This is a genomic window from Streptomyces rugosispiralis (assembly GCF_024505145.1).
Lineage (GTDB): Bacteria > Actinomycetota > Actinomycetes > Streptomycetales > Streptomycetaceae > Streptomyces > Streptomyces rugosispiralis.
Genome location: NZ_JANIAA010000005.1, coordinates 57,267 through 114,560, shown reverse-complemented (window position 1 = coordinate 114,560; position 57,294 = coordinate 57,267). Strand labels below are relative to the sequence as shown.

The window sequence follows — 57,294 nt, the reverse complement described above, 5'->3', positions numbered from 1 at the left end:
GGAGGGTGTAGTCGTCCTTGATCGCGCCGGCGTCGAGCAGCATCCGCACCTGCTCGGCGCGGCCCTGGGCGTCCTTGGTGAGGATGTCGGCCTCCTTCACCTCACCGGACCACTCCGGGTAACGGTCGAAGTCGGCGATCACCTCCATCACGTCGGCCGGGGCCGCCTCGATCGTGATGCTCGAGCTGGTGTGTTCCGCCATCGCCGTGGCTCCTCCGTACCGGTCCGCCGCATGGGTCCTCTGCGGCTGAAGGCTACCGCGCGCGGGTCACCACTCCAGGGTCCAGGGGGTGCCGGAGGAGGCGAAGTGTCCGACATTGACGCACTCGGTGGCCCCGATCCGCATACGGCGGGCCAGCGGCTGATGGACATGGCCGAAGAGGGAGTACTTGGGGCGGACGGTGTGGATCGCCTCCAGCAGGGCGGCGCTGCCGCGTTCGAAGCGGCGGGCGACGGTGTCGTAGCAGAGGTCGGGCACCTCCGGCGGGATGTGGGTGCAGAGCACGTCCACCTCGCCGAGGGCGGCGATCTTCGCCGCGTAGGTCTCGTCGTCGATCTCGTAGGGGGTGCGCATCGGCGTGCGCAGCCCGCCGCCCACGAAACCGAAGACCAGCCCGCCGATCTCGACGCGCTCGCCGTCCAGGACGGTGGTACCGGACTGGGCGTACTCCGGCCACAGTGACGGCATGTCGACATTTCCGTAGGTGGCGTACGTCGGGGTGGGGAACGCGGCGAAGAGCTCGGCGTACTGGCGGCGGATCCCGGCCTCTATCGCCGCGTTGCGGTCGAGTCCCTCCCACAGCCGGTTACCGAGCGCCCGAGCCTCCTCGAAGCGGCGGGCGGTGCGCAGTTCGACCAGCCGGTCGGCGTTCTCGACACCGAAGAGATCGGGGAAGATGCCGCGCGAGTGATCGGCGTAGTCGAGGAAGAGGACGAGGTCACCGAGACAGATCAGGGCGTCCGCCCCGTCACCGGCCTTCTCGAGGTCCTCACTGTTGCCATGCACGTCACTCACCACGTGGACTCGCATGCGTGTCACCCTAAGACGTAAGGGCCCGCGCCCGTAAGGTGTTCCGCCGGTACCGCCCCGCGTCTACCTGCGGTTCCTTAGCGGACACGGCGCCCGTCGACTAGTCTGCGGGCAGCACGAGGGCGGTGTGTGACGCATCAAACATCTGGGCAGGAACCCCTATCCCGGAAGCGTACCGATGGGTAACGTCCGGGCCGTCCACCACCCCCCATGCCCTGTAGCGGCGCCGGCGCCCCACGAGGAGCAGCAGTCTTGCGCGAGTTCAGCCTTCCGGCCCTGTACGAAGTTCCGGCCGACGGCAATCTGACGGATCTCATCCGCCGCAATGCCGCACAGCATCCCGATGTCGCCGTGGTCGGCCGCAAGATCGACGACCGTTGGGAGGACGTGACCGCGACCGCGTTCCTGGCGGAGGTGCGCGCCGCCGCCAAGGGCCTGATCGCGGCCGGTGTGGAGCCGGGCGACCGGGTCGGCCTGATGTCGAGAACCCGCTACGAGTGGACGCTGCTCGACTTCGCCATCTGGAGCGCGGGCGGGGTCACCGTGCCGGTGTACGAGACGAGTTCGCCGGAGCAGGTCCAGTGGATCCTCAGCGATTCGGGCGCGGTGGCCGCGCTGGTCGAGACCGGCGTCCATGAGGCCGCCGTCGAGGCCGTCCGGGACACCCTGCCCGGCCTGAAGCACGTCTGGCGGATCGAGGGCGACGCCATCGGGACGCTGCGGAAGCTCGGCGAGGACGTGTCCGAGGAGAAGGTGGACGAGCGCTCCTCGATCGCCCACGCCGACTCCCCCGCCACCATCGTCTACACCTCGGGCACCACCGGCCGCCCCAAGGGCTGTGTGCTCTCCCACCGCAGCTTCTTCGCCGAGTGCGGCAACGCGGTGGCCCGGCTCAAGCCGATCTTCCACACCGGTGAGTCGTCGGTGCTGCTGTTCCTCCCCGAGGCCCATGTCTTCGGGCGGCTGGTGGAGATCGCGGCGGTGCTGGCGCCGATCAAGCTCGGCCATGTGCCGGATGTGAAGTCCCTGACCGACGAACTCGCCGCGTTCCGGCCCACATTGGTGCTGGGCGTGCCGCGCGTCTTCGAGAAGGTCTACAACTCGGCGCGGGCGAAGGCCCAGTCCGAGGGCAAGGGCAAGATCTTCGACAAGGCGGCCGACACCGCCATCGAGTACAGCAAGGCGCTGGACACCCCGGGCGGGCCGTCCTTCGGGCTCCGCTTCAAGCACAAGGTCTTCGACCGGCTGGTCTACAGCAAGCTGCGGGCGGTGCTGGGCGGCCGGGCCACCCACGCCATCTCCGGCGGGGCGCCGCTGGGCGAGCGGCTGGGCCACTTCTACCGGGGCATCGGCTTCACGGTCCTGGAGGGGTACGGCCTGACCGAGTCCTGCGCGGCGACCACCTTCAACCCCTGGGACCGGCAGAAGATCGGCTCGGTCGGGCAGCCCATGCCGGGCACGGTGGTGCGCATCGCCGACGACGGCGAGGTGCTGCTGCACGGTGAGCACCTCTTCACCGAGTACTGGAACAACGAGCCGGCCACGGCGGAGGCGCTGTCGGACGGCTGGTTCCACACCGGGGACGTGGGCACGCTCGACGAGGACGGCTACCTCACCATCACCGGCCGGAAGAAGGAGATCATCATCACCGCGGGCGGCAAGAACGTCGCCCCGGCGGTGATAGAGGACCGGATCCGGGCCCATGCCCTGGTGGCCGAGTGCATGGTCGTCGGCGACGGCCGCCCCTTCGTGGGCGCGCTGGTCACGGTGGACGAGGAGTTCCTGCCGCGCTGGGCGGCCGAGCACGGCAAGCCCGAGGGCGTGACGGTGGCCGAGCTGCGGGAGGACCCGGACCTGCTGGCCGAGATCCAGCAGGCGGTGGACGACGGCAACGCGGCGGTGTCCAAGGCGGAGTCGATCCGGAAGTTCCGCGTCCTGGCGACGCAGTTCACCGAGGACTCCGGGCATGTGACGCCCTCGTTGAAGCTGAAGCGGAACATCGTGGCGAAGGACTTCGCCTCGGAGATCGAGGCCATCTACCGCGGCTGACGGCAGCGGGCCGTCGAGCGAGGCTGACGGCGGCAGGCCATCGGGCCCCGGGGGCGCGCCCCGGGGCCCGAGTCGTCACAGCAGCGACTTCAGGCGGTCGGCCAGCAGGTCCCAGCGCCAGCGCTCCTCCACCCAGGCGCGGCCCCGCTCGCCCATGCGGCGGCGCAGCTCGGCGTCCTCCAGCAGGGTCACGACGCGCTCGGCGCTCTGCTCGGTGGAGTCGCCCCGTACGACCCATCCGGTCTCGCCGTCCAGCACCGCGTCCGGCGCCCCGCCCGAGTCCCCGGCGACGACCGGCAGACCGGTCGCGGACGCCTCCAGGTAGACGATGCCGAGGCCCTCGACGTCCAGCCCGCCGCGGCGGGTGCGGCAGGGCATGGCGAAGACGTCGCCCGCACCGTAGTGGGCGGGCAGCTCCTCCCAGGGGACCGGGCCGGTGAAGCGCACCGAATCGGCCACGCCCGTGGTCTCCGCGAGGCGGCGCAGATCCCTCGCGTACGGCCCGCCGCCGACGATCAGCAGCACCGCGTCCGGCACCCGCCGCAGGATCAGCGGCATGGCCCGGATCAGCGTGTCCTGCCCCTTGCGCGGCACCAGCCGGGAGACACAGACCACGACGGGCCGCTCGGCCAGGCCAAGACGGGCCCGGATCTCGTCGCCGCCCGAGCCGGGGTGGAAGGTCTTCTCGTCCACGCCGGGCGGGAGTTGGACCATCCGGGCGGCATCCCGGGGGTCGAGCGCGGCGGCGATACGGGAGCGGGTGTACTCACCGAGATAGGTGACGGTGTCCGTGGCCCCGCCGATCCGCCGCAGCAGCCGCCGTGAGGCCGGCAGCTGCGCCCAGGCCGCCTCGTGGCCGTGGGTCGTGGCCACCAGCCGCCGCGCCCCGGCCGCGCGCAGCGCGGGGGCCATCAGCCCGAGCGGGGCGGCGGCGCCGAACCACACCGCGGTGCAGCCGTGCTCGCGCAGCAGCGCGGCCGCGCGGCGGGTGACGCGCGGGGTGGGCAGCAGCATGGTCGTCCGGTCCCGGACGACCGGGTACGGCTGCTCGGCGTCGAAGCGGGCGGTGGCCTCGGCGCCCTCCCGGCCGCGCTTCCAGGTGGAGGCGTAGACGACGATCCGGTCCGGGTCCAGGCGCAGCGCGATGTTGTGCAGAAACGCCTGGATGCCGCCGGGGCGGGGCGGAAAGTCGTTGGTCACGAGCAGGGTCTTGTCCATCCTGGCCGACAGTACCGGCTCCGGCACCGAGCCCGCTCCGCCACGTCGGGGCCGGGGGCTGGGCGGGGCCGGGGCGGGGCCGGGGCGGCCGGGGCGGGCCGGGACCGGGACGGGGACGGGACCGAGGACGGAGACGGGGCGGCCGGGCCGGGGCCGGGGCTGGGGCGACGCAGGGGCCCGGGGCGGCGCTCAGCTCAGCACGGTCGGCACGTACGGAGGCGGCGCTCAGCCCAGCACGGTCGGCACGTACGGAGGCGGCGCTCAGCCCAGCACCGTCGCCACACACGGAGGCGGCACTCAGCCCAGTTCGTCCGCCACGTACTTCCGCCACCGCGCCGTGAACTCCCGCAGGCTCACCCCGAGCACCTTCCGCAGCGCCGACTCCACCGCGCCGTCGCGCTCGTGCGCCCGGCCCACCGCGCCGTAGAACTCGACCAGCTTCCTCTCGCCCCACCCGTCGGCGATCAGGCGGCAGGCGAGCCAGCCCTGTTCATAGGCGCGGGAGAGGCGGTCGGGGTCGCTGCCGAAGCGGAAGTCGTCGTCGCGCGGGAGCGCGGTGGGCAGGTGCCCCGCGGTGACGGCGTCGGTGAGCTCGGGGGCGATCTGGCGGGGGGTGCGGCCGGGGGTGCGGTAGCCCACCCAGTCGGCGAAGCCCTCGGAGAGCCAGAGCGGGGTGGCGGCGCTGGTGGCGGTGCGGGTGGCCACATGCGCCGTCTCATGGGTGATCACGACGCGCCGGCCGAAGTCGCCGAGGACCTGGTACGCCTCGGGGTTGACGATCACGCGGTCGGCGGGCGTCTCGTCACCGGCCCCGCCGACCTCGCCCGTGGTGACGGCGGCGATCCCCCGGTAGCCGTCCGCCGAGGCGCCGAGCAGGGCGGCCATCCGGCCCAGGGAGGCGGGGACCTCGACCACGACGCGCCCGGCCCACTGTTGGGGCCAGACCTTGCCCAGGAGGGGCACCGCCCGGTCCGCGGTGTCGGCGACCGCGCGCAGCACCCGCCGGTCCTGGCCGACGCCGAGGACGAGGCTGTGGGCGCCGCGCACGACGTCGACCGTGCCCTGGTCCCACAGCTGCTCCATACCGCGCTTGCCGTCCACCTCACCGTCGTCGGAGGCCACGTACCACTGCCCGCCGCGCCGGGCGAGGGTGAGGTACTGGGCGGAGACGACCGGCGCGGTGTCGTAGCCCTTCAGCCGGTACCGGAGTTCGACCTGTGCGGCGAGGCTGCGGCCGCCGACCCGCGCGGGCTGGAAGCCGCCGGTGCGCACCAGGCGGTAGGTCCAGGAGCGCAGCGGTACGGCGGACATCTGCCGGAACACCCGCCGCTGCTCGCTCAGGTAGCCGACCGAGCCGCGGTCGACGGTGGCGAGGAAGGCGTCCGCGTCCCGCTCCCGGACCGCCGCCGCCCGCTGGTCCAGCATGCGCTGCACGGCCCGGCCGTCGCGCCCCTCGGGGTCGTCGGGCGCGGGGACGGGTCCGCAGCCGCTCAGCGCGGACAGGGAGAACGCGCCCACCAGGGGCAGGCACAGCAGCGCCCGCCATCCGCCCGATCTCCACCGACCCACCACGTCTTAGATCGTACGAGCCCGCGCGCCGGCTTCAGACGCGTGTGATGGAAGAGATCGGCAACATGCCCACGGGGTCGTAGCGGACCCGCGCCCCGGGGTAAGGGGCGTGGATCACCTGTCCGTTGCCCGCGTACATGGCCACATGGCTGGCATCGGAGCGGTAGACCACCAGATCGCCGGGGCGGGCCTGGGACAGCGGCACCGGCTGCCCGGCGTGCGCCTGGGCCTGGGAGGTGCGCGGAATGGCCACCCCGGCGTGGGCGTAGGCCCATTGCATCAGCCCGGAGCAGTCGAAGGCGGCGGGACCGGCCTGGCCCCACGCGTACGGCAGCCCCAGGGCCGCCCGTGCCGCGCCGAACGCGGTGGCGGCCCGGCCCGAGGACGGTACGCCCGTAACGCCGCCAGGAAGCTCCTCGTAGCCGTAACCGGAATCAGAACCGGAACCGGAACCGGAAGGGGAGCGGTCGCCGGGCAGTGCGCCCGGCACCGGCCCGGTGAGGGCGCCTGGCTCCCGTCCGCCCGTCCGCGAGGCGCGGCGCGCGTAGCTCTCCCACTCCCCCGGCGGCAGCGCGTTCACCAGCCGCCGGGCCGTGGCCAGCCGGCGCTGGACCGCCCGCTTGTGGCGGGCGACCTCCTTACGGCTGTGCTCCAGCTTCACCAGCTTGGCCGCGGCCTCCGCGCGCTCCTGCCGCAGCGTCCGCTGGGCGCTCTGGAGCACCCGCAGCTGGGCGGCCTGACGGCTGGTGATCCGCTCCAGGGTGGCGGCCCGGTCGAGGTACTGGGCCGGGTCCCCGGACAGCAGCAGGGCGATGCCCGGGTCGATCCCGCCGGTGCGGTACTGCCCGCCCGCGAGGGCGCCGAGCGCGGTCCGCATCCGGTTGACCCGCCCCTGGCCGCGGGCGACCCGGTCCTGGATCCGGCCGACCTCACGGCGCAGGGCCCGGGCGCGCGTCTCGGCCGCGTTGTAGCGCTCGGTGGCCCGCTCGGCCTGGGCGTAGAGCGTGGCGACCCGGTCGCCGGCGGACCGGGCGGACGGACGGCCCGCCGGGTCGTGCGGCTCGGCACCGGCCGGCACGGCTGACAGCGCGGCGGCGGAGGCCACCGCGGCCGCCGAGGCGGCGGTCCAGACGGCGGCCCGGCCGGACCGGGGTTTCGCGACGCGGCGACAGGACGCCATGGGAAGCCGCACTCCCTTCCGCAGTGTCGGGCTGAGAACTGCGGGCAGACAGTAGCCGCGGCGCCGGCCACGTTCCAACGGCCGGGAGGTGCGGACACACTGACGCCCCGCCGACTGACGCAGGTCACCGGCGGGGCGGAGGATCAGCGAGGGCGCTGGAGATTCGCCCGAAAGGATGGCAGTTGAGACGGTTTGAAACCTGGTTCGCAGGACTTCCGGATCAGACCCGGACGCCGAACTGGAACGGCATGTTGTCCATCGACTCGTAGCGCACACCGGCACCGGGCTTCGGCGCGTGCAGCACCTGGCCGCCGCCCGCGTAGAGACCTATGTGGTGCAGGTCGCCGTAGAAGAGCACCAGGTCGCCCGGCTTGAGCTCACCACGGCTGATGCGGGTGCCGGCGTTCGCCTGGTCCTGGGAGATGCGCGGCAGCTGCACCCCGGCCTGCTGGTAGGCCCAGCCGGTGAGTCCGGAGCAGTCGAAGGAGGACGGACCGGTCGCGCCCCACACGTACGGGAGGCCGATCTTCGTCTTGGCGGCGGCGAGCGCGGCGGCGGCACGCCCCGACTCGGGCACCTCGTTGCCGAGGTCGACGCGCTCGCTGGAGCGGTTGGCGCGCTCGGCGTCCTGGGCCGCCAGCTTGGCGCGCTCCTTGGCCGTCAGGGTGTTGAGGAGGTTCCGGGCCTTGGACAGCTTGCCCTGGATCTCGTCCTTCTTCTTGCCGAGCGCCTTACGGGTGTCGGCAAGGTCCTGGAGCTTGGTGGACGCCTCCTCGCGCTGCTGCTTGAGGGTGCGCTGCTTGTCGGCGATCTTCCGCAGGGACTCGGCCTGCTTGCCGCTCAGCTGGTTGAGGGTGGACGCCTTCTCGAGGTAGGTGTCCGGGTCCGAGGAGAGGAGCAGCTGCACGGAGGGGTCGATCCCACCGGAGCGGTACTGGGCGGTGGCCATCGAACCCAGGCCGTCGCGGAGCTTGTTCAGGTCCTCCTGGCCGCGCGCCACCTTGTCCTGGAGATCACCGACCTGCTTCTCCAGCTTCTGCTGCTTCTCCTTGGCGCCGTTGTACTTCTCGGTCGCCTGCTCCGCCTCTTCGTAGAGCTTGTCGACCTGCTCCTTGACGTCCTTCTTGTCCTGCTTCGGAGCGGCCTGGGCGGCCTGGGAAGTGAGAGCGACGGCGGCGGCCGCGGTCGCGGTGAGGACGGTTACCCGAGTGCGGCTCGGCTGCTTGGGTCGACGGTGGGACGCCACGAAGGCGAGCTCCTTCTTCCTCCAGCCGCCTACCGGGAGTTGGGGGGTTGTGAAGCCCCGGCTCCGCGACAGGGCGCGGACTCGGCGGTACCTCCGCTGTCACCCCGGATGGGTGATCAACCGCGCGAAGGTTCGAGCTGACCATAGTGACCCCGCCGTGATCCGTTCAAATCCCGACGGCAAAAAAGTCGATCCGCGAGGGCATATTTTACAAATATCGCACGGGCAGTGATGGTCGATGACACTCCGCTGACATCACAAGTGCCCCGGGTCAGACTTGTGAAGCCATTCGAAGTGATTGGGGCACTTCGGCCGTGGAACGGAGAAACGGGGCAACCGGGGCACCGGGATGGGAGATGCGCGCTACGACGGCTCAGGTGCGGGCAAGTCGCTTCAGCAGCAGCGCCGATGCCACGGGGCGCGCTCCGGCGCATGCCACCCCGTCGGCCACCTCGCGGTCGGTGGAGACCACCACCACCGGACGGCCCGGCGGCTCGGCCCGCACCAGCTGCCGGATCAACTCGTCGGCCGTCACACCCGGCTTGCTGAACAGCACCCGCACCCCGCGCGGCGGCGCGAGCAGCACCGGGGCGGCCAGCTCCGCCCCGTCGAAGACACAGGTCATCTCCGCGCCCGTCTGGGCCGCGAGCACCGCGAGACCGCCCAGCAGCCGCAGCCGCTGCTTGTCCAACGGCATCGTGGGATAGCCGGTCTTGGTGACGTTGTAGCCGTCCACCACCAGATGCGCCTGCGGCAGCGCGAGCAGCTGGTCGAGCAGCGCCGGGTCCATCTCCGAAAGCGCCCTGGTCGCTATGTCCTTCGGCGTCATCTTCCCCGGCTCCACGGCGTCCACCGTGTCCGCCGGGCGCATCGACGCGGGCGGCAGGGCCAGTTCGCGCCGCAGCCCCTGGGCCGCGTCCAGCACCGTGTCCAGCAGCAGCCGCAGCCGCATGTCCTCCACGCTGCGACCCTCGCGCACCGCCCGCCGGCTGGCCTCCAGCGCCGACTCCGCCTCCGCGAGCCGGGCCCGCAGCCGCCGTGCCTCGCTGTCCGCGGTGGCCTGACGGGCCACCGCCTCCGACCGTACGGACTCCAGCTCCGCCTCAATCTTGCGCAGCGCGGCCGCGCCCCGCTTCACATCGCTCTGCGCGCTGCGCAGCTTGCGCTGGAGCACGTCGTTGTCCTTACGGGCCGACTCCAGCTCGGTGCGCGTCCGTTCCGTCTCGTGCCGGGTGGCCGCCTTGGCCTCGGCGAGCTCGTCGCGCAGCCGCTGGAGCTCCCGCGCCGCCTCCTCACCGGCCCGCTCGGCCGAGGCCCGCTGGGCCTCCTCACCGGCCGCCTCGACCAGCTTGACCCAGCCCACCGGGCGCAGCACGTACGCCACCGCCGCGACATCCACCGGATCGGCCGCCGCGGGCGGCGAACCGCCCTCGATCGCCTCGGCCAGGTCCCGCTGGGTCTCCCGCAGCCGTCCCGCGATCCGCTGCCGGAAGACGGGATCGCTCTCCACCGCGGCGGCCATCGCGTTGCCCGCGAACTTGGCGCGGCGGGTCGGGGTGAAACGGGCGTACTGCCGCAGCTGGGCGGGCAGCTCGGTGACCGTCAGACCGCCGAAGGCATCCGCGACCAGCGCCACCACGCGCCGTCGCACCCCTTCCGGCAGGGGGCGGTCCAGCGCCTCGGGGACGCCCTCGGCGTCACCGGCCGCCCCGGGGTCACCGGTCCGCTCCACCACCTGTCACCGCTCCGTTCTCAGGCGCTCTGGCCGGTGCTCGGACGATCCACGAGTTCGACCTGGTCGACCGCGTTGCACCAGCGACAACGCACTGACTCAATGGTCTCACTGAGCACCTCGCGTTCCTCGACTCTGGGTTCCCCCGCCAAGTCGAGATGCACATATTCCACGGCTCTGGTCGAGCGGGTCACATCGAACCGGGTGAGATTGCCGCACAGTGTGCAACGCCAGCGGGTCTGGGCGGTCGGCAGGGGCACGGCCATGGTTGCGGGTCCTCGCTTCTCGGCTCGTCGGCGGCGTCCTGTAACCCTACGGCCTGAGCCCTGGCCCGTGCCGGGCCCCATCCGCCCCCACCACCCGGCGGAACGCGGCGAGGCACTCTGTGGAGGTTGTGCCCGGTACGGAATGATCTGCCCATGATCGAGACGTCGTCGGGGCGCCACCGCCCCTGGATGGCGGGGCCCGGCCGCCCCTGGATGACGTACGGCCTGATCGTCAGCTGCTGCCTGATCTTCGTCCTCGGACCGGCCTCGGGGCTCAACCCCGGCTATGGTTCGGGCGGGCGGCTGGTGGAGGCCCAGTCCACGTACTTCGAGCGCTGGGGGGTGGTGCCCAGCGCCCTGTGGAGCGGCGACCCCGATCAGCCGCTCGCCCCGCTGACCGCGCTCTTCGTGCACGGCAACTGGCTGCATCTGCTCGGCAACATGCTGTTCCTCTATGTCTTCGGGGCGATGACCGAGGAGCGGATGGGCCGTTTCCAGTTCGCCGTCTTCTACCTCGCTACCGGCTATCTGGCGCTGCTCGGCTACGCCGCCGCGCACGCCGACTCGGCCCAGTCCCTGGTGGGCGCCTCCGGGGCCATCTCCGGGGTGCTCGGCGCCTTTCTGTGGCTGTTTCCCCGGGCCCGGGTGACCAGCCTCTTCCCGTTCCTGCTCTTCCTCCCGCTGCGGTTTCCGGCCTGGGCGGTGCTGATCTTCTGGGTGGCCCTCCAGTGGCTGGCCGCCCGGCAGGCCGACGACCGCCCCGGAGTCGCCTATCTCGCCCATCTCGTGGGCTTCACGCTCGGCTTTCTCTACGCGTGGGCCCGGTTCGGGCGGACGGCTAAGCGGTCTTGGGCAAGTCCGGGTGGATGAAGGAGCGGGTACCGCCCAGGCCCGCCAGGGCCGAGGGGGAGGGGTGAGGGGCAAGCATGGGCGTGCCCCGTGAGGAGAGCGCGGGGGGCACCGCCCAGCGATAGCTGGGGGAGGTGCTGCGCGCGACGAGCGGGGTGCGGCCAGGCGCCGCCCATCGCCCCGCGACGCCGCCCGGACTTGCCCAAGACCGCTTAGAGTGGGCGGCGCAGCCAGGCCCAGTGAGGGAGAAAGCCAGCCGTGATCACTTCGATCGTGCTCATCAAGACCAACGTGGACCAGATCCCGGAGACCGCCGAGAAGATCGCCGCGCTGGAGGGTGTGAGCGAGGTCTACTCGGTCACCGGCGCGCACGATCTGATCGCGATGGTGCGGGTGGCCCGGCACGACGACCTCGCGGACATCATCACGGGCCAGATCAGCAAGCTGCCCGGGGTGGCCTCGACCGAGACCCACATCGCCTTCCGGACGTACTCGCAGCACGACCTGGAGGCGGCGTTCGCGATCGGGCTGGACGGCTAGGGACGGCCGGGGGTGTCCGGCGGCTCGTGACGCCCGCGGCGGGCTGCTCCCCTTGCCACAACTGGGGCTCCGCCCCAGACCCCGACCGGACGCCCCGGACGCACGCGGGCGACCACCCGGCCACCCGCCCGGCCACCCGCCCGGCCACCCGCCCACCAGCATGCCGACCGGTGCAGGGGTTCGCTGGAGCGATCGTCGGCCCGCCGCTCCCGGGGTCCAGGGGGCTGGTTGTGGGAAGGGGCGGGGAGGGGAAAGACCCCCCACAGGCCCCGGCGCCCCCGAACTCCTGGGCCGACGGCCTCAGTCGCGGGCCGGAACGCAGCGGCCGTCCTCGGTGCGGTAGGTCCACCGGGCGCCGTCGCGGACCAGCTCCTTCACGGCGCCCACGAATCGCTCCACATGCTCATCCGGGGTGCCCGCCCCGAAGCTGACCCGGATCGCGTTCAGCGACCGCTCCCCCGGCGCGGCCTCGGGCGCGCCGCACTCGCCCGGCTCGTCGGGCTCGCTGTCCAGCAGGGTGCGGACCAGCGGGTGGGCGCAGAACAGCCCGTCGCGTACGCCGATGCCGTACTCCGCGGAGAGCGCCGCCGCGAAGTGGGAGCTGTTCCAGCCCTCCACCACGAACGACAGCACCCCGACCCGGGGCGCGTCGTCGCCGAACAGCGAGAGCACCCGCACCTCGGGCACCTCGGCCAGCCCGGCCCGCACCTTCTCGATCAGCTGCCGCTCACGGGCGACCAGGCCCTCGAAACCGGCCTCGGTCAGCGCCTTGCAGGCCGACGCGATCGCGTAGACGCCGATGACGTTCGGCGAACCCGCCTCGTGCCGGGCGGCGGTGGTGTGCCACTCGACGTCGACGCCGCCGTCCTCCCTGCGTGTCACCTTACGGCTGGCGCCGCCGCCCGCCAGATACGGCCGGGCCTCCCGCAGCCAGTCCGCCCGCCCGGCCAGCACCCCGGCCCCGAAGGGCGCGTACAGCTTGTGCCCGGAGAAGGCCACCCAGTCGACGTCCGCCGCCGCGATGTCCACGGGGTGATGCGGGGCCAGCTGTGCGGCGTCCAGGACGATACGGGCGCCGTGGGCGTGCGCGGCCGCGGCCAGTTCCCGCACCGGCCACAGCTCGCCGGTCACGTTGGACGCGCCGGTCACGCACACCAGCGCCGGGCCCTCGGCGCGCCCCGCGAGCGCCTTCTCCAGCGTCTCCACCGCCTGCCTCGGGGAGCGCGGGGCGCTGAGGTAGCGGACGGTGACGTCCTCCCGCTGCTCCCACGGCAGCAGCGAGGCGTGGTGCTCGGTCTCGAAGACGAAGACCTCGGTGCCCAGGGGCGCCACGGCGGCCAGGAGGTTGAGCGAATCGGTGGTGGAGCGGGTGAAGACCACCTGGTCGTCCTCGCGGCAGCCCAGGAAGGCCGCGACGTCCTTACGGCTGTTCTCGAAGAGGTCGGTGGACAGCTGCGAGAGGTAGCCCGCCCCGCGGTGCACGCTGCCGTAGTAGGGCGCGTACGCGGCGATGTCGTCCCAGACCCGCCGCAGCGCGGGGGCGCTGGCGGCGTAGTCGAGCGCCGCGTAGGTCACCTCTCCGCCGGTGACCAGGGGGACCAGGACATCGCCGCCCAGCACGGGCAGCGGCTCACAGGCGGCGACGGAGGAATCGGCGGAGGCGGAAGCGGTGGCGAGGGCAGAAGGGCGCACGGACATGGCGAAGTCTCCCGTAAGGGTCGGAGGAATGCGTGCCGCGCACGGAGACGGCGGCGCCGAGCCGGCCGTAAGGGCGCGGAAAGTCGCTCGACGCACGGCCACACCGCGCGGAGCACATTGAGGAGAGACGGGGCCGCTCGGCCCAGGGCCTGTCTGGGGTTGTGATCTGGATCAGGGAGCGGGGCGTGGTGCGTGCGATCGCAAGGCGCCGGAAGGCCCTCGTAGCGGAGCTACCAGGGCGTTTCGGCAACGCCGCGAGAGGGGGCACCTCCCAGCGGTAGCTGGGGGAGCGTGCCACGCCCCGCGAGCCCAGATCACAACCCCAGACAGGCCCTAGCGCATTCGCTGCATCACGGAAGAACTCCCTCGACCACCAGGACCCCTAGTGCGAGGGGTCCGCGCTTGCCGCCGGCCTCGCTGCCTGGCGGCCTGGTCATCACCCGGGGCACCCCGCCACGGACGGAGGGTTGCCGGACAGCGGGCCGGGGCCGTAGTCGCTGTCGCTCGTGACCTGGCCAGGAGTATGCCATGTCAGGCGTCGGCGCCCATACCCTGTCCGCATCCCGGACAGACCATGGGCGCCATAAGGAGTTCGCCGGCACTTCCGGCGGAGCGCTCAGGCGTGAGTGGCCCGCACCCACCGCTCCAGGACGTCCCGCGCCGCGCCCGAGTCGATCGACTCGGCGGCCCGCGCCACACCCGCCCCGATCCGGTCCGTCAGGGGCTTGTCCCCCGGCTCCCGCTCGAGCGCCACCAGCGCCGCCGCCGAGTTCAGCAGCACCGCGTCCCGGACCGGGCCCCGCTCGCCCGCCAGCAGCCGGCGGGCCACATCCGCGTTGTACGAGGCATCCGCGCCCCGCAGGGCCTCCACAGGGGCCCGCTCGACGCCCACGTCCCGGGGGTCGAAGGTCTCCTGGCGCACGGCGCCGTCCCGGACCTCCCACACCTGGGAGGTCGTGGTCACGGTGAGCTCGTCCAGCCCGTCGTCGCCCCGGACGACCAGCGCGGAGGAGCCACGCTCGGCCAGTACCCCGGCGATGATGGGCGCCATACGGGCGTCGGCCACCCCGGTCGCCTGGCAGGTGACCTTCGCCGGGTTGGTCAGCGGGCCGAGCAGGTTGAACGGGGTGGCGACGCCCAGCTCGCGGCGGGCCGAGGCGACATGCCGCAGCGACGGGTGGAACTTCACCGCGAAACAGAAGGTGATCCCCGCCTCCTCGGCGACCTCGACCACCCGCTCGGGGGTGATGTCCAGATTGACGCCGAGCTTCTCCAGCACGTCGGATGCGCCGCTGGCGGAGGACGCGGCGCGGTTGCCGTGCTTGACCACCCGTGCGCCGGTACCGGCGACGACCAGCGCCGACATGGTGGAGATGTTCACCGTCCTGGCGCGGTCGCCGCCGGTGCCCACGATGTCCACGGTCGCCCCGGGCACCTCGATCACCCGGGCGTGCTCGTACATGGCCCGCACCAGACCGGCCACCTCGGAGACCGTCTCGCCCTTGGCGCGCAGCGCGATCGCGAAACCGGCGATCTGGGCGTCGGTGGCCTCGCCCCGCATGATCCGGTCCATGGCCCAGGCGGTGTCGTCGGCATCGAGGTCCCGGCCGGCGATCAGCGAGCTCAGTACGTCCGGCCAGGTGCGGGCCGTCGCGGTGCTGTCGCCTCCGGTGGGGGTCACAACGTCCATGGTCCGCTCCTGGATCCGTGGGGGTGGACAGGGAAGGGGTCCGCGCACTTCAGCGGCCCGTCGCAAGCCTATCGGGCACACGGCCGGGGCCCCGGCCGGACCGTGTGGTCCGGGCCGGGGCCCTGGTCTGTGGCGTCGCTGTATGTCGCTTTATGCGGAAACCGGTCGCTGAAGGGGTACCGGGAGATCAGTGGTGGCCGTGGCCACTGGTGATCTCGTGGTGCTCCTCCCGGGTCGGCTTCGGAATGACGTTGTCCCCGCCGTAGTAGCCCTTGGAGAGCTTCGAACGGAGCCTCTGCGAAGGCTTTATCTTCCGCTTGACCCCGTTCTCGTCGACCTCCGGGCCGATCTCGTAGGGCTCGGGCTGGTCGTGCTGGGTGAGCGTGTGCAGCTGCTCCTGCGAGAGCGGCTCGTGGACCTCGATGAACTCACCGTGCGGCAGCCGCTTGATGATGCCGGTCTCCCGGCCGTGCAGCACCTTGTCCTTGTCCCGCCGCTGGAGGCCGAGGCAGATCCGCTTGGTGGCGATGAACGCCAGGACCGGGCCGACGAAGAAGCCGATCCGCACGAACCACGTGATCGAGTTGATCGACAGGTGGAAGTGGGTGGCCCACAGGTCGTTACCGCCACCGACCAGCATCACGAAGTACGCGGTCAGCCAGGCGACACCGAAGGCCGTACGGGTCGGGGCGTTGCGCGGGCGGTCCAGGATGTGGTGCTCACGCTTGTCGCCGGTGATCCAGGACTCGATGAACGGGTAGAGCCCGATCGCGAACAGGACCAGCGGGAAGAGCACGATCGGGATGAACACGCCCAGGACGAGCGTGTGGCCCCAGGCGGTGATCTCCCAGCCGGGCATCACACGGACCAGACCCTCGGCGAAGCCCATGTACCAGTCGGGCTGGGCGCCGGTGGACACCTGGTCGGGCCGGTAGGGGCCGATGGTCCAGATCGGGTTGATGGTCGCGATCGCGGAGAGGACCGCGATCACACCGAAGACCAGGAAGAAGAAGCCGCCCGCCTTGGCCATGTAGACCGGCAGCAGAGGCATGCCGACGACGTTCTTCTCGGTCTTTCCGGCCCCGGGGTACTGCGTGTGCTTGTGGTAGAAGACCAGGATCAGGTGCGCCACCAGCAGGCCGAGCATGATGCCCGGCAGCAGCAGGACGTGGACCGGGTAGAGCCTCGCGATGAGGTCCGTACCGGGGAACTCGCCGCCGAAGACGAACATCGAGATGTAGGTGCCGACCACCGGGATCGACAGGAACACACCCTCGATGAACCGCAGACCGGTGCCGGAGAGCAGGTCGTCGGGGAGCGAGTAGCCGGTGAAGCCGGTCAGCATGCCGAGGAAGAACAGCAGGAAGCCGAACAGCCAGTTGATCTCACGCGGCTTGCGGAACGCACCGGTGAAGAACACGCGCATCATGTGCGTGAACATGCCGGCGAGGAAGACCAGCGCGGCCCAGTGGTGGATCTGCCGGATCAGCAGACCGCCGCGCACCTCGAAGCTGATGTCGAGGGTCGACTTGAACGCGTCGGACATCCGCACGCCCTGCATGGGGACGTACGGGCCCTCGTAGACGACCTCCGACATGCTGGGGTGGAAGAACAGCGTCAGATACACACCCGTGAGGATGATGATGATGAAGCTGTAGAGGCAGACCTCGCCCAGCATGAAGGACCAGTGGTCCGGGAAGATCTTGCGCATATTGGACTTGGCCAGGCTGTAGATCCCCAGCCGGCCATCGGCCCAGTCGGCGACGCGCTCACCCGCGGGCGCTTTGCCCCGGCGCTGCGCGGCGCTGTCGCTTGTAGTACTCATCCGCGCTCCCAGTAAGCAGGACCGACGGGCTCCGAGAAGTCGCCCATGGCTTCGAGGTACCCCTGGTCGTTGGCCCTGATCCGCAGCTGCGGCAGCGCGTGACCGGCCGGACCGAAGATCACTCGGCCACCGTCGGAGAGGTCGAAGGTCGACTGGTGGCAGGGGCACAGGACGTGGTGGGTCTGCTGCTCATAGAGGTTGATCGGGCAGCCGACGTGGGTGCAGATCTTGGAGAACGCGACGATGCCCTCGTGCGACCAGTCCAGTTCGCGCTTGTCCTTGATGTTCTCCGGCTGCAGCCGGACCAGCATCAAGGCGGCCTTGGCGATCTCCGTCTGGAAGTCGTGCTGCTCCTCGCTCATGCCCTCGGGCATGGCGAAGGTGAGCGAACCGACGGCGATGTCCTCGGGGCGCAGCGGCTGCATGGTGTTGTAGTTCATCAGCCGCTTGCCCTTGGCCCACTTGGTGTGCCGGAGCTTGGTGCCGGGCATCGGACCGAGGTCCCGCAGCAGCACGACGCCGGAGAGCGGCACCAGCGCGAGCGCGCCGAAGAGGGTGTTGCGGGCCAGCTTGCGCCGGCCGAAGCCGGACTCCTTGGCGCCGGCGGCGAAGTCCTCGAGGACCTTCGACTTGACCTCGGGGCCGGCCTCGATGGGGTGGCGCTCGTCGGCGATCTCCACATCGGACATCAGGGTGCGGGCCCAGTGGACCGCGCCCGCGCCGATGGTGAACAACGCGATGCCGAGCGTCAGCCCCAGCGCGAAGTTCAGCGCGCTGATGTGCCCGATCGGGAAGACGTAGATGTACTTGTCGACCGGGAGCGCCGCATACGCGGCGATGAAGGCGATCGTGGCCAGCATCGAGACCGTGAAGAGCAGGGCGACGGTGCGCTCGGAGCGCTTCGCGGCCCGCTCGTCGATGTCCTGCTTACGGTGCTCGTGCGGGGGCAGCCCCGGGTCGGCGAACGGGTCCCCGGTCGGCCTTACGGCGCTCTCGGCCCCCCGCCCTTCCGGCAGCTTGTCTTCTGCTTCTGAAATCTCGTGGCTACTCATGACTTCTTGGCCTTTGCGGTCCGGGCGGCGACCCAGATGGTGAGGACGATCATCGCGCCCATGCCGAAGACCCAGCCGAACAGACCCTCGCTCACCGGGCCGAGCCCACCGAGCTCAAGACCACCCGGGGTCTTGCTCTTGTCGCTGTTGACCGTGTCGAGGTAGGCGATGATGTCCTGCTTGTTCTTCTCCGGCATCACGGTGTCGGGGAAGGAGGGCATGTTCTGCGGGCCGGTCTGCATGGCCTCGTAGAGATGCTTGGGGCTGACCCCGTCGAGAGCCGGCGCGAACTTGCCGTTGGTGAGGGCACCACCCTTACCGGCGAAGTTGTGGCACTGCGCGCAGTTCGTACGGAAGAGCTCCCCGCCCTTCGCGACGTCCGCGCCGTCCGGGCTGTACTGGCTCTTGGTGGGCGTCACCGGACCCGCACCGAGCGACGCGATGTAGGCCGCGAGCTGCTCGATTTCGGCGTCCGAGTAGATCTTCTTCTTCTTCGGCACCTGGGCGCCCGGCTGCTGGGCGGGCATGCGGCCGGTGCCGACCTGGAAGTCCACGGCGGCGGAGCCGACGCCGACCAGGCTCGGGCCGTCAGAGGTCCCCTGACCGCCCGTGCCATGGCAGCTGGCGCAGCCGACGGCATAGAGCTTCTTGCCCTCCTCGATGGCGAGGGACTGGGCGGAGCTGTCGTCGGCCTTCGCCTCGCTCGGCGAAAACGCGGCGTACAGCCCCCCAGTGACCGCCAGCGCGAAGAGTAGGACGACGAGCGCAGCCAGCGGATGGCGCCGTCGTGCGGAGAGCTTTTTCACGGATTACCCCGGTGTCAGGATCTTCTGCGTCGATGCTGTTAAGGACGTGATTCCGGTGTGGTGACCGGCTTACTTGATCATGTAGATCGTGGCGAAGAGGCCGATCCAGACGACATCGACGAAGTGCCAGTAATAGGACACGACGATGGCCGCCGTCGCCTGCTGGTGGGTGAACCTCTTGGCCGCGTACGTCCTGCCCAGGACAAGCAGGAAGGCGATCAGACCGCCCGTCACATGCATGCCGTGGAAGCCGGTGGTCAGGTAGAACACCGAGCCGTAGGGGTCGGAGGAGAGCGAAAGCCCGTCCTTCTTGACCAGCTCGGTGTATTCGAAGATCTGACCGCCGATGAAGATCGCGCCCATGATGAAGGTGATCACGAACCAGGAGCGCAGCTTCTTCACGTCGCCGCGCTCGGCGGCGAAGACGCCGAGCTGGCAGGTGAGGGAGGAGAGCACCAGGATCGTGGTGTTCGTCGCCGAGAACGGGAAGTTCAGCGAGGACGCCATTTCCTTCCAGTGCTCGGCTCCGGTCACCGATCGCAGGGTGAAGTACATCGCGAAGAGGGCCGCGAAGAACATCAGCTCGGAACTCAGCCAGATGATGGTTCCGACGCTGGTGAGGTTCGGCCGGTTGACCGACGGGTGCGCGTGCCCGGTATCTACTGCTGTTGCTGTCGCCACGACCGACATTATGTCGGTCGCTTATCCAGCGCTCACTCCCGGGGGTCCCGTTCGGAGTGTCAAGGGCCGCGTCAAGGACATCGACCCTGCTCGTCGGGGCTGCGCCGGACAGTCCCTCGAAGGAGGGAGAGATCCGTACGCCCCCTCCTCCGGACGGCTGTACGGGAGTAGCATCCGCCACAGGAGCCCGGCAGATCACTTACTTCGTCCGGAGGTCAGGATGCGGCCCACCGCAACGGTGCTGGTCTACAGCGATGACGTGAGCACCCGCGAGCAGGTGCGCCTGGCGGCCGGGCGCCGGCCCGCCGCAGATGTGCCCCCGGTGGAGTTCCTGGAGTGCGCGACCCTCCCGGCCGTTCTCTCGGCGCTGGAGGAGGGCGGCATCGACGCCTGTGTGCTGGACGGCGAGTCGGCGCCCGCGGGCGGGATGGGCGTCTGCCGGCAGATCAAGGACGAGATCTTCCAGTGCCCGCCGGTACTGCTGCTCATCGGCCGCCCGCAGGACGCCTGGCTGGCCACCTGGAGCCGTGCGGAGGCCGCGGTCACGCATCCGGTGGACCCGGTGGCCCTGGCGGACGCGCTGGCCGGGCTGCTCCGCAAGCGGCTCGCCGTGGGCGCCTGACCGCACCGTCCGCACCGTCCGCTCAGACCTGGGGCCGGAGCCGGGCGGAGTCGGCGGGGGTGGCGTCGGACTGGCCGGAGGCGACGGCGCTGCCCTTGCGCCAGTCCGCCCACGCCATGTTCCAGTCGCCGTAGCCGTTGTCGAACGTCGCCATGTCCTCTCCATTGCTGTGCACGACCTGGACGATGTCCCCCAGGCGTACGGTGTTGAAGAACCACTGGGCGTTCGCCGTGCTCATGCCCGTGCAGCCGTGGCTGACGTTGGCGTAGCCCTGCGAACCGGTGGACCAGGGCGCGGCATGGACATATTCACCGCTCTTGGTGACCCGGGCGGCCCAGTAGACCATCAGGTCGTAGGAGCCCGCGCCGAGCCCGATGCTGGCGCCCGTCATCCGTACGGCGGATTCCTTGGCCAGGACGACCTTGATGCCGTTCCGGGTGTCGAATCCGGGCATACCGGTGGTGATCGGGATGGTCCGGATCGGCACTCCGTTGCGCTTCACCGTCATCTGGTGGGTGCCGGAGTCGGTGAGGGCCTCGAGGCGGTCGCCGGTGGTCAGCCGCAGCGACTTGGCCTCGCCGCCGTAGAGCCCGCCGCCGATCCGGATGCCCTTGAGGTTGGAATGCACCGAGATGGTGGCGTGGGCGGGCCAGTACTCCTGCGGGCGGTAGTGCAGGTTCCGGCTGTCCACCCAGTGCCAGACGCCCTCCACGGCGGGCCGTGAGTCCACCTTCAGGGCGCGCTCGATCACGGCGCGGGCCGAGGGGTCCTTGACGGGCCGGCTCAGCTTGGCCGTGATGGGCTGCCCCACCCCGTACTCCCCCGCCTTGGGGCCGAAGGTGACCTTCAGCAGCCGGTGGGCGGAGCTGGTGGTGAAGGCGACCGTACGGCGGCCCGGAGCGCCGTTGGAGTCCTCTGTGGACACCTTCAGCGTGTAGTGGGCGCCCGCCGCCAGCGGCACCGTGCTGCGCCAGTGCCTGCCGTCGTCGGTCAGCTCACCCCGGACGTAGCGGCCCGCGGCGTCGGTGGCCGTGACATCCGTGATCCGGCTGTCGTCGTCCTTGGCCGTCACTTCGAGCGGCTTGTCCGGATTGGCCTTACGGCCGTCGCCGTCACCGCTGAACGAGATCTGATCGGCGGCGTCGTACGGCTTGGCGGACAGGGGGTCGGGGGATCCCCCGCATCCGCTCAGACCCGCTATCAGCGGCGCCACCAGCAGGGCGCAGGTCAGCACCGCCCGGCTTCTGAGTGATCGAGGTGTGTGGCTCATGGAGCCAACGTAAGAACGGTGTCCGGGAACGGCGCGCGGAGTGGGGCACCGGAGTGAACCGGCGGCCCCGGCGGGGCCGTCCGGGCCCTGGGGTCCTGCTGGCGGAGATCCGTCAGAGGGACCCCAACGCCGAGCGGGGCCCGGACACCTGGGGAGGTGTCCGGACCCCGCTCGTATCAGCCGGTCAGGACTACTGGTTGGCGTTCTCGCCGCGGTAGTACTCGAAGACCCAGCCGAAGAGGCCGATCATGATGACCGGGGCCGAGAAGAAGAGCAGCCACCAGCCGAAGATCACGCCCAGGAAGGCCATGGCGCCACCGAGGCCGAGGGAGAGCGGCTGCCAGCTGTGCGGGGAGAAGAATCCCAGCTCGCCGGCGTCGTCCGCGACATCCGCGTCCTTGTTGTCCTGCGCACCGACATCCACCCGGCGGGCCGTGAAGGCCAGGTAGTAGCCGATCATGATGCTCAGCCCGAAGGCCAGGAAGAGCGCCGTGGTGCCGGCCGGCTCCTTCGACCACACGCCATAGACGATCGCCATGACGAGGATGAAGACGGCCAGCCAGATGAACATCCGGCCTTGGACCTTCACTTGCCGGCCTCCTTACCACCCGCGAGGGCCTTGTCATCGTCAGGCGCACCGTGGTTCTCGAGCTGGTCGAGCGCCGCGATCTCCGGGTGGTGCAGGTCGAACGCCGGGGATTCGGAGCGGATCCGCGGCAGGGTGAGGAAGTTGTGCCGCGGGGGCGGGCAGGAGGTCGCCCACTCCAGCGAACGGCCGTAGCCCCAGGGGTCGTCGACCTCGACCTTCTTGCCGTACTTGGCGGTCTTCCAGACGTTGTAGAGGAACGGCAGGATCGACAGGCCCAGCAGGAAGGAGCTGATGGTCGAGATGGTGTTCAGCGTGGTGATGCCGTCGGCCGCCAGGTAGTCGGCGTACCGGCGGGGCATGCCCTCGGCGCCCAGCCAGTGCTGCACCAGGAACGTGCCGTGGAAGCCCACGAACAGCGTCCAGAAGGTGATCTTTCCCAGCCGCTCGTCCAGCATCTTGCCGGTCATCTTCGGCCACCAGAAGTGGAATCCGGCGAACATCGCGAAGACCACGGTGCCGAAGACCACGTAGTGGAAGTGGGCCACCACGAAGTACGAGTCGGAGACGTGGAAGTCCATCGGCGGCGACGCCAGGATGACACCGGTCAGACCACCGAAGGTGAAGGTGATCAGGAAGCCGACCGCCCAGAGCATCGGGGTCTCGAAGCTCAGCGACCCCTTCCACATCGTGCCGATCCAGTTGAAGAACTTGATACCGGTCGGCACCGCGATGAGGAACGTCATGAACGAGAAGAACGGCAGTAGCACTCCGCCGGTGACATACATGTGGTGGGCCCACACCGTCACCGAGAGACCGGCGATCGAAATGGTCGCGGCGATCAGGGAGATGTAACCGAACATCGGCTTCCGGGAGAAGACCGGAATGACCTCGGAAATGATGCCGAAGAACGGCAGCGCGATGATGTACACCTCTGGATGGCCGAAGAACCAGAAGAGGTGTTGCCAGAGCAACGCTCCGCCATTGGCCGCGTCGAAGACATGCGCCCCGAATTTACGGTCCGCCTCCAGGGCGAACAGCGCGGCGGCCAGCACCGGGAAGGCGAGCAGGACCAGCACCGCGGTCAGCAGCACGTTCCAGGTGAAGATCGGCATGCGGAACATCGTCATGCCCGGAGCGCGCATGCAGATGATCGTGGTGATGAAGTTGACCGCACCGAGGATCGTGCCGAAGCCGGAGAGGGCCAGACCCATGATCCACATGTCCGCGCCGATACCCGGCGACCGGACCGCGTCCGACAGCGGGGAGTAGGCGAACCAGCCGAAGTCGGCCGCGCCCTGCGGGGTCAGGAACCCGCCCACCGCGATCAGCGAGCCGAAGAGATACAGCCAGTACGCGAACATGTTCAGCCGCGGGAACGCCACATCGGGCGCGCCGATCTGCAGCGGCATGATCCAGTTCGTGAAGCCCGCGAACAGCGGGGTGGCGAACATCAGCAGCATGATCGTGCCATGCATGGTGAACGCCTGGTTGAACTGCTCGTTCGACATGATCTGCGTACCCGGGCGGGCCAGTTCGGCGCGCATGAAGAGCGCCATCAGGCCGCCGATGCAGAAGAACGCGAACGACGTGACGAGGTAGAGCGTGCCGATCGTCTTGTGGTCCGTGGTGGTCAGCCACTTGACGACGACATTGCCCGGCTGCTTCCGACGTACCGGCGTTTGCCGCTCTTGCGAGGCGGTGGTGCCGGCACCCTGGGGTTCGTTGAGGATGCTCACGATGTCCTGGTCTCCGCGTTCTTGGCGGCGTCCGTCTGCTCAATGCCCGCCGGGATGTAGCCGGTCTGGCCCTTCTTCGCCAGCTCCTTGAGGTGCTGCTGGTAACGCTCCGGCGACACGACCTTGACGTTGAAGAGCATCCGGGAGTGGTCGACGCCGCACAGCTCGGCGCACTTGCCCTTGAAGGTGCCCTCGCGGTTCGGAGTGACCTCGAAGCGGTTGGTGTGACCCGGGATGACGTCCATCTTCATCAGGAAGGGGACCACCCAGAACGAGTGGATGACATCGCGGGACGTCAGGATGAACTGGACCGACTCGCCCTTCGGCAGCCACAGGGTCGGGCCCGGGTTGCCGGTCTGCGGGTTCCGCTCACCGGGGGTACCCGCCTCGTAGACGCCCTCGGCGCCCTTGGGGACCGCGTTCAGCATGCGCTTGGGGATCGCGGAGATCTCCTTGGCTTCCTGCTTGGGCGTGGCGGTGGAACCGTCCACGTTCTCCATGTAGTTGAAGCCCCAGCTCCACTGGTAGCCCACCACGTTGACCACGTGGTCGGGCTTCTTGGAGGTCTTGAGGAGCGCGTTCTCATCGCGTGCGGTGAAGTAGAACAACACCGAGACGATGATGATCGGGACCACGGTGTACAGCGCCTCGATGGGCATGTTGTACCGGGTCTGCGCGGGAACCTCGATCTTGGTCCTGCTGCGACGGTGAAAGATGACCGCCCAGATGATCAGGCCCCAGACCAGGACGCCCGTGGCGAGCGCCGCCGCCCACGAGCCCTGCCACAGGGAGAGGATCCGCGGCGCCTCCTCCGTGACGGGGGTAGGCATTCCGAGGCGGGGGAAGTCCTTGGATGTGCAACCGGTGGCGGTCGCCAGGACCAAGCCCGCGGCCAGCGCCTGCAGCAGCTTCCGCCGCACCGGGCGCCGCGACGAGCGGTCGGAGCCGTTGGGACTCACGTAGCGCCTTCCCGAGAGTCTCGCCCGCGCGGTCAGCCGCGGCCGTCTGTCTGGTCGGTCGCCGGCCCGGTGCGGGCAGGGGTTTGGATGTTTATGCGGACCAAACCCTACTGGACGCCATTTGGGGTCGCGCGGGGAGGGTGCCCAACGCGCCGGGGCGCTCCACGAAGGGATGGAATCCCGGGCTCCGGCGGCCTTTTCCGGCCGGGCGCGGCCCGGGTTCCGGCCCCGGTCCGAGCCCGGCTCCGGGCGGGTGCGACCCTGGTTCCGGGCGGGTGCGACCCTGGTTCCGGAGGCGGTGCGATTCGAGTGCGCCCCGAAGGGGCGCGGGGGGCTGTGTCGATGTGCGGCTCCGCCGCGTGGGCGCGACCAGCCACGACGCGGCCGCAGACGCACGACGGCACTTCGCGGCACTTCCTCGGAGCGTTTAGCGTTCCTTACGTGCCCTACTTCGACGCGGCCTCATCCGCTCCGCTGCACCCCGTCGCCCGGCAGGCGCTCCTCGCCGCGCTCGACGAGGGGTGGGCCGACCCCTCACGTCTCTACCGGGAGGGGCGGCGGGCCCGGCTGCTGCTGGACGCCGCGCGGGAGGCGGCCGCCGAGGCCGTGGGGTGCCGCCCGGACGAGCTCGTCTTCACTCCTTCCGGGACCCGCGCGGTGCACGACGGCATCGCGGGGGCGCTCGCGGGGCGGCGGCGCGCCGGTCGCCATCTGATCGTCTCCGCCGTGGAGCACTCCTCGGTGCTGCACGCGGCCGCCACGCACGAGGCGGACGGCGGCACGGTCGCCGAGGTCCCGGTGGACCGTACGGGACGGGTCGCGCCGGGTGCGTACGCGGCGGCCCTGCGGGAGGCCCCGGGCGGGGTGGCGCTGGCCTGTCTGCAGTCGGCCAACCATGAGGTCGGCACGCTGCAGCCGGTGGCCGAGGCCGCCGAGGAGTGCGCGGCGGCGGACGTACCGCTGCTGGTGGACGCGGCGCAGTCGCTCGGCTGGGGCCCCACGGAGGGCAATTGGTCGCTTCTGATCGCAAGTGCCCATAAATGGGGCGGCCCTGCGGGAGTGGGACTGCTCGCGGTGCGCAAGGGGGTGCGTTTCCGTACGGTTCAGCCCGCCGATGAACGGGAGTCGGGCCGCTCCCCCGGGTTCGAGAACCTCCCCGCCATCGTCGCCGCGGCCGCCTCGCTGCGGGCTGTGCGGGCGGAGGCCGCCGCCGAGGCGGAGCGGCTGCGGGGGCTGGTGGAGCGGATCCGGGCGCGGGTGCCGGAACTGGTGCCGGACGTCGAGGTGGTCGGCGATCCGGAGCGGCGGCTGCCGCATCTGGTGACCTTCTCCTGTCTCTATGTCGACGGAGAGGCGCTCCTCCATGAGCTGGACCGCGCGGAGTTCTCGGTCTCGTCCGGCTCCTCCTGCACCTCCTCCACGCTGACCCCGAGCCATGTGCTGCGGGCCATGGGGGTGCTGTCCGAGGGCAATGTCAGGGTCTCGCTCCCGCGCGGTACGGCGGATGCGGACGTGGACCGGTTCCTGGCGGCGCTGCCGGGGGTGGTGGCGGGCGTACGGGAGCGCCTGGGCGCGCCGAAACCGGCCGAAGCCGCGCCCGGACCGGGTCCGGGTCCGGACCCCGAACCCGAGCCCGACCTGGTGGTCGACTCGCTCGGCAAGCGGTGCCCGATCCCGGTGATCGAACTGGCCAAGGTGATCGGCGAGGTGCCGGTGGGCGGCGTGGTGACGGTCCTCGCCGACGACGAGGCGGCCCGGCTGGACATCCCGGCCTGGTGCGAGATGCGCGGCCAGACCTACGAGGGCGAGCGGCCGGCCGAGCGGGGCGTGGCCTACCGGGTGCGCCGCCGCGCCTAGGGCCTGTCTGGGGTTGTGATCTGGATCAGGGAGCGGGGCGTGGTGCGTGCGATCGCAAGGCGCCGGAAGGCCCTCGTAGCGGAGCTACTAGGGCGTTTCGGCAACGCGGCGAGCGTGCGTGCCACGCCCCGCGAGCCCAGATCACAACCCCAGACAGGCCCTTGTCCGGCGGTACGCGTACGCCTGCGGCGGGCCACGCGGCGGAGCCGCATCTCGGTGCTTCCCCCTCCCCGCCCCTTCCCGCAACTGGGGCTCCGCCCCAGACCCCGCTCCTCAAACTCCCCCAGCTACCGCTGGGAGGTGCCCCCTGGAGGGGCTGGAAGGCGAGGCCCAGGGGGCGACGGCCCCCTGGGCGCCCTACGGACTCAGGGGAGGTGGGCCGCGATCTCGTTCGCCGCGTCATGGCCGTACGCCTTGGCCAGGCGCTCCATGAAGTGGCCGCGGCGCAGCTCGTACTCCTGCGTGCCGACCGTCTCGATGACCAGCGTCGCCAGCATGCAGCCCACCTGGGCGGCCCGCTCCAGCGAGAGGTTCCAGGACAGACCGGAGAGGAAGCCCGCGCGGAAGGCGTCGCCGACGCCGGTCGGGTCGGCCTTCTGGTCCTCCTCCGGGCAGCCGACGACCACGGGCTCCTCGCCCTCGCGGTCGATCCGCACGCCCTGCGCGCCCAGCGTGGTGACCCGGGTGCCGACCTTGGCGAGGATCTGCTCCGCGGTCCAGCCGGTCTTGGTCTCGATCAGCGCGGCCTCGTACTCATTGGTGAAGAGGTACTCCGCGCCGCCGATCAGCACCCGGATGTCCTCGCCCTCCATGCGGGCGAGCTGCTGGGAGGGGTCGGCGGCGAAGGGGATGCCGCGCGAGCGGCACTCCTCGGTGTGCCGGACCATGGCCTCCGGGTCGTCCGCGCTGATCAGCACCAGGTCGAGGCCGCCGACGCGCTCCGCGACCGGCTGCAGCTCGATCTGGCGGGCCTCGCTCATGGCGCCGGTGTAGAACGACGCGATCTGGTTGTGGTCGGCGTCGGTGGTGCAGACGAAACGCGCGGTGTGCTGGACGTCGGAGATATGGACGGACGCGGTGTCCACACCGTGCCGGTCCAGCCAGGCGCGGTAGTCGGCGAAGTCCTCGCCGGCCGCGCCGACCAGGATCGGGCGCAGACCGAGCACGCCCATGCCGAAACAGATGTTGGGGCCGACACCGCCGCGGCGGACGTCGAGGGTGTCGACCAGGAAGGAGAGGGAGACCGTATGCAGCTGATCGGCGACCAGCTGATCGGCGAAACGGCCGGGGAAGGACATCAGATGGTCGGTGGCGATGGAGCCGGTTACGGCGATACGCACTGAGTCGCTCCTGCGGGGCGGAGAGATCGGACGCTTCACGCTATCGGCTCGGCCCGGTCCATACGAACGGAAGAAACTACCCAATAGTAGGTCTTTTTTCACCGGCACTCGCTGAATACGGTGCGTGGACACGGGGGACGTGTCGGCTACGCCCAAGGACCGGGAGGCATCATGCCCCAGCACCTCACCCGCGCGATTCCGGCCACCGGGGCCATCGAGCCCGAATATCTGGAGGAGTTGCGCGGCGACGGTGCGCGGATGGCGCCGCACTGGACGGTCACCGTATCGGCCGCTCCCACCAGGCCCGTTTCCCAGGTCGTCGCCTCCCGCATCCAGGGGATCACGGTGCCCGCCACAGCGGCCGATCTGCTGGCCGGCATGTCCGATTACGGCGATTGAAGGAACCGGCCACGCCCCGGCTCCGTCTCATCGGCATCTCCTCGCGAGGGATGGGACCGTAGAACGTGAGCGGAGCCGAAGGAGCGAAACGGTGAGCACCGAGGACACCGACACCCCGCAGACCCCCGACGACGACACCCCCCGTCCGCGCCGGCGCTCGCCGCTGGCCGTCGTTTCGGTGGCGGCCGCGGTGCTGGTCGCCGGCGGTGGCGGCGCCTACTGGGCCTCCACCGCGGCGGACGGCGGCACCCGGGGTCCGGGCGCGTCGGGCGAGGACGGAGCGCCGAAACCCCTCGCGCTGGACGCCTACGCCTCCCCGGGCGGAGAGCGGGGCGGGCACGAGGGCATCGCGCCCGGCGAGCCCGACCCGCACGGCGGCCGCTATGTGGTGACGGGCAAGCTGCCGGACGGGCCCGATGAGGCCCCCGTGTATCTGACCGACCCGAAGGTCACCAAGGCCGATGTGGCGCGGCTGGCGAAGGCCCTGGACGTCTCCGGCAGCCCCCGCGCCGACCACGGGTACTGGAAGGTGGGCGGCGCCCCGGACGCGAGCGGCCCGACGCTGCGGGTGAGCCAGACCGGGCCGGGCAGCTGGTCGTACTCCCGCTACGGGGCGCCGGGCGACACCTCCTGCGTCCACCCGGACGGGAAGAAGGCGCCCCAGAGCACGCGGACCGACAAGGGCGACGGGGCGGACAAGGCCGACCAGAGCTGCCCCACCTACCGCGACGGCGACAAGCGCGGTGACAACGGCGCCGCCGAGGGCCGCGACAAGGCCGTCTCCGAGGAGAAGGCCCAGAGCGCCGCCGAGCCAGTGCTGAAGGCGCTCGGGCTGTCGGACGCCAAGCTGGACGCGAGCGGCCTCTACGGCGCCGTACGGATGGTGAACGCGGACCCCAAGGTGGGCGATCTGCCCACCTACGGCTGGGGCACCAATCTGCAGGTCGGCGCCGACGGCCAGCTGGTCGGCGGCAGCGGAACGCTGGCGAGGCCCAAGGAGGACGACACCTATCCGGTGCTCAGCGCGGAGCAGGCGCTCCAGCGGCTGAACTCGACGTCGGGGAAGGGCGGCGGCCCCTCGGGCAAGGTGAGCGTGCGCGAGGTGACATTCGGCCTCGCCTCGCACATGGTGGACGGCCGGCGGGCACTGGTGCCGTCGTGGATCTTCGAGACCAAGCCGACCGGGACCAACCGGGTGGCGGTCACCCTCCCCTACCCGGCGGTGAAGCCCGAGTTCATCAAGAAGGCGAAGGAGCCGGGCCACTCCCCCTCACCGGGCAAGGGGGACAGCACCGCCAAGCCGGATCACCTCACCTCGTACAGCGTGGACGGCAAGACCCTGACGCTGCGCTTCTGGGGCGGAGTCTGCAACACCTACTCGGTCTCCGCGAAGGAGACCTCCGACAAGGTGACGCTGGACCTCGAGAGCAAGCCGAAGCATCCGGGGCGGGCCTGCATCCTCATCGCCAAGCAGCTGGAGCGGAAGGTGACGCTGAAGGAGCCGCTGGACGGCCGGAAGGTCGTGGACGGGTCCACCGGTGAGACGGTGCCGCTGCGGAAGTGAGCGAACGGCTCAGGACAGCCGGGACTCAGAACAGCCGAAGACAGCCGGGACTGCAGGACAGCCGGAAGGGGGCGGACCCGATGGGCCCGCCCCCTTCCGGCGTGCTGCTCACTCCGCCGCGGCCGAGGGGCTCAGCTGAAGGAGTCGCCACAGGCGCAGGAACCCGTGGCGTTCGGGTTGTCGATGGTGAAGCCCTGCTTCTCGATGGTGTCGACGAAGTCGATCGAGGCACCGCCCAGGTACGGGGCGCTCATGCGGTCGGTCACGACCTTCACGCCGCCGAAGTCCTTGACGACGTCGCCGTCGAGCGAGCGCTCGTCGAAGAAGAGCTGGTAGCGCAGGCCGGAGCAGCCGCCGGGCTGGACGGCGACGCGCAGCGCGAGGTCGTCGCGGCCCTCCTGCTCCAGCAGGCTCTTGACCTTCGACGCGGCGGCGTCGGACAGGATGATGCCCTCGCTCGCGGTGGTCTCGTCCTGAACGGTCATCTGCTTCTCTCCCGGGTCGTACGGACTGCTTGCCGTTGGCACAAACCAACGGCGTCCCGGATTCATTCCGGGCCCAAGCGCCTATCTCCTACTGCCCTTCATGCTCGCATACGGGCGGACACACCGGAATGCGTCACATCGACACAATGCCTCTCGTCAACGTGACGTGAAGCGGCTATGATAGATAGCGTCATTCTGACGATTAGGGTTCCCAGCGAAGAAAGAAGGGTGCGTGACGTGACCACCGCCCAGCCCCTCGACGTGCAGCCGACCCCGCTCGCTCTGCTGCTTCTCGGCCGGGAGGCCGACCCCCGGAGCGAGCGCGGCGTGGAGTGCCCGGGAGACCTCCCGGCGCCCTCCGACCCGGATCTGGTGGCACGCGCCCGCGCGGCCAAGGAGAAGCTCGGGGACAAGGTCTTCGTGCTCGGCCACCACTACCAGCGCGACGAGGTCATCGAGTTCGCTGATGTCACCGGAGACTCCTTCAAGCTCGCCCGGGACGCGGCCGCGCGGCCGGACGCCGAGTACATCGTCTTCTGCGGTGTGCACTTCATGGCCGAGTCCGCCGACATCCTCACCACCGACGCCCAGCAGGTCGTCCTGCCCGATCTGGCGGCCGGCTGCTCGATGGCCGACATGGCCACGGCCGAGCAGGTCGCCGAGTGCTGGGAGGTGCTCGCCGAGGCCGGTGTGGCGGATGTGACGGTACCCGTCTCCTACATGAACTCCTCCGCCGACATCAAGGCGTTCACCGGTCGCCACGGCGGCACGATCTGCACCTCCTCCAATGCCCAGCGGGCGCTGGAGTGGGCGTTCCAGCAGGGCCAGAAGGTGCTGTTCCTGCCCGATCAGCACCTGGGGCGCAATACGGCGGTCCGCGACATGGGCATGTCGCTGGAGGACTGCGTCGTCTACAACCCGCACAAGCCGAACGGCGGGCTCACCCCCGAGGAGCTGCGCGCCGCCACGATGATCCTGTGGCGCGGCCACTGCTCGGTGCACGGCCGCTTCTCGCTGGACTCGGTCAACGATGTGCGCGAGCGCATACCGGGTGTGAACGTGCTGGTGCACCCCGAGTGCAAGCACGAGGTCGTGGCCGCGGCGGACTACGTGGGCTCGACCGAGTACATCATCAAGGCCCTGGAGGCCGCCCCCGCCGGTTCGAAGTGGGCGATCGGCACCGAGCTGAACCTCGTACGGCGCCTGGCCAATCGTTTCGCCGACCAGGGCAAGGAGATCGTCTTCCTCGACAAGACGGTCTGCTTCTGCTCGACCATGAACCGGATCGATCTGCCGCATCTGGTGTGGGCGCTGGAGTCGCTGGTGGCCGGCAAGGTGGTCAACCGCATCCAGGTCGACAAGGAGACCGAGCACTTCGCCAAGCTTGCGCTGGAGCGGATGCTGGCGCTGCCGTAGGCAGCGTCCGGCGAGGGGAGGCGGAGCGCGGTTCGCCTGCGGCGGGCTGCTCCCCGCCCCGCCCCTTCCCACAACTGGGGCTCCGCCCCAGACCCCGGCCGCACGCCCCGGATGCGCGCGGGCGTCCGCCCGGTCAGCCGCTGCGCCGGCGTGCCGACCGCGATCAGTCACAATCCAGCCCCTCCGGCGTTTGAGGAGCGGGGTCCAGGGGCGGAGCCCCAGTTTCGGGAAGGGGCGGGGAGGGGAAAGGTCCGGCGGACAGCCCTACGCGCCCGCGCGGACCAGCCCCGTCTCGTAGGCGATCACCACCAGCTGGGCGCGGTCGCGGGCGCTCAGCTTGGCCATCGCGCGGTTGACATGCGTCTTCACCGTGAGCGGGCTGACCGCGAGCCGGGCCGCGATCTCGTCGTTGGACAGCCCGCCGCCCACCTGGACCAGGACCTCGCGCTCGCGGACGGTCAGGGCGTCCAGCCGTGAGGAGTCATACGCGTCCTCGCCGCCGCTCCCGTCGCCCTGGGCCAGGAAGCGGGCGATCAGCCCCTTGGTCGCGGCCGGGGACAGCAGCGCCTCGCCCGCCGCCGCGATGCGGATCGCGGCGAGCAATTCATCGGGTTCGGCGCCCTTGCCGAGGAAGCCGCTGGCCCCCGCCCGCAGCGAGTCCACCACGTACTCGTCCACCTCGAAGGTCGTCAGCATGACCACCCGCACGTCCTTGAGCTGCGGGTCCTGGGTGATCATGCGGGTGGCGGCCAGCCCGTCCGTACCGGGCATCCGGATGTCCATCAGGACGACATCGGCGCCCCGGACCCGGGCGATCTCCACCGCCTGCGCGCCGTCGGACGCCTCGCCCACCACCTCCATGTCCGGCTCGGAGTCCACCAGGACTCGGAACGCGCTGCGCAGCAACGCCTGATCGTCCGCCAGCAGCACCTTGATCGTCATGACTCCCCTCCCCTACGCGGCTGCAACGGAAGTCTCACCCGCACCCGGAAACCGCCCTCGGGCAGGGGTCCCGCCTCACAGCTGCCGCGCAGCGCGGTCACCCGCTCGCGCATCCCCAGCAGGCCGTGCCCGCCGCCGGGCTCCGTCCCGTCCGCCCGGGGCTCCCCGGACCCGTCCGCGCCGTCCGGCGCCTTCTCGGGACCCTCGGTCCGCGTCCCCGCCCCGTCGTCCTCGACCGTGACCTCCAGGGCGTCCGCGACCCGGGCGATGCGGATCTCGGCCGTGGCCCCGGGCCCGGCGTGCTTGTGCACATTGGTCAGCGCCTCCTGGACCACACGGTAGGCCGTGAGGTCCACCGAGCCCGGCAGCGGGCCCAGCCTCTCCGGTGGCTCCGCCCGGACCCGGACCCGCATCCCGGCCCGTACGAAACCGTCCACGAGCTGGTCCAGGACGGCGATGCCGGGGGCCGGTTCGGTGGGGGCGGCGGGGTCGCCGTACTGCCGCAGCAGGCCGACCGTGGCCCGCAGCTCCTCCAGCGCCGAGCGGCTCGCCTGCCGTACGTGCGCGAGCGCCTCCTTGGCCTGGTCCGGGCGGTTGTCCATGACATGGGAGGCGACCCCGGCCTGGACGTTGACCAGCGCGATGTGATGCGCCACGACATCGTGCAGCTCACGGGCGATCCGCAGCCGCTCCTCGGCGACCCGGCGGCGCGCCTCCTCCTCGCGGGTGCGTTCGGCGCGCACCGCCCGCTCCTCGATGGCGGCGATATAGGCGCGCCGGCTGCGCACCGCGTCACCGGCGGCCGCGGCCAGCCCGGTCCAGGCGAACAGGCCCCAGTTCTCCTGTGAGTACCAGGGGTTGAGCGCGAAGAGCATCCCGGCGCCGGTGAGCAGCACGGCCGTGACGGCGCCGACCCGCCAGGTGGTGGGGCGGTCGGTGCGGGCCGCCACGGTGTAGAGCGCCACCACCACCCCGAACACGATCGAGGTGCGCGGCGGGCCCACGTCATTGGTGACGAGCTCGGTGAGGGTGAGGGCCACGGTGAAGGCGAGCACCCCGCGGGGCAGATCGCGGCGGAGCACCAGCGAGGCGGCGGCGAGCACGGCCAGCAGTACGAAGAAGGGGCCCAGCGGCTGGTGGCGCATGCGCGGGCCGGCCACCGCGCCGATCAGGATCAGCGCGAGGACCCCCAGCGCCACCAGGGTGTCCAGGGCACGGGGGTGGGCGCACAGCCAGCGGTGCGGACGGGCCAGACCCGGCCCGACGGCGAGGGGAGTCACGGAATCCAACGGTAAGGGCCGCGGGGGCCGCCCGGCTTCCCGGGCGGCCCGTACCCGGCCGGTGCGGGGAGGTACGACCTGCTGCTGGAGTGTGGATACGGGAGTGCGCCGCACTAGCCCGGAATGAGGCCGTCGTCCTTGAGCATCGCCTTGACTTCCTCGAGGGTCGCGTCGGCGGCGGGGAGGATCAGCTCGGACGGCTGGAGCGCGTCGGCGGGCAGGGGCTCACCGGCCGAGCGCACCGCGTCCAGCAGCGCGCCCAGGGTTCTCCGGAAGCCCTCGTGATCGCCGTCCTCGATCACCGCGAGCAGCTCGTCGTCCAGCCTGTTCAGTCCGGGCAGATGGCTCTCGGCCACGAGCACCTGGCCCTCCCCCATGATCCGTACGATCATGACGACCTCCTTGGAGACCTCGCCCAGGCGGGGGCGCGGGCTACTGCTTGTCGAACTTGTGCTGGGTCCGGGACTGCTGGGACTCGTCCGTCTTGCCGCCCTCGATCGCCTGCTGCGGGCTGCCGCCGGCCAGCTCGGCCTTCATCCGCTGAAGCTCCAGCTCCACGTCCGTACCGCCGGAGATCCGGTCCAGCTCGGCCGCGATGTCGTCCTTGGTGGCCATACCGGACTGGTCGTCCAGGGCACCGGAGGCCAGCAGCTCGTCGATCGCGCCCGCACGCGCCTGGAGCTGCGCCGTCTTGTCCTCGGCGCGCTGGATCGCCATGCCGACATCGCCCATCTCCTCGGAGATGCCGGAGAACGCCTCGCCGATGCGGGTCTGCGCCTGGGCCGCGGTGTAGGTGGCCTTGATGGTCTCCTTGCGGGTACGGAAGGCGTCGACCTTGGCCTGCAGCCGCTGGGCGGCCAGGGTCAGCTTCTCCTCCTCGCCCTGGAGCGTCTGGTGCTGGGTCTCCAGGTCGGTGACCTGCTGCTGCAGCGCGGCGCGGCGGGACAGCGCCTCGCGGGCCAGGTCCTCCCGGCCGAGCGCGAGCGCCTTGCGGCCCTGGTCCTCCAGCTTGGTGGACTGGCCCTGCAACTGGTTGAGCTGCAGCTCCAGGCGCTTGCGCGAGGTCGCCACGTCGGCGACGCCGCGGCGCACCTTCTGGAGCAGCTCGAGCTGCTTCTGGTACGAGTAGTCAAGGGTTTCGCGCGGGTCCTCGGCCCGGTCCAGGGCCTTGTTGGCCTTCGCGCGGAAGATCATCCCCATACGCTTCATGACACCGCTCATGGGCCTCGCGCGCCCCCTTCTGACGGACGTGTGACTCCGGCACTCCAACAGACCCAGCCTACGGGGCCTGCTTCCATTACCGCACTGTTCGAGCCCGCTCGCGCTCCTCCTGCAGGACGATCAGACGGTGGGAGCCTCCGGCGCAAGGAGGAGTGCGCCCCCTGTGTCCCGATGAGAGGCGGGATTCCGTTGCCTGATCGTTCCCCCTGACGCTGGGGCGCACACCCCGCAACCCGTACCCTTGGGCCTTGTGTTCCGAAGCCGTTCCAAGGATGAGCAGGCCGCTACCACCAAGGTGACCGCGGACCAGCCGCAGCAGCCCCGTGACCCGCAGGCGCCCAAGGGCCGCCCCACTCCCAAGCGGAGCGAGGCCCAGACGCAGCGCCGCAGCCTGGCGAAGACGCCGGCCAACCGTAAGGACGCCACGAAGCGTGCGCGGCAGGCCCGCCGCGCCGATCTGGCCCGTCAGCGCGAGGCGCTGGCCGGGGGCGACGAGCGGTATCTGCCGGCCCGCGACAAGGGTCCGGTGCGGCGTTTCGCCCGCGACTTCGTGGACTCGCGGTTCTCCGTCGCCGAGTACTTCCTGCCGCTCGCGGTGGTGATCCTGGTCCTGAGCATGATCCGGGCCGGGGCCATGCAGAGCTATGTGCTGCTGGTGTGGATGGTGGTCATCGTCCTCATCGTGGTCAACTCCCTCGTCCTGGGCGTCCAGCTCAAGCGGCGGCTGCGCAAGCGCTTCCCCGACGAGAATCTGCGCGGCGCGGTGGCGTACGCCCTGATGCGCACCCTCCAGATGCGCCGGCTGCGGCTGCCCAAGCCGCAGGTCAAGCGCGGAGAGCGGCCCTGAGCGGCCAACCCTCCGGCTTCACCGGCGGGGCGGCCGGCTGGCTGGGCCACCTAGGGGGCCTGCGGAACGCCGTCCGGCAGGCGCTGGTCGCCCACCAGCTCGACGAGCAGATCACCGCACGCTTCCCGGTGGGACAGCGGCTGCGGGTGCTCGACGTGGGCGTCGGCCAGGGCACCCAGGCGCTGCGGCTGGCCCGCGCGGGCCACGAGGTGACCGGGCTGGAGTCCGACGCCACCATGCTGGAGGCGGCCCGCGCCGCGCTCGCCGACGAGCCCGAGGGCATCCGAAGACGGGTGCGGCTGATCGAGGGCGACGGCCGGGAGACCGGGGCACACTTCCTGCCGGGCACCTTCGATGTGGTGCTGTGCCACGGCGTGCTGATGTACGTGCCCGAACCGGATCCGCTGCTCGCCGGGCTGGCCCGGGTGCTGGCCCCCGGCGGTCTGCTGTCGCTGCTGGTGCGCAACGGTGACGCGCTGGCCATGCGGCCGGGTCTGGCCGGGGACTTCGCCACCGCGCTGGCCGCCTTCGACTCCCCCTCGTACACCAACCGGATCGGGCTGCCGGTGCGCGCCGACCGGCGCGAGGAGCTGGCCGAGACCCTCACCGCGATCGGCGCGCCCCTGCGCGCCTGGTACGGCGTGCGGGTCTTCACCGACCTCGCCCCGGACGACGCGGAGCCGCCGGGCTCCGCGGAGTGGGATCGGCTGCTGACGGCCGAGGAGCGGGCCGGCCGCACGGATCCCTACCGGGCGGTGGCGGCCCTGCTGCATCTGTGCGGGGTGCGCGGCTGATCCGGGGCCGGGACGGGGTGAGGCTGGGCGAGAACACGGGGTGGCGGTGCGGACCGCCACCCCGTGTTCTCGCCCAGCCACCCCGAGTTCCGGCCTATTCGCCGTGCAGGCTCATCGGGCCGTAGATCTTCTTCCCGTCCTCGAAGAGGGTCACCTGTTCCGCGCCTCCCTCGAGGAGTTCCCGCCACTCCTCACCGATCCACGACTCCGCGTCCCCCTGGGTCGGGAACTCCTCCGGCTGCACCGCGGGCTTCGTCTCCGTCCCGTCGGACTTCTCGAATCGCCATGTCCACGCCATTCCAGCCTCCTCCATCCCGCCGACCCACGGCTGATACCCGCCGGTCCACAGCTGATGTCTGCCCCGCAGCCTAGGTGACTGATCACTCCGTACGGGGTGGCCCCGCGCGACCCGTGGGAACGGACGCGAGACGATCGGGGCGTGGAACTCACTCTTCTGGGCACCGGGGCCCCCGACGGGCTGCCGCGCCACGGCTGCCCCTGCGCCGCCTGTGCCGCCGCCGTCGGCGAGGAGGCGCGGGCCGCCACCTCGCTGCTGATCGACGGCGCGCTGCTGATCGACCTCACCCCGGGGGCCGCCTTCGCCGCCGCGCGGGCCGGGCACTCACTGGTGGGCGTCCGCCAGGTGCTGCTCTCCCATCCGCACACGGGCCCGGCCGTCGAGTTCCCGGCCGGGCTGCCGGCCCCGGGGCGGGTGCCGGACGGCCGCACACTGTCCCTGATCAGCGGCCACCGGGTGCGGGCGGTCGCGCTGGACTCCCCCGGCACCGGCTACGAGGTCACCGGGCCCGACGGCACCCGGCTGCTGTACCTCCCGCCGGGCGCGGCCGCCGCCGGGCTCCCGGACCCGGCCGAGCCGTACGACATGGTGCTGCTCGACGTGCTGGACCGCCCCGACGCGCTGGCCGCCCTCCGTGCCTCGGGCGCCTTGGGCGCCACCACCGACGTCCTGGCCGTCCATCTCGACCACACCGTCCCGCCCGGCCGGGAGTTGCACCGCCGCCTCGCCACGGCGGGCGCGCGGGCGGTGCCGGACGGGCGGACGCTGATCGTCGGCGAGTACCACGCGGTGCCCGACCTGCCGCGCCGCACGCTGGTGCTGGGCGGCGCCCGGTCCGGCAAGTCCCTCGAGGCGGAACGGCGGCTGGCCGCGTTCCCCGACGTGCTGTACGTCGCGACCGGCGGCACCCGCGCGGGCGACCCCGAGTGGGCCGCCCGCGTCGCCGCCCACCGCGACCGCCGCCCCGGCTCCTGGCGCACCACCGAGACCTGCGACCTGTCCCCGCTGCTCGCCGAGGACGGCCCACCGCTGCTCATCGACTGCCTGGCGCTGTGGCTCACCGACGCGATGGACTCCGTGGGCGCCTGGGACGACGAGAAGTGGGCACACGGCGGCGAACGCGCCCTCCACGAACGCGTCTCCGCCCTCGTCGCGGCGGTCCGCGCCACGGCCCGTACGGTCGTCGCGGTGAGCAACGAGGTTGGCGCGGGCGTCGTCCCCGCGACCGCCTCCGGCCGCCGGTTCCGCGACGAACTGGGCCGGCTGAACGCGGCGTTCGCCGGGGAGTGCGAGCAGGTGCTGCTGGTGGTGGCGGGTCAGCCCTTGCCGCTGCGCGGCTGACCTTGGGTTGGGGTTGGGGTTGAGGTTGAGGTTGAGGCTGGGCCTGGGTACGCGGGGCTGCTCGGTTCGGTTGGGCGCGGCTTTCGTCTCGCGCCTTCGGCGCAATTGAGCAGCGGGGCAGGGGGTGGGGGCGCGGGCCGCGTCGCCGGGCGCCGGGCCGGTGGGGCGCGGGGAGCGTGGCGGCTCGAACCTGCGGGGGCCTGGTCCCGTCGCCGGACTGCCGGGGTGCCCCCTCCGAAAACGTTTGACAAATTAGTTGCGCCAGATCAAGTGTTTTCGAGAGGGGTACCCGGAGGGACCGCCCCGGGCCCACCGGCCCGCAGTCCGGAGGGACCTCGGCCCCCGGGCCACGGAGGCCGCCACCGGCGCCCACTCCCACCGGCCCGGCGCCCGGCGGCGGCGCCGCGCCCCCACCCCCTGCCCCGTTGCTCAATTGCGCCGAAGGCGCGAGACGGCGGCGCGGGCAACCGAGCCGAGTAGTCCGCCACGGGCGCCAGTCCGTGCCCGTCGCGGCTCCCGCGCGGCTCCCGCGCGGGAGCCGCGCGAGGGCCGCGCGGGGGCCACTCAGGGCTCAACGGGCGGACGCCGTACCGGTTCCCGGGGCGCCCGGTAGGGTTCGCCAGGTGAGTGCTCTCAATCTCGATGACTTCGTCGACCTGATCGAGCGCCCCGACGGGGGCATCCGGCGTGACGCCGAGGAGCGCCGCGAGCGGCTCGCGTTGCCGCCGGGCGCACTCGGGCGGCTGGACGAACTGGGTGAGTGGCTGGCCGCCGCTCAGCAGCGGGTGCCGGTCAAGCCCGTCGAGCAGCCCCGTGTCGTCCTCTTCGCGGGCGACCACGGCGTCTCCGACCTCGGCGTCTCCGCCCGCCCGGCCAGGAGCACCCACCGTCTGGTCCGCGCCGTGCTCGACGGCGAGAGCCCGGCCACCATCCTCGCCAACCGTCTCGGCGCGGCCGTCCGCGTCATCGACATGGCCCTGGACTGCGACCCCGAGGACCTCCCCGAAGAGGTCACCCGGCACCGCGTACGCCGCGCGTCGGGCCGGATCGACGTCGAGGACGCGCTCACTCTGGACGAGGCCGAGCGGGCGTTCCGCGCCGGGATGGCCATCGCCGACGAGGAGGCGGACTCCGGCACGGACCTCCTCGTCCTCGGTGACCTCAGCGTCGGCGGCACGACTGCCGCGGCCACGCTGATCGCCGCGCTGTGCGGTACGGACGCGTCCGTGGTCACCGGCCGCGGCGGGGCCGCCATCGACGACCTCGCCTGGATGCGCAAGTGCGCCGCCATCCGCGACGGTCTGCGCCGCGCCCGCCCCGTGCTCGGCGATCAGCTCCAGTTGCTGGCCACCGTGGGCGGTGCCGACCTCGCCGCGATCACCGGTTTCCTGCTCCAGAGCGCCGTACGCCGTACCCCGGTGATCCTCGACGGCGTCGTCTCGGCGGCCTGCGCGCTGGTCGCCCAGCGGGTGGCGTTCCGCGCCCCGGACTGGTGGCTGGCCGGTCAGGCCAGCGGCGAACCGGGCCAGGAGAAGGCCCTCGACCGCATCGCCCTCACCCCGCTGCTCGACCACGGCGTCACGGTCGGCGAGGGCACGGGCGCGCTCCTCGCCCTGCCGCTCGTACAGGCGGCCGCGGCCCTGCACGCGGAACTCCCGGAGCGGGACGGCTAGGGGGCTTCTGACGGATCTCCGTGGAAGAAGGCCCCTAGCCGAAGGTCAGGACCACCAGGGCGGTCGTGGCGGCCGTTTCCGCCAGCGCGCCGAAGACGTCGCCGGTCACCCCGCCGAGACGGCGGTGGCAGTGGTGCAGGAGGAGTTCGGCGGCCGCCAGCGCGGCCAGTGCGGCGAAGGCGTTACGGACGACGTCGTACGGGCCGAACGGAACGGCCACCACCGCGCAGCCGACCACCGTCACCGCCGCCACGACACCGGCGGAACGCCACGGCACACTGCCCGCGACCGCCGCGCCCAGCCCCTCCGGGCGCGCCGCCGGGACCCCCACGCGGGCCGCGAGCGTCAGGGCGCAGCGCGCGGCGACACCGGCCACGGCCGCGCCGACCGCGCCGTGCGCCCAGCCCTGCCCGTAGAGCTCGGCCAGGGCCGCGACTTGTCCGAGCAGGACGAACAGCAGCGTGATCACGCCGAACGGCCCGATGTCCGACCGCTTCATGATGCGCAGCGCGTCCTCGGCGGGCTTGCCGCTGCCGAGCCCGTCCGCGGTGTCGGCGAGCCCGTCGAGATGGAGGCCGCGGGTCAGTACGGCGGGTATCGCGGCGGTGGCCACGGCCGCGAGCAGCGCCCCACCGCCCAGGAACAGCAACACCCCACCCACCGCGGCCGCGCACAGCCCCACGGCCAGCCCGGCGAGCGGAGCGCACAGCATCCCCGCGTGCGCCGCCTCCCGGTCCCACCGCGTGCCCCGTACGGGCAGCACCGTGAGCGTGCCGAACGCGAAGCGGACCCCGTCGCCCCAGGGGGCACGCGGAGCATGCGCGGGTGGCGGGTCGTAGCCGGGCCGCGGCGGATGCTCCGGCCGGTCAGCCCGCTGCTGCTCCGCGCCCTCGGCGGGCCCGGAGGGCTCAGAGGGCTCGGCGCTCTCCGGCCGTTCGGGCTCGGGCTCGGCCTCCGGCGGGCGTGCGGACGGCTGCGGTTGCGACTGCGGCGGCTCCGGCGTGGTGTCCATCGCGCGGAAGGCTATCCCGGCCACCCGTAGCGGGTAAGCCCCAGGGCACGCGCCCGTTGAGCCCTGAGTGCCAAGGCGCGCCCGCTGCTTGGTTCTTCCGGCCGGGGGGGGGGAGGCGTAGGCACCCGGGTGGGGCCCCTCCCAGCGGTAGCCGGGGGAGAACAAAGCCCTGAATCGGGCCTGGGCATACGATGCGGAGGGGCGCGGCCTACCAATCCATGACGGCCGACGAACTACCGGAAGAGGGACCCGACCACTGTGACTGCTCTGACTCTCAGCACCTCGTCCGCCGCAGCACTGCGCGCGGACGCCGTCGTCGTCGGTGTGGCGAAGGGGGCCAAAAGCCCCGTCGTCGCTGCCGGTGCCGAGGCCGTGGACAAGGCGTTCGGCGGAAAGCTGGCCGCCGTTCTGGAGACGCTCGGCGCGACCGGCGCCGAGGGCGAGGTGACCAAACTGCCCGCCGCGTCCGGCCTCAAGGCCCCGGTCGTGCTGGCGGTCGGGCTGGGCGAGGTCCCGGCCAAGGGCGACGGCTATGACGCCGAGACGCTGCGCCGGGCCGCGGGCGCGGCCGCCCGCGCGCTGTCCGGTTCGAAGAAGGGCGCGTTCGCGCTGCCGATCGAGGACCCGGCCGGCGCCACCGCCGTGGCCGAGGGCGCGCTGCTCGGGGCGTACACGTACGACAAGAGCAACGGCAACGGTGGCAACGCCAAGGACAAGGACAAGAAGAACAACGGGCCGCTCGCCGAGGTCGCCCTCGTCGGTGGCAAGCCGCGCGACAAGGCGTACAAGGCGGCCGTCGAGCGCGCCACCGCCCTCGTCGCGGAGATCAACCGCGCCCGCGACCTGATCAACACCCCGTCCAACCTGCTCAACCCGGCCGCCTTCGCGGCCGAGGCGGTCGCGGCCGCGAAGGAGCACGGCCTCAAGACCGAGGTGTTGGACGAGAAGGCGCTCAAGAAGGGCGGGTACGGCGGCATCCTCGGCGTCGGCCAGGGCTCGGAGGCCCCGCCGCGGCTGGTGCGGATCGCGTACACCCACCCCAAGGCCGAGAAGACGCTCGCCCTGGTGGGCAAGGGCATCACCTATGACTCGGGCGGCATCTCCCTCAAGCCGGCCGGTCACAACGAGACGATGAAGTGCGACATGAGCGGCGCCGCCGCCGTGTTCGCCGCGGTCGTCACCGCCGCGAAGCTGGGCCTGCGGGTCAATCTGACGGGCTGGCTGGCGCTCGCCGAGAACATGCCGTCGGGTTCGGCCACCCGCCCCGGCGATGTGCTGTCGATGTACGGCGGCAAGACCGTCGAGGTGCTGAACACCGACGCCGAGGGCCGGCTGGTGCTCGCCGACGCGATCACCCGCGCCGGTGAGGAGAAGCCGGACGCGATCGTGGACGTGGCGACCCTGACCGGTGCGATGGTCCTCGCGCTGGGCAACCGCACGTTCGGGATCATGACGAACGACGAGGCGTTCCGCACCACGCTCCACGAGATCGCGGGGGAGGTCGGTGAGCAGTCCTGGCCGATGCCGCTGCCCGACCACCTCCGTAAGGGCATCGACTCGCCGGTCGCCGATCTGGCGAACATGGGCGAGCGCATGGGTGGCGGTCTGGTGGCCGGCATCTTCCTGAAGGAGTTCGTGGCGGACGGGATCACCTGGGGCCACCTGGACATCGCGGGTCCGGCCTTCAACGAGTCCGGTCCGTTCGGCTACACCCCCAAGGGCGGCACGGGCGCCGCGGTCCGCACCCTGGTGCGGCTCGCCGAGCGCACCGCGGAGGGCGACCTCGGCTGAACCGAGGCCCGAAAACCGCGCGGAGACGCCCGCCGCCATAGGCCGAAAGTCCCGTCGATTTCGCCCTCAACGAAATCGACGGGGCTTCGCGTTCCGGATACGCAGGAGTAACCCCTGAACTGGGGTGTGGAGATTTCTCACACAGCGGCCCCGCGTCCCGCCCCCTGCCAACAAGTGCGAAGATGTTGTCCCGGCAGGACAGGGCCACCGACACCAGGGCCGACGTAAGAAGCGGCCGAACACACGACGCCGCCCGGCCGACCAAGGCCGACCCCGGCGCACCATGCATGGAGGACGTGACGTGGCGAACGACGCCAGCACCGTTTTCGACCTAGTGATCCTCGGAGGCGGTAGCGGCGGTTACGCCGCTGCCCTGCGCGCGGCGCAGCTGGGTCTGGACGTCGCCCTGATCGAGAAGGACAAGCTGGGCGGCACCTGTCTGCACCGTGGCTGCATCCCCACCAAGGCGCTGCTGCACGCCGGTGAGCTCGCCGACCAGGCCCGCGAGGGCTCGGAATTCGGTGTGAAGACCACCTTCGAGGGCATCGACATCGAGGGTGTGCACAAGTACAAGGACGGCGTGGTCTCGGGCCTGTACAAGGGTCTGCAGGGCCTCATCGCCTCCCGCAAGGTCACCTATGTGACGGGTGAGGGCCGGCTGTCCTCCCCGACCTCCGTCGATGTGAACGGCCAGCGCTACACCGGCCGCCACATCCTGCTGGCCACCGGTTCGGTGCCGAAGTCCCTGCCCGGCCTGGAGATCGACGGCAACCGCGTCATCTCCTCCGACCACGCGCTGGTGCTCGACCGGGTGCCGAAGTCCGCGATCGTGCTGGGCGGCGGCGTCATCGGCGTCGAGTTCGCCTCCGCGTGGAAGTCCTTCGGGGCCGACATCACCATCGTCGAGGCGCTTCCCCACCTCGTCCCGGTCGAGGACGAGAACAGCTCCAAGCTGCTGGAGCGCGCCTTCCGCAAGCGCGGCATCAACTTCTCCCTCGGCTCCCGCTTCTCGGGCGTGGAGTACACCGCCGACGGCGTCAAGGTCTCGCTGGAGAACGGCAAGACCTTCGAGGCCGAGCTGCTGCTGGTGGCCGTCGGCCGCGGCCCGGTCTCGCAGGGGCTCGGCTACGAGGAGGCCGGGGTCGCCATGGACCGCGGCTATGTCCTCGTCGACGAGTACATGCGGACCAACGTGCCGACCGTCTCCGCCGTCGGCGACCTGGTCCCCACCCTCCAGCTGGCCCACGTCGGCTTCGCCGAGGGCATGCTGGTGGCGGAGCGGCTGGCCGGTCTGAACCCGGTGCCGGTCGACTACGACGGCGTGCCGCGGGTGACCTACTGCCACCCCGAGGTCGCCTCCGTCGGCATCACCGAGGCCAAGGCCAAGGAGCTGTACGGTGCGGACAAGGTCGTCGCCCTGAAGTACAACCTCGCGGGCAACGGCAAGAGCAAGATCCTCAAGACCGCGGGCGAGATCAAGCTCGTGCAGGTACGGGACGGTGCCGTCGTCGGCGTCCACATGGTCGGTGACCGGATGGGCGAGCAGGTCGGCGAGGCTCAGCTGATCTACAACTGGGAGGCGCTGCCGGCCGAGGTCGCGCAGCTCGTCCACGCCCACCCCACTCAGAACGAGGCGCTCGGCGAGGCCCACCTGGCCCTGGCCGGCAAGCCGCTGCACTCCCACGACTGATCATCCCGAGCGCGACCCATCCGCAAAGATCGTTAAGGAGCAACCGAACACCATGGCGGTTTCCGTAACCCTGCCGGCGCTCGGCGAGAGCGTGACCGAGGGCACCGTCACCCGCTGGCTCAAGGCCGAAGGTGAGCGCGTCGAGGCCGACGAGCCCCTGCTCGAGGTGTCGACCGACAAGGTCGACACCGAGATCCCGGCCCCCTCGGCCGGTGTGCTGACGTCCATCAAGGTGGCCGAGGACGAGACGGTCGAGGTCGGCGCCGAGCTGGCCGTCATCGACGACGGCGGCGCGGCCCCGGCCGAGGCCCCCGCACCCGCGGCCGAGCCCGCTCCGGCGGCTCAGCCCGAGCCCGCCCCGGCGCCCGCCGCCGAGGCCCCCGCACCCGCCCCCGCCCCCGCCCCTGCCGCCGCCGCTCCGGCCGGTGGCGCCGAGGGCACCGATGTGGTCCTGCCCGCGCTCGGCGAGAGCGTGACCGAGGGCACCGTGACCCGCTGGCTCAAGGAGGTCGGCGAGTCCGTCGAGGCCGATGAGCCGCTGCTCGAGGTCTCCACCGACAAGGTCGACACCGAGATCCCGGCCCCGACCGCGGGCACCCTGCTGGAGATCCTGGTCGGCGAGGACGAGACCGCCGAGGTCGGCGCCAAGCTGGCCGTGATCGGTGCCGCCGGTGCCGCTCCGGCGGCCGCGCCCGCCGCGGCCCCGGCCGCCCCGGCCCCGGCTCCCGAGCCGGTCCAGGAGGCCCCGGCGCCCGCCCCGGCCCCGCAGGCCCCGAGCGCCCCGGCGCCGCAGGCCGTCACCCCGGAGCCGGTCGCCCCCGAGCCGGTCCCGGCCGCTCCGGCGCCCGCCCCGGCGCCGGCCGCCACCATCCCGGCTCCCGCGGCCCCCGAGGCCGAGGGCGCCTACGTCACCCCGCTGGTGCGCAAGCTCGCCGCCGAGAACAACGTGGACCTGTCCGCGGTCAAGGGCACCGGCGTCGGCGGCCGCATCCGCAAGCAGGACGTCATCGCCGCCGCGGAGGCCGCCAAGGCCGCCCAGGCCCAGGCGCCGGCCGCCGCCGCGCCGAAGGCCGCCGCGCAGGAGGTGTCGCCGCTGCGCGGCCAGACCATCAAGATGCCGCGGATGCGCAAGGTCATCGGCGACAACATGATGAAGGCCCTGCACAGCCAGGCCCAGCTGACCAGCGTGGTCGAGGTGGACGTCACCAAGGTCATGCGGCTGCGCGCCCGGGCCAAGGAGGCGTTCGCCCAGCGCGAGGGCGTCAAGCTCTCGCCGATGCCGTTCTTCGTGAAGGCCGCCGTCCAGGCGCTGAAGGCCCACCCGGCCATCAACGCCCGGATCAACGAGGGCGACAACACCATCACGTACTTCGACGTGGAGAACGTCGGTATCGCGGTGGACGCCGAGAAGGGCCTGATGACCCCGGTCATCAAGAACGCCGGCGACCTCAACATCGCCGGTCTGTCCAAGAAGACGGCGGAGCTGGCGGGCAAGGTCCGCTCCAACAAGATCACCCCGGACGAGGTGTCCGGCGCCACCTTCACGATCAGCAACACCGGCTCGCGCGGTGCGCTGTTCGACACGATCATCGTGCCGCCGAACCAGGTCGCCATCCTGGGCATCGGCGCGACCGTCAAGCGCCCGGTGGTCATCAACCACCCGGAGCTGGGCGAGACCATCGCGGTCCGCGACATGACCTACGTGGCGCTCTCCTACGACCACCGCCTGGTGGACGGTGCCGACGCGGCCCGCTACCTGACGGCCGTCAAGGAGATCCTGGAGGCCGGCGAGTTCGAGGTGGACCTCGGGCTGTAATCCCCCCGGTCCCCGCATACGGCGGCGCCCCCGCCCGGATCTCTTCCGGGCGGGGGCGCCGGTGGTTCACCGGGCCGTCGGCAAGCGGACCGTCAGCGGAAGCCGAGCCCGGTGGCGGCGGACAGGTTCCGCAGGTCGACGTACTTGTAGTTGGAGCCCTCGCGCGGCTCACCGTCATCGCCGTCGACGGTGGGGGTGTCCGGGGCGTCCTGGATCACGGCGAGTCCCTGGGGGTACTTCCCGCCGAAGGACTCGTTGACGATGTCCAGGCTGTCGGTGCCGTCGGCACCGTCGATCGCGCCCTCGCCGCGTCCCGCGACGACCCGGAAGCTCCGGACGAACGCGTTGCCCTTGGCCGGGTCGCGGTCGTACATCGCGAAGGTGCTGTCGCCCTGGCTGGAGACGACGACGTAGCCTCCGCCGCCCGGCCTTTCGAGCAGGGTGATGCCCTCGACGTCCGCGACGAGGTGGTCACCGCCGAAACCGGGGTCCTCACCGGGGACGCACTCACCGGTGCCGGGGTCCTGGGTGTAGGGCACGCCGTAGTCCTTGACCTTGTCGATCAGGGTGGGCTCGCCGGTGAGGTCGGCGCGCATCCGCCAGACCCCCACGTCCTCCTGGCCCGCGTACAGCATGCCGTTCGCGGGGTCGACCCGCATGCCCTCGAGGTAGGGCTGCTCGCCGGGGTCCTCACAGGGGGCCCAGCGCTTGCCGTTGGGCAGCGTGAAGGCGGTGGGGATGCCGATGGTGCGGATCGTGCGGTAGCCGTAGGTGCCGCCCGCCTCCTTCGTCAGCTCCAGCAGGGCGACCTTGTTGGTGGTCTCCTGGGTGACCACGGCGTGGATCCGGCCGGTCTTCCGGTCCTTCCAACTGGCCAGGCCGTAGGCGGTGGCCTGCTTGTTCACCTCGTCCTGGTCGGCCGAGAAGATGTACGGGGCGGAGTCCTGGGCCGTGACGTCCTTGACCGGGCCCGTGCCGCGGCCCGGATCGACGCTGTACACCACGAGCTTGTCGCGGCCGCGGTCGGTGGCGACGGCGAGGTCGGTGCCCTCGATGACGTCCACGTTGTTGATGCGGCCCGGCTTGTCGCCCGCGCCGGGCGCCTTGGGCGCGGGAAGCGACTGCACCTCACGCGCGGCGAGGTCGTACACCCGCAGCCCGCCGACCTTGGCGGTGCCGAGCACCAGGCTCCGGGTGGGGTCGTCCGGGTCGCGCCAGATCGCCGGGTCGTCGGCGCTGGCGTCGCCGCCGGCCGCGTCGTCGAAGAGAGTGGGGGTCTCCGCGGTGGCGGTGACCTCGGCGACCGGGGTGCCGGCCTCGGCGGGCGCGGCCGCGGCCGCGGTCACCACGGCGACGGCGGCGATCGTCAGCCAGCGCTTGTGACGTGACGTGGGAGGGTGAGACATGAGTGCCTTTCCGGGGGTGGCCGACGGGAATGCTGGCGTGGTTCGGTGACGCGTGCATGCAAACGCAGATGGCCGCCCGGGGGGCGGATCGTGAACAGGCCGGGGCGGATGACGGGTCCTCATCGCGTCCGGGACCTCTTCGCTTTCGCTGCCTGGATAATGAATTCCGTTCACCGCTGGTTCTAAGGAGTCCCCCATGGCCGCGCCCGTCGTCCACTCGCTGCGCGAGCAGATCCGCGAGCACATCGTGGAGGGCATCGTCAGCGGCCGCTGGAAGCCGGGCGAGCGGATCGTGGAGCGCCGGATCGCCACCGAGCTGGAGGTCAGCCAGACGCCCGTACGGGAGGCGCTGCGGGAGCTGGAGTCGCTGCGGCTGATCGAGTCGGCGCCGAACAAGGGCGTCCGGGTGCGGAATCTGACCGCCGCCGATCTGGAGGAGATCTATCCGGTGCGGGCCGGGCTCGAGCAGATGGCGGCGGAGCTGGCCGCGCCCGCGCTGGCCGAGGACACCTCAGCGCTGGAGCCCGAGGTGCGGGCGCTGTACGAGGCGGACCGCACGGCCGACGGGGAGGCGCAGGTCCGGCACACCGTGGCGTTCCACCGGGAGCTGGTGCGGGCGTCGGGCAACAGCGTGCTGCTGCACACCTGGGAGTCGCTGGGCATCGAGATCTGGACGACGCTGTCGATCCGCTGGCTGGGCACCGTCCAGCAGTCCTACGCCGAGGAGCACCAGGCGGTGGTGGACGCCTTCAGGCGGCGGGATCCGCGGGTCGGCGAACTGGTCAAGGAGCACGTCCTCGGCTGTGCACCGCGTGCCTAGTTTCGCGGCACGGAATGCCAATTTCGGCTTGCGGAGCACTTTTTCCTTGGCAGAGCTTTGATCGATCATCGATCAGTCTTACGGTTATTTCATGACCGATCTCGCACGCACGCAGCCGAGGGCGCTCGACCAGCTCCCCGACCGTGACCCGGAGGAGACCGCCGAATGGGGCGCCTCCCTGGACGCCGTCACCCGGGCGGCCGGGTCGCACCGCGCCTCGTACCTCATGCGCCGCACCCTGGAGCGCGCCGAGAGCGCCGGGCTCGCGCTGCCGCCCCTGCTGGAGTCGGACTACCTCAACACCATTCCGACCGCCGCCGAGCCCGCGTTCCCGGGCGACGAGGCCATGGAGCGCCGCATCACCGCCTGGAACCGGTGGAACGCGGCGGCGATGGTCACCCGCGGCAGCCGGGACGGCCTCGGCGGTCACATCGCCACCTTCGCCTCCGCCGCCTGGCTCTACGAGACGGGCTTCCAGCACTTCTTCCGCGGCAAGGAGGCGGACGGCAGCGGCGACCAGCTCTACATCCAGGGCCACGCCTCCCCCGGCATCTACGCCCGCGCCTTCCTCGACGGGCGGCTGACCGAGCACCACCTGGACCACTTCCGCCGCGAGGCGGGCGGCGACGGCCTGCCGTCCTATCCGCATCCGCGCCGGCTGCCCTGGCTGTGGGAGTTCCCCACCGTCTCGATGGGGCTCGGCCCGATCTCCGCGATCTACCAGGCCCGCTTCAACCGCTATCTGGCGGCGCGCGGCATCAAGGACACCGCGAACTCCCACGTATGGGCCTTCCTCGGCGACGGCGAGATGGACGAGCCGGAGTCGACGGCCGCGCTCGCCCTGGCCGGGCGCGAGGGCCTGGACAACCTCACCTTCGTCATCAACTGCAACCTCCAGCGCCTCGACGGCCCGGTGCGGGCCAACTTCAAGATCGTGCAGGAGCTGGAGGCCCAGTTCCGCGCGGCGGGCTGGAACGTGATCAAGTCGCTGTGGGGCTCCGCCTGGGACGAGCTGTTCGCGCAGGACACCACGGGCGCGCTGGTGCGCCGGCTGCGCGAGGTCCCGGACGGCCAGTTCCAGACCTACGCGACCCGCGACGCGGCCTATATCCGCGAGCACTTCTTCGGCGCCGAGCCGGAGCTGGCCCGGCTCGCCCAGGGGTTCACCGACGCCAAGCTGGCCGAGTGCTTCCACACCTCGCGCGCGGGCCATGAGCCGCGCAAGGTGTACGCGGCGTACCGCGCGGCCGTCGAGCACAAGGGCGCCCCGACCGTGGTGCTCGCCCAGACCGTCAAGGGCTGGACGCTGGGCCCCGGCTTCGAGTCGCGCAACGCCAACCACCAGATGAAGAAGCTGACGGGCAAGGAGTTCCGCGCCATGCGGGACCTCCTCGAACTCCCCATCCCGGACAGCGAGCTGGACGACGCCATCGTGCCGTACGTCCACCCCGGCCCCGACTCCCCCGAGGTCCGCTACCTCCAGGAGCGCCGCGCGGCCCTCGGTGGCCCGGCCCCGGCCCGCCGGGTGCACCCGGTGGCCCTGCCCGAGCCGTCCGCGAAGCCGTTCGAGACGCTCGCCAAGGGCTCCGGCAGCCAGGAGATCGCCACCACCATGGCCTTCGTCCGGCTGGTCAAGGACCTGATGCGGGAGAAGGAGACCGGGCGGCGCTGGGTGCCGATCGTGCCGGACGAGGCACGGACCTTCGGCATGGAGTCGCTCTTCCCCACCGCCGGGATCTACTCTCCGCTCGGCCAGACCTACGACCCGGTCGACCGCGATCAGCTCCTGTACTACAAGGAGGCCGCGAACGGTCAGATCCTCAACGAGGGGATCACCGAGGCCGGTTCGATGGCCGACTTCACCGCCGCCGCGACGTCGTACGCGACCCACGGCGAGCCGATGATCCCCTTCTACATCTTCTACTCGATGTTCGGCTGGCAGCGCACCGCCGACCAGATGTGGGCGCTGGCCGACCAGCTCGGCCGCGGCTTCCTCATCGGCGCCACGGCCGGCCGTACGACGATGACCGGCGAGGGCCTGCAGCACGCCGACGGCCACTCCCCGCTGATCGCCTCCACCAACCCGGCGGCGCTCGCCTACGACCCGGCGTTCGCCTACGAGGTGGGCGCGATCGTGCGGGATGGTCTGCGGCGGATGTACGGCCCCGAGGCCGAGGACGTCTTCTACTACCTGACGGTCTACAACGAGCCCAAGGTGCAGCCGGCGATGCCGTCGGGTGACGGCGTCGAGGAGGGCATCCTCAAGGGCCTGTACCGCTACCAGGAGGCCACGGCCCCGGCCGGGGACTCCCCCCGTATCCAGCTCCTCGCCTCCGGCACCGCCGTCCACTGGGCGCTGGAGGCCCAGAAACTCCTCGCCGACGACTGGGGCGTGGCCGCCGACGTGTGGTCCGCCACCTCCTGGAGCGAGCTGCGCCGCGACGCCCTGTCCTGTGACGCGGCGCAGCTCAAGGGCGAAGACCGGGTCCCGTACGTCACCCGTGCCCTGGCAGGCGCACCGGGCCCGGTCCTCGCCGTCAGCGACTGGATGCGGGCCGTCCCCGACCAGATCAGCCAGTGGGTCGAGCAGGACTGGTACTCGCTGGGCACGGACGGCTTCGGCCTCTCCGACACCCGCGAGGCCGCCCGCCGCCACTTCGGCGTGGACGCCCCCGCCATCGTGGTGACCGCCCTGTCCCGCCTCGCCCGCCAGGGCGCGGTCCGCACCACGGCCCCCAAGGAGGCCGCGGAGCGCTACGGCATCTGACGGCGCCGGGGGGACGCCCGCGGCGGGCCACGCGGCGGAGCCGCATATAGGTGCTTCCCCCTCCCGCCCCTTCCCTCAACTGGGGCTCCGCCCCAGACCCCGCTCCTCAAACTCCCCCAGCTACCGCTGGGAGGTGCCCCCTGGAGGGGCTGATTTCAGCCCGTCCGGCGTTTGAGGACACGCCCGAAGGGCGTCCGGGGGCCAGGGGCGGGGCCACCCGCCATGGTCCGGCGCTCGCCCGGAGGGCACGGCATCATGGGGCCGTGCGTGCTGCCCGGCTCATCAAGATGGTGCTTCTGCTCCAGGCTCGGCCCTCGATCACGGGGGCCGAGCTGGCGCGGGAGCTGGAGGTTTCGGAGCGAACCGTGACGCGGGACGCCGCCGCGCTGTCCGAGGCGGGGATCCCGGTCTACGCGGACCGGGGCCGGGCCGGGGGCTACCGGCTCATCGGCGGCTACCGCACCCGGCTGACCGGCCTCGGGCGGACCGAGGCCGAGGCGTTGTTCCTGTCCGGTGTGCCCTCCGCGCTGCGCGAGATGGGGCTCGCGGACGCCGCCTCCGCCGCCCGGCTGAAGGTGTCCGCCGCGCTGGTCCCGGAGCTGCGGGACGCCTCCCACACGGTGGCCCAGCGGTTCCACCTCGACGCCCCGGGCTGGTGGCGCGAGCCGGAGGCGCCGGAGCTGCTGCCGGGCATCGCCGACGCGGTCTGGGACGATCTGCGGATCGCCGTCCGCTACCGGCGCCGGGACGCGGAGGTCCGGCGGGAGCTGGAACCGTACGGGCTCGTGCTCAAGGCGGGCGTCTGGTATCTCGCGGCCCGCGCGGAGGGCGGCTTCCGGGTCTACCGGGTGGATCGTTTCGCCGCCGTGGAACCGACCGGCGCCCGCTTCACCCGGGACGAGGAGTTCGACCTGCCCGCCTTCTGGGAGGAGCGGGCCGAGCAGTTCGCCCGCTCGATCCTGCGGGAGCGGGCCGTCGTACGGCTGACCCCGGCCGGGGCCCGGCGGCTGCCGCATGTCACGGACCGGGTGGCGGCCGAGGAGGCGGTACGCGAGGCCGGGGAGCCCGACGGGCAGGGGCGGCTCACCGTCACCCTGCCCGTCGAGTCCTACGAGGTCGCCCTCGCCCAGCTGCTCGGGCTCGGCCCGGAGGCGGAGGTGCTGGGGCCGCCGGAGCTGCGGGCGCTCTTCGCGGAGGCGGCGCGCCGTACGGCGGAGCTGTACCCGTGAGCCGTACGGATACAAGGCGCGGCCTTACCGGTAGTCGGCCGCCGTGCCCGCCTTGCCGCCGAAGACGACGTCCCGGAAGTAGCCGAAGGCGTCCGGCCGCGAGCCGTCCAGATCGGTGAAGCCGTAGACCTTGGCCAGCTCCCCGCTGAACACGGACTTGCCGCTCCACCGCGCCCGGTCCGGGTCGGCGGCGAGCGCGGCGACCGCGCGCCCGACGTAGTGCGGCGACTCGGCGATGGCGAAGTGCGGCTCCTTCTCCACCGCGTCCCGCCAGTTCTCCTCCGTCACCCCGAAGTGGTCCAGCATCTGCTCGGAGCGCAGAAAGCCCGGCGAGACGCTGACCGCCGTGCCGTCGAACTCCTTCAGCTCCTCCGCGAGCCCGAAGGCGGTGCGGATCGGGGCGTTCTTGGCGAGGTCGTAGAAGAGGTTCTCACGGTAGGTCCGGTTGAACTCCGCGTTGCCGTCGGTCACCTCGACCACCAGCCCGCCCGGGTGCCGAATCAGCAGCGGCAGCGCGTAGTAGCTGGTGATCAGGTGGGTCTCGACGCCGAGCCGGAGCATCCGCAGCCCGCCCGCCAGACTCGTCTCCCAGCTCTTCTTGCCGAACTCGATCAGCGCCTCACCGCCCCATACGTCATTGACCAGGACGTCCAGCCGGCCCTGCTCCCGGTCGATCCGCTCCACCAGCGCGCGGACCTGCTCGGGCTCGAGATGGTCCGCCGGGACCGCGACGCCCGTGCCGCCCGCGGCCGTGATCAGCTCCGCGGTCTCCTCGATGGTCTCGGTGGCCCGCCCCACCTCGCTGACCCGCTCACGCGTGGTGCGCCCCGTCGCGTAGACGGTGGCCCCGGCCGCCCCCAGCTCGACGGCCATCGCCCGGCCCGCGCCGCGCGTCGCCCCCGCGACAAGCGCGACCCGGCCCGCCAGTGCGCCCTGTGTGCTCACGTCCCATACGTCCTCTCGATGTGGATGCCGTGTCGGGTGATGTGGCCGACCCGGGTCGGCCACGGGTCGACCTTCGCAGGGAAATCCGACATCTGCTGTCCGGTATCGCGAGGCGGCCGCATCCGGCGCGTTCCGCGTGCGGGGGTGCGCGGGAGGGCCGATCCTGGTCCCGTGATGATGGACGAGACGGAGTTCTGGGGGCTGGTCGACGGCGCTCGGGAGGCCGCGGACGGCGACCCCGAGGACCAGTCCGACCTGCTCGTCGAGCAGCTTTCACGGCTCGACCCCGACGCGGTGCTGGACTTCGCCCGGCACTTCGAGGCCCGCTCCGACCGGGCGTACCGCTGGGATGTGTGGGGCGCCGCCTGGGTGCTGCTCGGCGGGGTCAGCGACGACGCCTTCGAGGCGTTCCGCTACTGGCTGATCGGCCAGGGCCGGGAGGTCTTCGAGGGTGCGCTGCACGATCCGGACGCGCTCGCCGAACTGCTCGAGGACTTCGACGAGCAGGTGGACGGCGACTGCGAGGACCTGGGGTACGCGGCGGACGAGGCGTACGAGCGGCTGACCGGTGCGCCCCTGCCGGAGCTGGGGCTCTCGCCCACGCCGCGGGAGCCGATCGGGGAGCCCCTCGACTTCGAGAGCGAGGCGGTGCTGGCGGAGCGGTATCCGCGGCTGTGGGAGCGGTTCAGGGCCTGACCGCCCGGTTGCCCGGGGGTGGCCCGGGGCTCGCGCCTCAGCCGTCCAGCGGGCGCCCCATCAGCACATCGTCCACGTACTCCCCCTCCAGCAGGAACTCCCCCGGCAGCACGCCCTCCACCGCGAACCCCTCCGACGCGTACAGCCGCCGTGCCGGGGTGTTGTGGCCCAGCACCCGCAGGGTCATCCGGGTCGCGCCCTGCCGCCGCGCCTCCCGGTACGCGGCGCCGAGCAGCGCCCGCGCCACGCCCTTCCCCCGCATCCGCTCGTCCACCGCGAGCCCCTGGATCTGGCGGACATGGGCGTTGCAGGCCAGCGGGGTCGGCGGCACCAGCCGCAGGTAGCCGACGGGGGACCCGGCTAGCTCGGCCACGAGGATCTGCTCGACGCGGTTGTGGAGGGTGAAGAAGGGGTCGTACGGCGGCTGCGGCCTCGGCTGTACGGCGTGCAGGGGCGACCAGGTGCGGCGGTCGAGTTCGGCCAGCGCCGTGTCGTCGTCGAGCACGGCGGGTCGGATGATCAGCTCGGACCGCTGGGACGGCCGGGGCGGCCGGGGCGGGTCGTAGGGCTGGGCCATGCGGATCACTGTGCCACGCCCGCCCGTTGTCCGACATCCCTCCCGTGATCGGGGGCAGGATGGGGCCATGCGTATCGCGGTCACCGGTTCCTCCGGGCTCATCGGCACGGCACTCGTCCGCTCGCTGCGCGAGGACGGCCACCAGGTGGTGCGTCTGGTGCGGCGTCCGCCGCGTGCGGAGGACGAGGTGGAGTGGGACCCGCGGCGGCAGTGGGTGGACACCTCCGGGCTGATGGGCTGTGCGGCCGTGGTCCATCTCGCGGGCGCGGGCGTCGGCGACCGGCGCTGGACCGACGCGTACAAGAAGGAGATCCGGGACAGCCGGGTGCTGGGCACCGCCGCCATCGCCGAGGCGGTCGCCTCGCTGGACACCCCGCCGCGGGTGCTGGTGAGCGGGAGCGCGGTGGGGTTCTACGGTGACACCGGGGAGCGCGCGGTAGACGAGAGTGCGCCCCCCGGCCACGGTTTCCTTCCGGATCTCTGCCAGGACTGGGAGGAGGCGGCGACCGCGGCGCAGGAGGCGGGCGTCCGTACGGTCTTCGCCCGGACCGGTCTGGTGGTCTCCGCCGAGGGCGGGGCGTGGGGGAAGCTCTTCCCCTTGTTCAAGCTGGGGCTCGGCGGGCGGATGGGCAGCGGCCGGCAGTACTGGAGCTTTATCGCGCTGCGGGACCATGTCGCCGCGCTGCGCCACATCCTCGACACGCCCGAGCTCACCGGGCCGGTCAACCTCACCGCGCCGACGCCGGTGACCAACCGCGAGATCACGGCCGCCATGGGCCGGGTGCTGGGCCGTCCCACGCTCTTCTCGGTGCCCGCGCCCGCGCTGCGGGTCGCCCTGGGCGAGATGTCCGGGGACGTCCTCGGCAGCGTCCGGGCCGTCCCCCGCCGCCTTCTGGACTCCGGCTTCACCTTCGCCTGCCCGCATGTGGAAGAGGCGATCAAGGCGGCGCTCAAGTAGGCGAGTTGGGCGCCCCGCGCCCCTGCCGCTCTCCTCCCGCTCCCCTCCCGCTCTCTCTCCCACGCCCCTCCCGCTCTCCCTCCCGCTCCGGTTCTTCCCCGGTCGCGGACCATTCGATGGCGGCATGCGACTGGCGTGCGACCGGTGTGCGCCCGTGCCCGGTCGATGCGCGTCTGGCATCGACCGTTTATGTCCGTACTGTCAAGACCGTCTCGCCGAGCCGACTCGCGGGACCCACGCATCCGGACCGCCGGTCGGGGCAGCAGCCCCCGTGACGGACGCACCGACCTCGGGGAGGACACGTGCTCAAGCACGCGCACCGCACGGACGTCGTCATCGTCGGCGCCGGGCTCGCGGGGCTGGCCGCGGCCCATCGGCTGACCGGCGCGGGAGTCGCGGTCACGGTGCTCGAGGCCGCGCCCCATGTCGGCGGACGGATGACCACCGAGACCGTGGACGGCTTCCGGCTGGACCGCACCGGCCATCTGATGAACACCTCGTTCCCGGAGTTGCGGCGCACTCCGGGGCTCGGCGCCCTCGCCCTGCGCCCCTTCGCCCAGGGGGTGCTGGTCCACAGCGAGGGCCGTACGCACCGGGTGGACACGCCCCGGAGCATGAGGGGCGCATTCACCACGGCACGCGCCCTCGCGAACGCCGCCCGCGCGCCGCTCGGCAGCGGGCTCGATCAGGCCCGACTCGGTGCCGCGCTCGGCAGGCTCGCCGCCCTGCCCGCGGACCGCCTGCTCGCCCGCCCCGACCGGCCGGTCTCCGAGACCCTGGGGGGGCGGGGCCTACCTGCTCGTACGGTCGAGGGGGTGCTGCGTCCGCTGCTCGTCTCGCTGCTGAGCGACCCGGACCTCACCACCTCCAGCCGCTGCGCCGACCTGGCGCTGCGCGGCTACGCACGCGGCCGCCTCTGCCTCCCGGCGGGCGGCGCGTCCACCGTCCCCGAACTGCTCGCGGCCGCGCTGCCGCCGGGGACGGTCCGTACGGGCGTCCGGGCCGTATCGGCCTCCACCACCGCCGTGGCCACCGCCGAACACGGCGAGTTCGGCTGCCGCGCGGTGCTGGTGGCCACCGGGGCACATGACGCGGCCGGACTGCTGCCCGGACTGCGGGTGCCGGCCTTCCACCCGGTCACGGTGGTGCACCACACCGCCGACCGGCCGCCGCTGCGCGAGCCCGCGCTGATACTCGCCGCGGGCGGCGGGGGCCCGGTGGCCCACACGATGGTGGCCAGCGAGGTGGACCCCTCGCGCACCCCGCCCGGCCGGGTGCTGATCACCTCCACGGTGCTGGGCGCCTCCACCGCGCTGCCGACCGCCGAGCTCGACCGGGCCGTCCGGGCTCAACTGGCGGCGGTGTACGGGACGTCGACGGCGGCCTGGGACCTGCTGGCCGCCCACCACGACCCCTACGCCGTCCCGGCCATGCCCGCACCCCACGACCCACGCCGCCCGGTGCGGCTGCTGTCGGGGCTGTATGTCTGCGGCGACCACCGCGACTCCAGCACGGTCCAGGGC

50 protein-coding genes and 1 riboswitch (2 of these 51 running past the window's edge) are annotated in these 57,294 nt (G+C 71.7%); of the genes, 21 read left to right on the top strand and 29 right to left on the bottom strand.

Annotated elements, in window-relative coordinates; genetic code table 11:
* On the bottom strand, positions 1–202 hold the 5' end (the start) of the coding sequence (locus tag NP777_RS11135; protein WP_137977593.1) for an SRPBCC family protein. 239 nt of this gene lie to the left of the window's left edge; only the first 202 of its 441 coding nucleotides appear in the window; it begins with the start codon at positions 200–202; the stop codon falls past the left edge of the window.
* 66 nt (positions 203–268) lie between these two features.
* The gene (locus NP777_RS11130; RefSeq protein ID WP_256649957.1) at positions 269–1,030 is read right to left on the bottom strand and encodes a metallophosphoesterase family protein; all 762 of its coding nucleotides are present in this window, start codon (positions 1,028–1,030) and stop codon (positions 269–271) included.
* Positions 1,031–1,282: 252 nt separating this feature from the next.
* Here NP777_RS11130 and NP777_RS11125 point away from each other — a divergent pair, with 252 nt between their 5' ends.
* Complete coding sequence (locus NP777_RS11125; RefSeq protein WP_256649956.1) at positions 1,283–3,079, top strand: AMP-dependent synthetase/ligase; 1,797 nt, start codon at positions 1,283–1,285, stop codon at positions 3,077–3,079.
* A gap of 75 nt (positions 3,080–3,154) precedes the next feature.
* Here NP777_RS11125 and NP777_RS11120 read toward each other — a convergent pair whose 3' ends face one another.
* From NP777_RS11120 to NP777_RS11095, 6 genes are all read right to left on the bottom strand, one after another.
* The gene (locus tag NP777_RS11120; protein ID WP_256649955.1) at positions 3,155–4,297 is read right to left on the bottom strand and encodes a glycosyltransferase family 4 protein; all 1,143 of its coding nucleotides are present in this window, start codon (positions 4,295–4,297) and stop codon (positions 3,155–3,157) included.
* A gap of 297 nt (positions 4,298–4,594) precedes the next feature.
* Positions 4,595–5,830, bottom strand: coding sequence for a hypothetical protein (locus tag NP777_RS11115; RefSeq protein WP_256650194.1), 1,236 nt, complete (start codon positions 5,828–5,830; stop codon positions 4,595–4,597).
* Positions 5,831–5,900: 70 nt separating this feature from the next.
* Positions 5,901–7,046, bottom strand: coding sequence for a C40 family peptidase (locus NP777_RS11110; protein WP_256649954.1), 1,146 nt, complete (start codon positions 7,044–7,046; stop codon positions 5,901–5,903).
* A 220-nt stretch (positions 7,047–7,266) separates the two neighbouring features.
* Entirely contained in the window at positions 7,267–8,292 is a 1,026-nt protein-coding gene (locus NP777_RS11105; RefSeq protein WP_256649953.1) for a C40 family peptidase, read from the bottom strand.
* A gap of 373 nt (positions 8,293–8,665) precedes the next feature.
* Positions 8,666–10,027 (bottom strand): NYN domain-containing protein, encoded by a 1,362-nt coding sequence (locus NP777_RS11100; RefSeq protein WP_256649952.1) that lies wholly within the window; start codon positions 10,025–10,027, stop codon positions 8,666–8,668.
* Between the two features lie 17 nt (positions 10,028–10,044).
* Entirely contained in the window at positions 10,045–10,290 is a 246-nt protein-coding gene (locus tag NP777_RS11095) for a hypothetical protein (protein WP_137977599.1), read from the bottom strand.
* A gap of 153 nt (positions 10,291–10,443) precedes the next feature.
* On the opposite strand from NP777_RS11095, the gene NP777_RS11090 reads away from it, so the two are divergent.
* Positions 10,444–11,160 (top strand): rhomboid family intramembrane serine protease, encoded by a 717-nt coding sequence (locus NP777_RS11090; RefSeq protein WP_256649951.1) that lies wholly within the window; start codon positions 10,444–10,446, stop codon positions 11,158–11,160.
* Positions 11,161–11,397: 237 nt separating this feature from the next.
* Positions 11,398–11,679: an Lrp/AsnC ligand binding domain-containing protein gene (locus NP777_RS11085; protein WP_020872014.1), complete on the top strand. Its 282-nt coding sequence runs from the start codon at positions 11,398–11,400 to the stop codon at positions 11,677–11,679.
* Positions 11,680–11,979: 300 nt separating this feature from the next.
* On the opposite strand, the gene NP777_RS11080 is transcribed toward NP777_RS11085, so the two are convergent.
* The 6 genes from NP777_RS11080 to ctaE all read right to left on the bottom strand — a co-directional run bounded on the left by NP777_RS11080 (position 11,980) and on the right by ctaE (position 19,440).
* Entirely contained in the window at positions 11,980–13,377 is a 1,398-nt protein-coding gene (locus tag NP777_RS11080) for an aminotransferase class V-fold PLP-dependent enzyme (protein WP_256649950.1), read from the bottom strand.
* A gap of 393 nt (positions 13,378–13,770) precedes the next feature.
* Positions 13,771–13,889, bottom strand: a riboswitch (SAM riboswitch).
* Positions 13,890–13,993: 104 nt separating this feature from the next.
* Positions 13,994–15,067 carry an anthranilate phosphoribosyltransferase gene (trpD, locus tag NP777_RS11075; protein ID WP_256649949.1) on the bottom strand — a complete coding sequence of 358 codons (1,074 nt, stop codon included), beginning with the start codon at positions 15,065–15,067 and terminating at the stop codon, positions 13,994–13,996.
* A gap of 187 nt (positions 15,068–15,254) precedes the next feature.
* Entirely contained in the window at positions 15,255–16,892 is a 1,638-nt protein-coding gene (gene qcrB / locus NP777_RS11070; protein WP_256649948.1) for a cytochrome bc1 complex cytochrome b subunit, read from the bottom strand.
* Positions 16,889–17,944 (bottom strand): cytochrome bc1 complex Rieske iron-sulfur subunit, encoded by a 1,056-nt coding sequence (qcrA, locus tag NP777_RS11065; protein ID WP_256649947.1) that lies wholly within the window; start codon positions 17,942–17,944, stop codon positions 16,889–16,891. The genes qcrB and qcrA overlap by 4 nt, the downstream gene beginning before the upstream one ends.
* Positions 17,941–18,750, bottom strand: coding sequence for a cytochrome bc1 complex diheme cytochrome c subunit (qcrC, locus tag NP777_RS11060; RefSeq protein ID WP_191067294.1), 810 nt, complete (start codon positions 18,748–18,750; stop codon positions 17,941–17,943). Before qcrC ends, qcrA begins: the two co-directional genes overlap by 4 nt.
* A gap of 69 nt (positions 18,751–18,819) precedes the next feature.
* Positions 18,820–19,440 carry an aa3-type cytochrome oxidase subunit III gene (ctaE, locus tag NP777_RS11055; protein WP_256649946.1) on the bottom strand — a complete coding sequence of 207 codons (621 nt, stop codon included), beginning with the start codon at positions 19,438–19,440 and terminating at the stop codon, positions 18,820–18,822.
* A gap of 211 nt (positions 19,441–19,651) precedes the next feature.
* On the opposite strand from ctaE, the gene NP777_RS11050 reads away from it, so the two are divergent.
* Positions 19,652–20,053, top strand: a complete 402-nt coding sequence (locus NP777_RS11050) for a hypothetical protein (RefSeq protein WP_037949235.1) — start codon at positions 19,652–19,654, stop codon at positions 20,051–20,053.
* 22 nt (positions 20,054–20,075) lie between these two features.
* Here NP777_RS11050 and NP777_RS11045 read toward each other — a convergent pair whose 3' ends face one another.
* The 4 genes from NP777_RS11045 to ctaC form a co-directional block, all read right to left on the bottom strand.
* Positions 20,076–21,323 carry a L,D-transpeptidase gene (locus tag NP777_RS11045; protein WP_256649945.1) on the bottom strand — a complete coding sequence of 416 codons (1,248 nt, stop codon included), beginning with the start codon at positions 21,321–21,323 and terminating at the stop codon, positions 20,076–20,078.
* A 190-nt stretch (positions 21,324–21,513) separates the two neighbouring features.
* Entirely contained in the window at positions 21,514–21,912 is a 399-nt protein-coding gene (locus tag NP777_RS11040) for a cytochrome c oxidase subunit 4 (protein ID WP_256649944.1), read from the bottom strand.
* Positions 21,909–23,648 (bottom strand): aa3-type cytochrome oxidase subunit I, encoded by a 1,740-nt coding sequence (gene ctaD / locus NP777_RS11035; RefSeq protein WP_256649943.1) that lies wholly within the window; start codon positions 23,646–23,648, stop codon positions 21,909–21,911. Before ctaD ends, NP777_RS11040 begins: the two co-directional genes overlap by 4 nt.
* Positions 23,645–24,607 (bottom strand): aa3-type cytochrome oxidase subunit II, encoded by a 963-nt coding sequence (ctaC, locus tag NP777_RS11030; RefSeq protein WP_037949142.1) that lies wholly within the window; start codon positions 24,605–24,607, stop codon positions 23,645–23,647. Before ctaC ends, ctaD begins: the two co-directional genes overlap by 4 nt.
* A gap of 441 nt (positions 24,608–25,048) precedes the next feature.
* Between ctaC and NP777_RS11025 the strand changes: the two genes are divergently transcribed.
* Positions 25,049–26,464 carry a cysteine desulfurase/sulfurtransferase TusA family protein gene (locus tag NP777_RS11025; RefSeq protein WP_256649942.1) on the top strand — a complete coding sequence of 472 codons (1,416 nt, stop codon included), beginning with the start codon at positions 25,049–25,051 and terminating at the stop codon, positions 26,462–26,464.
* Between the two features lie 365 nt (positions 26,465–26,829).
* Here NP777_RS11025 and NP777_RS11020 read toward each other — a convergent pair whose 3' ends face one another.
* Positions 26,830–27,804, bottom strand: a complete 975-nt coding sequence (locus tag NP777_RS11020; protein WP_256649941.1) for a carbohydrate kinase family protein — start codon at positions 27,802–27,804, stop codon at positions 26,830–26,832.
* A gap of 171 nt (positions 27,805–27,975) precedes the next feature.
* On the opposite strand from NP777_RS11020, the gene NP777_RS11015 reads away from it, so the two are divergent.
* Together NP777_RS11015 and NP777_RS11010 are read left to right on the top strand one after the other, a co-directional pair.
* Positions 27,976–28,203, top strand: a complete 228-nt coding sequence (locus tag NP777_RS11015) for a hypothetical protein (RefSeq protein ID WP_256649940.1) — start codon at positions 27,976–27,978, stop codon at positions 28,201–28,203.
* Positions 28,204–28,294: 91 nt separating this feature from the next.
* Positions 28,295–29,767 (top strand): hypothetical protein, encoded by a 1,473-nt coding sequence (locus NP777_RS11010; RefSeq protein ID WP_256649939.1) that lies wholly within the window; start codon positions 28,295–28,297, stop codon positions 29,765–29,767.
* Positions 29,768–29,898: 131 nt separating this feature from the next.
* Here NP777_RS11010 and NP777_RS11005 read toward each other — a convergent pair whose 3' ends face one another.
* Positions 29,899–30,252 (bottom strand): HesB/IscA family protein, encoded by a 354-nt coding sequence (locus NP777_RS11005; protein ID WP_020871998.1) that lies wholly within the window; start codon positions 30,250–30,252, stop codon positions 29,899–29,901.
* Between the two features lie 228 nt (positions 30,253–30,480).
* Here NP777_RS11005 and nadA point away from each other — a divergent pair, with 228 nt between their 5' ends.
* Positions 30,481–31,668: a quinolinate synthase NadA gene (gene nadA / locus NP777_RS11000; protein ID WP_256649938.1), complete on the top strand. Its 1,188-nt coding sequence runs from the start codon at positions 30,481–30,483 to the stop codon at positions 31,666–31,668.
* Positions 31,669–31,932: 264 nt separating this feature from the next.
* On the opposite strand, the gene NP777_RS10995 is transcribed toward nadA, so the two are convergent.
* The 4 genes from NP777_RS10995 to NP777_RS10980 all read right to left on the bottom strand — a co-directional run bounded on the left by NP777_RS10995 (position 31,933) and on the right by NP777_RS10980 (position 35,111).
* On the bottom strand, positions 31,933–32,610 hold the full coding sequence (locus tag NP777_RS10995) for a response regulator transcription factor (RefSeq protein ID WP_256649937.1): 678 nt from the start codon (positions 32,608–32,610) through the stop codon (positions 31,933–31,935).
* Positions 32,607–33,899, bottom strand: a complete 1,293-nt coding sequence (locus tag NP777_RS10990) for a sensor histidine kinase (RefSeq protein ID WP_256649936.1) — start codon at positions 33,897–33,899, stop codon at positions 32,607–32,609. The genes NP777_RS10995 and NP777_RS10990 overlap by 4 nt, the downstream gene beginning before the upstream one ends.
* A 104-nt stretch (positions 33,900–34,003) precedes the next feature.
* The gene (pspAA, locus tag NP777_RS10985; protein ID WP_256649935.1) at positions 34,004–34,282 is read right to left on the bottom strand and encodes a PspA-associated protein PspAA; all 279 of its coding nucleotides are present in this window, start codon (positions 34,280–34,282) and stop codon (positions 34,004–34,006) included.
* 40 nt (positions 34,283–34,322) lie between these two features.
* On the bottom strand, positions 34,323–35,111 hold the full coding sequence (locus NP777_RS10980; RefSeq protein ID WP_201856929.1) for a PspA/IM30 family protein: 789 nt from the start codon (positions 35,109–35,111) through the stop codon (positions 34,323–34,325).
* Between the two features lie 250 nt (positions 35,112–35,361).
* Between NP777_RS10980 and NP777_RS10975 the strand changes: the two genes are divergently transcribed.
* Positions 35,362–35,958, top strand: coding sequence for a DUF3043 domain-containing protein (locus NP777_RS10975; RefSeq protein ID WP_256649934.1), 597 nt, complete (start codon positions 35,362–35,364; stop codon positions 35,956–35,958).
* Between the two features lie 83 nt (positions 35,959–36,041).
* On the top strand, positions 36,042–36,752 hold the full coding sequence (locus tag NP777_RS10970) for a class I SAM-dependent methyltransferase (protein ID WP_256650193.1): 711 nt from the start codon (positions 36,042–36,044) through the stop codon (positions 36,750–36,752).
* A gap of 94 nt (positions 36,753–36,846) precedes the next feature.
* Here NP777_RS10970 and NP777_RS10965 read toward each other — a convergent pair whose 3' ends face one another.
* A complete protein-coding gene (locus tag NP777_RS10965; protein ID WP_256649933.1) occupies positions 36,847–37,050 on the bottom strand; it encodes a hypothetical protein in 204 nt (67 codons plus the stop codon).
* Between the two features lie 141 nt (positions 37,051–37,191).
* Here NP777_RS10965 and NP777_RS10960 point away from each other — a divergent pair, with 141 nt between their 5' ends.
* Entirely contained in the window at positions 37,192–38,391 is a 1,200-nt protein-coding gene (locus tag NP777_RS10960; protein WP_256649932.1) for a bifunctional adenosylcobinamide kinase/adenosylcobinamide-phosphate guanylyltransferase, read from the top strand.
* A gap of 623 nt (positions 38,392–39,014) precedes the next feature.
* Positions 39,015–40,064, top strand: coding sequence for a nicotinate-nucleotide--dimethylbenzimidazole phosphoribosyltransferase (gene cobT / locus NP777_RS10955; RefSeq protein ID WP_256649931.1), 1,050 nt, complete (start codon positions 39,015–39,017; stop codon positions 40,062–40,064).
* Positions 40,065–40,098: 34 nt separating this feature from the next.
* Here the strand turns inward: cobT and NP777_RS10950 are convergent, their stop codons facing one another.
* Entirely contained in the window at positions 40,099–41,076 is a 978-nt protein-coding gene (locus NP777_RS10950) for an adenosylcobinamide-GDP ribazoletransferase (protein ID WP_256649930.1), read from the bottom strand.
* Between the two features lie 258 nt (positions 41,077–41,334).
* Here NP777_RS10950 and NP777_RS10945 point away from each other — a divergent pair, with 258 nt between their 5' ends.
* From NP777_RS10945 to sucB, 3 genes are all read left to right on the top strand, one after another.
* Positions 41,335–42,867: a leucyl aminopeptidase gene (locus NP777_RS10945; protein WP_256649929.1), complete on the top strand. Its 1,533-nt coding sequence runs from the start codon at positions 41,335–41,337 to the stop codon at positions 42,865–42,867.
* Positions 42,868–43,168: 301 nt separating this feature from the next.
* A complete protein-coding gene (gene lpdA, locus NP777_RS10940) occupies positions 43,169–44,557 on the top strand; it encodes a dihydrolipoyl dehydrogenase (protein WP_256649928.1) in 1,389 nt (462 codons plus the stop codon).
* Positions 44,558–44,609: 52 nt separating this feature from the next.
* A complete protein-coding gene (gene sucB, locus NP777_RS10935) occupies positions 44,610–46,373 on the top strand; it encodes a 2-oxoglutarate dehydrogenase, E2 component, dihydrolipoamide succinyltransferase (RefSeq protein WP_256649927.1) in 1,764 nt (587 codons plus the stop codon).
* Between the two features lie 92 nt (positions 46,374–46,465).
* Here sucB and NP777_RS10930 read toward each other — a convergent pair whose 3' ends face one another.
* Complete coding sequence (locus NP777_RS10930) at positions 46,466–47,779, bottom strand: phytase (protein WP_256649926.1); 1,314 nt, start codon at positions 47,777–47,779, stop codon at positions 46,466–46,468.
* A gap of 196 nt (positions 47,780–47,975) precedes the next feature.
* Between NP777_RS10930 and NP777_RS10925 the strand changes: the two genes are divergently transcribed.
* From NP777_RS10925 to NP777_RS10915, 3 genes are all read left to right on the top strand, one after another.
* Positions 47,976–48,599, top strand: a complete 624-nt coding sequence (locus tag NP777_RS10925) for a GntR family transcriptional regulator (RefSeq protein WP_256649925.1) — start codon at positions 47,976–47,978, stop codon at positions 48,597–48,599.
* A gap of 91 nt (positions 48,600–48,690) precedes the next feature.
* Positions 48,691–51,366, top strand: coding sequence for a pyruvate dehydrogenase (acetyl-transferring), homodimeric type (gene aceE, locus NP777_RS10920; RefSeq protein WP_256649924.1), 2,676 nt, complete (start codon positions 48,691–48,693; stop codon positions 51,364–51,366).
* 263 nt (positions 51,367–51,629) lie between these two features.
* The gene (locus NP777_RS10915) at positions 51,630–52,595 is read left to right on the top strand and encodes a helix-turn-helix transcriptional regulator (RefSeq protein ID WP_256649923.1); all 966 of its coding nucleotides are present in this window, start codon (positions 51,630–51,632) and stop codon (positions 52,593–52,595) included.
* A gap of 24 nt (positions 52,596–52,619) precedes the next feature.
* Here the strand turns inward: NP777_RS10915 and NP777_RS10910 are convergent, their stop codons facing one another.
* Entirely contained in the window at positions 52,620–53,540 is a 921-nt protein-coding gene (locus NP777_RS10910; protein ID WP_256649922.1) for an SDR family oxidoreductase, read from the bottom strand.
* Between the two features lie 174 nt (positions 53,541–53,714).
* Here NP777_RS10910 and NP777_RS10905 point away from each other — a divergent pair, with 174 nt between their 5' ends.
* Positions 53,715–54,236, top strand: coding sequence for a DUF4240 domain-containing protein (locus NP777_RS10905; RefSeq protein WP_256650192.1), 522 nt, complete (start codon positions 53,715–53,717; stop codon positions 54,234–54,236).
* Between the two features lie 37 nt (positions 54,237–54,273).
* Here the strand turns inward: NP777_RS10905 and NP777_RS10900 are convergent, their stop codons facing one another.
* Complete coding sequence (locus NP777_RS10900; protein ID WP_256649921.1) at positions 54,274–54,813, bottom strand: GNAT family N-acetyltransferase; 540 nt, start codon at positions 54,811–54,813, stop codon at positions 54,274–54,276.
* A gap of 67 nt (positions 54,814–54,880) precedes the next feature.
* On the opposite strand from NP777_RS10900, the gene NP777_RS10895 reads away from it, so the two are divergent.
* The gene (locus NP777_RS10895; RefSeq protein ID WP_256649920.1) at positions 54,881–55,771 is read left to right on the top strand and encodes a TIGR01777 family oxidoreductase; all 891 of its coding nucleotides are present in this window, start codon (positions 54,881–54,883) and stop codon (positions 55,769–55,771) included.
* A gap of 302 nt (positions 55,772–56,073) precedes the next feature.
* Positions 56,074–57,294: the 5' portion of an NAD(P)/FAD-dependent oxidoreductase gene (locus tag NP777_RS10890; RefSeq protein WP_256649919.1), read on the top strand. 111 nt of this gene lie beyond the right edge of the window; only the first 1,221 of its 1,332 coding nucleotides appear in the window; the start codon lies at positions 56,074–56,076; its stop codon lies beyond the right edge, outside the window.

Excerpts from the sequence above, each read along its gene's own strand:
- NP777_RS11130 (WP_256649957.1), bottom strand. The coding sequence starts at position 1,030 with ATGCGAGTCCACGTGGTGAGTGACGTGCATGGCAACAGTGAGGACCTC.
- NP777_RS11120 (WP_256649955.1), bottom strand. The coding sequence starts at position 4,297 with ATGGACAAGACCCTGCTCGTGACCAACGACTTTCCGCCCCGCCCCGGC.
- NP777_RS11110 (WP_256649954.1), bottom strand. The coding sequence starts at position 7,046 with ATGGCGTCCTGTCGCCGCGTCGCGAAACCCCGGTCCGGCCGGGCCGCC.
- NP777_RS11095 (WP_137977599.1), bottom strand. The coding sequence starts at position 10,290 with ATGGCCGTGCCCCTGCCGACCGCCCAGACCCGCTGGCGTTGCACACTG.
- NP777_RS11090 (WP_256649951.1), top strand. The coding sequence starts at position 10,444 with ATGATCGAGACGTCGTCGGGGCGCCACCGCCCCTGGATGGCGGGGCCC.
- NP777_RS11080 (WP_256649950.1), bottom strand. The coding sequence starts at position 13,377 with ATGTCCGTGCGCCCTTCTGCCCTCGCCACCGCTTCCGCCTCCGCCGAT.
- trpD (WP_256649949.1), bottom strand. The coding sequence starts at position 15,067 with ATGGACGTTGTGACCCCCACCGGAGGCGACAGCACCGCGACGGCCCGC.
- qcrB (WP_256649948.1), bottom strand. The coding sequence starts at position 16,892 with ATGAGTACTACAAGCGACAGCGCCGCGCAGCGCCGGGGCAAAGCGCCC.
- qcrA (WP_256649947.1), bottom strand. The coding sequence starts at position 17,944 with ATGAGTAGCCACGAGATTTCAGAAGCAGAAGACAAGCTGCCGGAAGGG.
- ctaE (WP_256649946.1), bottom strand. The coding sequence starts at position 19,440 with ATGTCGGTCGTGGCGACAGCAACAGCAGTAGATACCGGGCACGCGCAC.
- NP777_RS11050 (WP_037949235.1), top strand. The coding sequence starts at position 19,652 with ATGCGGCCCACCGCAACGGTGCTGGTCTACAGCGATGACGTGAGCACC.
- NP777_RS11045 (WP_256649945.1), bottom strand. The coding sequence starts at position 21,323 with ATGAGCCACACACCTCGATCACTCAGAAGCCGGGCGGTGCTGACCTGC.
- NP777_RS11015 (WP_256649940.1), top strand. The coding sequence starts at position 27,976 with ATGCCCCAGCACCTCACCCGCGCGATTCCGGCCACCGGGGCCATCGAG.
- NP777_RS11005 (WP_020871998.1), bottom strand. The coding sequence starts at position 30,252 with ATGACCGTTCAGGACGAGACCACCGCGAGCGAGGGCATCATCCTGTCC.
- NP777_RS10995 (WP_256649937.1), bottom strand. The coding sequence starts at position 32,610 with ATGACGATCAAGGTGCTGCTGGCGGACGATCAGGCGTTGCTGCGCAGC.
- pspAA (WP_256649935.1), bottom strand. The coding sequence starts at position 34,282 with ATGATCGTACGGATCATGGGGGAGGGCCAGGTGCTCGTGGCCGAGAGC.
- NP777_RS10980 (WP_201856929.1), bottom strand. The coding sequence starts at position 35,111 with ATGAGCGGTGTCATGAAGCGTATGGGGATGATCTTCCGCGCGAAGGCC.
- NP777_RS10965 (WP_256649933.1), bottom strand. The coding sequence starts at position 37,050 with ATGGCGTGGACATGGCGATTCGAGAAGTCCGACGGGACGGAGACGAAG.
- NP777_RS10950 (WP_256649930.1), bottom strand. The coding sequence starts at position 41,076 with ATGGACACCACGCCGGAGCCGCCGCAGTCGCAACCGCAGCCGTCCGCA.
- sucB (WP_256649927.1), top strand. The coding sequence starts at position 44,610 with ATGGCGGTTTCCGTAACCCTGCCGGCGCTCGGCGAGAGCGTGACCGAG.
- NP777_RS10930 (WP_256649926.1), bottom strand. The coding sequence starts at position 47,779 with ATGTCTCACCCTCCCACGTCACGTCACAAGCGCTGGCTGACGATCGCC.
- NP777_RS10925 (WP_256649925.1), top strand. The coding sequence starts at position 47,976 with ATGGCCGCGCCCGTCGTCCACTCGCTGCGCGAGCAGATCCGCGAGCAC.
- aceE (WP_256649924.1), top strand. The coding sequence starts at position 48,691 with ATGACCGATCTCGCACGCACGCAGCCGAGGGCGCTCGACCAGCTCCCC.
- NP777_RS10905 (WP_256650192.1), top strand. The coding sequence starts at position 53,715 with ATGATGGACGAGACGGAGTTCTGGGGGCTGGTCGACGGCGCTCGGGAG.
- NP777_RS10900 (WP_256649921.1), bottom strand. The coding sequence starts at position 54,813 with ATGGCCCAGCCCTACGACCCGCCCCGGCCGCCCCGGCCGTCCCAGCGG.
- NP777_RS10895 (WP_256649920.1), top strand. The coding sequence starts at position 54,881 with ATGCGTATCGCGGTCACCGGTTCCTCCGGGCTCATCGGCACGGCACTC.